Here is a 53389-nt window from a genome sequence, read left to right as displayed (position 1 = left end):
CCAACTCGGACAGCAGCGCAATGACCTCTTCATCCCGATTAGGACGGCGCCGATAGCGTGCCGTCGAGCGAGCCACGCCCAGCACCGAACAGACCCGGCGCTCGCTCCAGCCATGCGGCTCGATGAGTCAGGCAAGAAGCGGGCGCTTATGCGCCGGGTCTACAATGTTTTTGCGATGACATCCTTCAATGCATGGTTTTCCATCGCAAGCTCGGCATACATCCGCTTGAGCTTGCCGTGTTCGGTTTCCAGGTCTCGAAGGCGCTGTACGTCAGCAGCCTCCATGCCGCCGTACTTGGACTTCCAGACGTAGTACGTCGCCTCGGAAATGCCCAGCTCACGGCATACATCCTTGACATGGCGACCGCCCTCCACCTGCTTCAGCGTGGCGACGATCTGGCTCTCGGTGAACTTGCTCTTGCGCATCGTTGGTCTCCTCGGTGGCTAGTGCGCACGGAGACCTCTAGCTATGGCTGGATCAATTTTACGGGAGGCTGACACACCATTGCATGTCTTTTCGTTCCTGGCCACGATCACGGGCAGCGTTAACGCCGCGCGCGTGCCGCAGCGAGTGGCGCTGTGGAACCGCGCGACACCAGCGTATATGTCATCACTTCGTGGATGCCGCGATGCGGTAGGCCGTTGCGGTGCTGGCGGATTTCGTCGAGCAGCAGCGTCACGGCGGTCCGGCCCATCGCGGTGACCGGTTGGTGGATGGTGGTCAGCTCGGGCCAGATCGTGGTTGCGACTGGCGTGTCGTCGAAACCGGCGATCGATAAATCCTCGGGCACGCGCAGGCGCAACCCGTGGGCCACGGCCACTGCGGCGGCGGCCATGTCGTCGTTGCTGCACAGGATTGCGCTCGGATACGGCGTTGTCTGCAATAGGTTACTCGCGGCGAGCAGTCCGGAGCGATAGGTGAACAGACCTTCGGCCAGACGTGTCGGCTCCACCGTCAGTCCGCTTGCGGCCATGGTGTCGAAGAAGCCGCGGCTGCGTAGCGCGCTGGGGGTGTGACTGGGGTCGCCGCTGATGAAGCCGATATCGCGGTGGCCCAGTTCCAGCAGATGCCGGGTGATTGCGCACGCGGCTTGGTAGTCGTCGATGCGCACCGAGCTGACGCCGCGCATTGGCGTGCCGGTGGCCACAGCCACGAGTGGGATGCCGCGTGCGTCCAGCGCTGCGATGGTCTGACACGCATCGCACAGTGGCGGCGGCAGGATCATCCCGTCGGCACCGGCGGCGAGCAGGCGCTCGGCGGCAGCGTGCTGGCGATCGCTGTCCTCGCTTTTTTCCACCAGAACCTGACTGCCCTCCAAGCTGCTTTGCTCCAATATGCCGAGCATGAACTGGTTGAGGTAGGCCGCGCTGGGATTACTGTACAGCACGCCGATCCGCGCCAGACCGGCGGTACGTAGCGAACGTCCGGCCAGATTGGGACGGTAACCCAGCGCCTTGATCGAGGCTTCCACGCGCTCGCGCATGCTGGCGCCCACGCGCGGATGACGATTGATTACACGCGAAGCGGTCATCGGTGACACGCCCGCATGGCGGGCCACATCCAGAAGCGTCACCGCTGAGCCCACGCGATGTTGTCGTGTGGTCATTAGGTGTCCTGGCGTTGTTGCGAAGGGGACTTTGTATGTCATCTGTCGGGGTATAAAAGCTTACTGCCTGTGCGGCGCCGCTGTCTCGGCTTGGCGTCGACCAATTAGCTCCCTGACCGCGATTGGCTTGGTCAAACGCCTAGCCCGCGCGGCGCGAGGCCGTGTCGCGCAGGTCAGGCGGGTGCCTCAGTGGGGTGTCGTGTCGCGCTTGAGGGAATCGCGGATCTCGCGCAGCAATAGCACTTCCTCGCTTGGGGCTTTGGCTGCCGGCGGTTCCTTGCGGGCGATGCGGTTGACCGCTTTCACCAACATGAAGATGGCGAAGGCCACGATCACGAATTGGACGACGGTGTTGAGGAAGTCCCCGATGCCGATCACCACCGCCGGCACCGGCTTGCCGGCCGCGTCCACCGTTGCCGCTTTCAACGTCAATGCCCAATGTGAGAAATCCATGCCGCCGACGAGCAGTCCGATCGGCGGCATGATGATTTTTTCCACCAACGCGGTGACGATTTTGCCGAACGCGGCGCCCAGCACCACGCCGACTGCAAGGTCCAGCACGTTGCCACGCATGGCGAATTCCTTGAATTCGCGGATCATGCTCATCGGAGGTTCCTCTTCTTTGACGCGGGCCCGTCGCCGCAGCGCTAGCCTAGCGCAGTCGGCGGCGTGCTCCGATCATGCCGGCACAGGCGCTGCGAGGCTGCGCTGCCGGTTAGCCGACGATGGTGCCGTGGCGCTCGACCACATTTTCCAGGCGCGCGCTGAAACGGTCGCCGGGTTGCAGCGCGGCCACGCCGGCCGGCGTGCCCATGAACACGAGGTCGCCAGCGCGTAGCGCGAACAGCATAGACAATGCGTGCAGGATCTCTGGCACATTCCAGATCATCTGCTCCAGTCGCGATTGTTGGCGGATCTGGCCGTTGACTTCCAGCGACAGCGTGCGTGTTTCCAACGCGCCGACTTCGCTGGCCGGGACCAGTTCGCTGATCGGCGCGGAGTGGTCGAAGCCTTTGGCGATATCCCAGGGCAGTCCCTTTGCTTTGGCCGTTGCCTGCAGGTCGCGGCGGGTCAGATCTAGGCCCACGCCGTAAGCGAGTACCAGCGCGGTGGCGTTTGCCACCGGCAATACCCCGGCTGGTGCGTTCTGCCCCAATGCCACCACCAGTTCCACCTCGTGGTGCAGCTCCTGGGTCGCGGGCGGGTAGGGGATGGTCTCGGTGCCGATCACCAGCGCATCGGCGGGTTTCATGAAGAACGTCGGCTGGCCGCGCTCGGCCTTCGTGGCCGGGACACTGGCGCCCATCTCGCGCGCATGGTCGGCGAAGTTGCGGCCGACGCAGTAGATGCGATGCACGGGGAACAGACCCTGTCCGCGCACGGGAACGCGCGGAGTCTCGGGGGCGATGAACAGGTCGCGCATGCACGAACACCCTGGCGGCGATAAGAATTGCGGCAGTGTAGCGCCGATGCTTGCGTGCAGAGCGAGGAACGAGCGCGCGCAGGGACCATGCGCGCAGCGCACGCGATGGCTATTTACAGCGGCAGTGCGGGCTTGCGCACCACGCGGTATTCGCCATCGACGACCTGATGGCGCGTGGTTGCCGGACGCTTGCCGCGTTGGCTCACTAATTTAATCGCGATGCCACCGAGGATCATGGCCGCACCCACGAACACGCTGACGAACACCAGCCCGGCCAGAATTGCCAAGCCAATCAGGCCAAGCACCAGTTTGACCAGCGGATGGCGTGGCTTACGCGGCGCGAACACCTGTCGGAGATGGTCGAAATTGTAGATGCGATCACGCATGGCAGACGTCTGTGTCAATTGGAACCGATGGCGCGCAGTATCGGCGCTGTTTTATCCGACGGAGTGAAAAATTCGTTAATAGAAAAATTAACGCTTGCCGCTCAATCGGTTGTATGTCTCGCCTGGGTGAAATGGGCACGCGGCTGCCATTGGGGTCACCATGCAAGAATGGGGGTCTTGTCGCTGCCCGCTCCACGTTCCATGTCCGATTCCCCTGCCGTGCTTGCGTCCTTGCACCATCTAGTCCCCGGCGAACTGATCGAGGTCGAGGCTAGGCTTGGCAGCGAGTCCGAGTCGCTGCTGCTGTACCGCGATGGCGACGATGTCCGGGCCTGGTTGAATGTCTGCCCGCATGCTGGACGACGTCTGGATTGGGCACCGGGTCAGTTCTTGAAAAGTCGCGAAGGTCACTTGGTGTGTGCTGCGCATGGCGCTGCGTTCGACTTGCAGGCGGGCCAATGCGTTTCTGGCCCGTGTCGCGGGGAGAGCCTGCATGCCGTGCCGGTGACCGTGCGCGCCGGGCAGGTGGTCTTGCTTTAAAGCGCGCCCCACCAGTGCATCGACATCAGGTTGACCATCAGGACCACCACTAGGGTATAGATCAGCGACAACGGCCCACCCACACGCCATAGTTCGCGCGGCTGGTAGTTGGCCGGGCCTGTGATCATCGAGATCACCGGGTTGGAAGCGGTCATGAGGTTGTTGGAGGCCGACAGCGCCACGATGAGTGCGAACGCGGTGGGATTGCCACCCGCCGCCAGCGCCAGGTTGACGGCGATCGGCACCATCACGATGGTGGCGCCGACATGGCTGATGACCAGCGAGAATGCGGTGGTGAGCAAGCCCAACGCGATTTCCAGAACCCACACGGGCATGCCCTCGGGTAGCCGTGCAATGGTGTGGCCTGCGACCCAGGCGGCGGTGCCGCTGCTGTCCATTGCCCAGCCCAGCGGGATCAGCCCGGCCATCAGAAAGATGGTCTTCCAGTTGATTGAAGCGTAGGCCTCCTCCATGCGCAGCACGCCGGTCAGCAGCATGCCGGCGACGCCGGTCATCAGGGTCAGTGCCACCGGCAGTTTGGAGGTGAGTGCGATCAAGATGGTCAAGGCGAAGATCGTCATCGCGATCTTGAATTTGTGCGGGCGATGCTCGCCCTTCGGATAGTCGGTGACCACCACGAAGTCGCGGCTTTCCGAGGCCTGTGCCAGATCCTGCCAGATGCTGTGGAATACCAGCATGTCGCCGGCGTACAGGGGCACTTTGCGGACATCCTCGCGGATCACTTGCTTGTTGCGGTTGATCGCCAATAGACTGATCCCGGCCTGCTTGCGCAGGCGCAGTTCGGCCGCGCTCTTGCCGATGAAGCGTGAGGTCGGTGGGATCACCGCCTCGGAAATGCCGGCGCGGCTGGGGTTGAATAGATCCCCTAGGTGACGCAGGCGCGAGGACATGCGCAGGAAATGGTTCTGCGCGAAATCGGTTACCTGCTGGCGCGTGCCCATGACGCCGAGCACACTGCCGACCCAGATACGCATCTCCGTCGGCGGTGCCAGCCGGGTATCGTTGCCGGTTTTCAATGCCAGTAGCAGCGGGGCGTTGTGGATGGTCTCGGCTTCGCCCAGGGTCATGCCGACCAATGGGCTGTCGGCGCTGACGATCAACTCGAACACGTCGCCCTCGATGCCGTAGGTGTGGGCGAAGTAGCTCTCGGTGCGTGCAGGAGTGATGCCGTTGTTGATTAGCTGTTCCTCTTCCGCCAGCACCTTGTCGCCGCGCATCCGGAAGTAGATCAGCGAGGCCAACAACAGCGCCACGCCGATCGGTAGCGGCGCGAACATGCGCAGTGGTTCGATTGTGGCCATGCCCGAGGGCAGGTTGTTGTTGGCCGATTGCAGTAGGTCGTTGAGCAGGATCAGTGGCGAGGTGCCGACCATGGTCAGCGCGCCTCCCATCACGATCGCCGCGGCGATCGGCAGCAGGAGCCGTTGCAGGGTCAGGCTGGTGCGTCCGGCCAGCCGCGCGGCCACCGGCAGGTACAGTGCCATCACCGATGGGTTCTGCATGAACGAGGAATTGAGTCCGGCGATGGCGGTGGTGAACAGCATCAGTCGTTCCTCCACGCCGCGCGCACGGCGCAGCAGCCACGAGGCCAGCCGGTTCAGCGCGCCGGTGCGTTCCAGTCCCGCACCGAGGATGGTGGTAGCGATGATGCTCATCACCGCGTTGCCGGAGAAGCCGCTGAACAGTTCCTCCGGCGCGATCAGGCCGGTGACGCCCAGGACCACCAAGACCACCAGGGCCACCACGTCGGCGCGAATGCGTTCGAACACGAACATTGCCATCGTGAAGCCGACTAACCCGAGAACGAGTTTCATGTCGTTGGTCAGGGTCAGCGCGGTGTCCATGCGGGGTTGTGCTCGGAGATTGTGGTCAGGCGCAATGCGACCGTAGGCGCGATGCGCATGCGGCAGTGTAGGTCGGCAGCGGGATCATGGAGCAGACGCGCGTCATACCTGTGCTGTGGCTCCTGTTTCGGCTTTGTCGTACAGCATGTCCCACACGCCATGGCCCAGGGTTTGACCACGTGTCTCGAAGTGGGTCTGCGGTCGCCAGTCCGGACGCGGCACGTGGCCGCGTGGCCCGGCGCGGTTGACCAGGCCAGGGGTGGCGTCGAGCACGTCCCACATCTGCTCGGCGTAGTCGGCCCAGTCGGTGGCGCAGTGCAGCCGGCCGCCGTCGCGCAGCTTGCGAACCAACAATTGGGCGAATGTCGGTTGCAGCAGGCGTCGTTTGTTGTGGCGCTTTTTGTGCCATGGGTCCGGGAAGTAGATGCGGATTTCGTCCAAAGCCGCGTCGTCGATTTCGTGCTGCAGCACTTCCACGGCGTCGTGGTGGTACAGGCGCACGTGCTCGGCGTTGTCTTCGTCCAGGGCATTGAGCAGGCGCCCTACACCCGGCGCATGCACCTCGATGCCGATGTAGTCGCGTGCTGGGTCGTGGCGGGCGGCATGCCGTAGCGCGGTGCCGTTGCCGAAACCGATCTCCAGCACCTTGGGGGCGCCGCGTCCGAACAGCGCCTCCAGATCGCGCGGCCGACCCTGGTAGTCCAGGCCGAAGCGCGGCCATAACGCATCGAAGGCACGCTGCTGGGCCGGGGTGAAGCGGCCCTGGCGCAAGACGAAACTCCGCACTTGGCGGCGGCCTTCCTCGACCGTGAACGGCTTGGGCGGTGTCTTGGCGCCTGCGCTGGAAAACGGATCGGTCATGCGCGTGCTTTCATCCGATCAGCCCGTCGACAGGCGAGGACGCGCTGGCGTAACGCTTGCGTGGGATACGCCCGGCCAGGAACGCTTCGCGTCCGGCTTCCACGGCCTTGCGCATCGCGCTGGCCATCAGCACCGGGTTGCGCGCCCCGGCGATGGCGGTGTTCATCAGGACGCCGTCGCAACCCAACTCCATCGCGATCGCCGCGTCCGAGGCAGTGCCGACGCCGGCATCGACGATGATCGGCACCTTGGCGTTGTCGATGATCTCCAGCAGGTTGTAGCGATTCTGGATGCCCAGCCCGGAGCCGATCGGTGCGGCTAGCGGCATTACCGCCACGCAGCCGATTTCTTCCAGGCGCTTGGCCAGAATCGGATCGTCGCTGGTATAGACCATCACCTCGAAACCCTCGGCGACCAGGATCTCGGCCGCCTTCAGAGTCTGCACCACGTCCGGGAATAGGGTGCGCTGGTCGCCCAGCACTTCCAGCTTGGTCAGGTTGTGCCCGTCGAGCAACTCGCGCGCCAGCCGACAGGTGCGTACCGCGTCTTCGGCGGTGTAGCAGCCGGCGGTGTTGGGCAGGATGGTGTAGCGCTCCGGCGGCAGCACGTCGAGCAGATTGGGCTCGCCGGGACTCTGACCGATATTGCTGCGACGGATCGCGACGGTGACGATCTGCGCGGCGGCGGCCTCGGTGGCCAGGCGGGTTTGTTCGAGATCGGCGAATTTGCCGGTGCCGGTGAGCAGGCGCGAACGATAAGGTTTGCCGGCGATGACCAGCGCATCAAGTGGGGCGTGAGCGTTCATCGGCGGATTATCGCCCATCGCACATGCGCTGCCGAGTTCGCGATGCGTCGTGCGCCATCGCGATTCAGCCGCCGCCCAGCGCGTGCACGATCTCGACACGATCGCCATCGTGCAGCACGTGGTCGGCGTGTGCGCCTCGCGACACGATCGTGCCATTGACTTCGACCGCGACCCGACGTTGTGCGAGGTTTTCCTCGGACAACAGGGTGGCGACGGTGCTCCCGGGTGACAGCGTGCGCTGTCTGCCATTCAATTCGATATGCATGTTAAGGTTTCGTAGCATGTGCCTCGGTGCGCGATTTGCGTCACGCACAGGCGCCGCGTGAGTGGCTGGATGAGGTTGAAACCACACCATTTTGCCATGCGGCTTCAATTTTCCCTCGTCCACCCTAACGACAAACAATTTAAATGTTCTTGCCCTGGAGGGCATTCATGACTTCTATCCGTCCGCTCCGTTCGTCGCTTGCCATGGCCATCGTGCTTGCTGCCGCGCCCGCATTCGCCCACTCCACCTACAGCCGCACGGTGTTCTTCGGCGACAGCCTGACCGACGCCGGCTATTACCGTCCATTGCTGCCGGCTTCGGCGCAAGCGGTGACCGGCCAGTTCACCACGAATCCGGACTGGGTCTGGGCGCAGTACATCGCTCGCCACTACGGCACCAATGCCGCCGCCAACGGCAATGGCCAGATCGGCGACGACTATGCCGCTGGCGGTGCCCGCGTCGCTGTGGACAATCCCACGGCCCTGGGTGTGGCGCCGTCGCTGGTGACGCAGACCAGCAACTATCTGGCCGCTACCGGCGGCAAGGCTGACCCGCATGCGCTGTATGCGGTGTGGGGCGGTGCCAACGACCTGTTCGCGATCAGCGAGGACGGCGCTCCGGTGGCCGCCACCATCGCCAGTGCGGTGACGGCCGAAGTGGGCATCGTCGCCAGCCTGAAGAGCGCTGGCGCGCGTTACGTGATCGTCAACAATATCCCCGACCTGGGTATTACCCCGAGCGCCATTGCCGCTGGTGGCGATGCGATGGCACAGGGGACGGCGCTGGCCAGCGCCTATAACACGGCGTTGTTCGCCGGGCTGAAGAGTGCCGGACTGCGGGTGATCCCGGTGGATACTTTCCACTTGCTGGAGGAAGTGGTCGCCAATCCATCCGCATACGGCTTCACCAATGTCACCGGGACCGCCTGTCAGCCGCAGATCACCGCGCAGTCGCTGACTTGCAACCCGACCACCTACGTCAGCGCCGATGCCCCAGAAACGTATGTGTTCGCCGATGGCGTGCATCCGACCGGCTACACCCATGAACTGCTGGCCCAGTACACGTTGTCGATTCTGGAAGGTCCGCGTCTGCAACAGGTGCTGACGCATTCGGCGCAGATGGTCGGTCGCTCGCGCGCGGACCAGGTCGCCTGGCATGTGGATGGCCGTCCGGAGGCCGATGGCCTGCGCTGGTGGGGCAACCTGCGCGGCGACATGCAGCGTTATCAGCACGGCGACCTGTACGACGGCATGGCGCCGGCGGGTCTGTTCGGCCTGGATTGGTCGCGTGGCGAATGGGTGTTCGGTGGCTTCGGTGGTTTCGGTCGAGTCGATGCCGATTTTGGCAATCGCAACGGCAAGTACACTCAGGACGATTCCACGCTGGGCGGCTTTGCTGGCTGGTATGGCGAGCAAGCGTGGGTCAACGCCCAGGTCAGCTACAGCTGGCTGCGCTATGACGTCACCCGCAATGTCAACCTCGGTCCGGCCACCATCGCGCACAAGGGTTCGCCGGATGGCAGCAATTTGACCGCCGCGCTGCAGGGCGGCTACGAGTTCGGCGTAGGTCCTTTCAAGACCGGCCCGGTGGCGGCGGCGATCTGGCAGAAGGTCAAGCGCGATGGCTACACCGAGAGCAACCCGGACTTCAGCGCACTGGGCTACAACAACCAGAGTGTCGAGTCCATGGTCGGTCGCATCGGTTGGAAGGCCAGCCTCGATGTCGGGATGGTCAAGCCATACCTGCAGGCCACCTATGACCACGAGTTCAAGAAGAACCATGAAGCCACCGCTTGGTTGCAGACCATGTCCGACCTGGGCACCTTCGCGGTGCCGGGCATCGACTTCGACCGCAATTATGGTTCGGTGGTGCTGGGCGCGCGGCTCAAGCTGTGGGGGCTGGAGAGCAACATCGGCATCGACACCACCACGTCGCAGTCGCGTGCGCACGAGACGTCGGTGTTCTTGAACCTAGGTGGCAGCTTCTGATTGGTCACCGTGTTGCTTGTCGTGTCCGTTGTTGTGTTGGACGCGATGAGGTGACTTAACGCCGTGCGTCGCGTAGACGCACGGTGGCAGCCAGGGCTCTGGTTACGTCACTTCCATGGGAGGCGGCGTGGCCGGAGCCCGTTTATTTTGGGATGCGCCTGCGTTGGATCGACGCTATCGGCGACATGTGTACTGCCTGCGCATCGCGCCGTTTTGTTGCGCAACGACTGGCCCAACGCATAGACTGCACAGGCAATGCGGGCGTAGCTCAATGGTAGAGCTGTAGCTTCCCAAGCTACTGACGTGGGTTCGATTCCCATCGCCCGCTCCAATCGCTGCAATGGTTTCGGCAAAACAGACCGCTCCGCAATTATCGGGGCGCTCCGCAATCTGCGAGTGATAGCGATCTTCCGCGCCCTTAGGCTTGAGTACGTCAATCTCTGTGCGGTCACCGACGCCGGAGCGCTCAGCGCATACAGCGGCTATAAAAAATGAATTCGCAGCATCGTGGCCAAGTCTAGGCCAAGCCAGTGAATTCGGCTGACGATCAGGACGGGCCCCATATAGGAGGTCACCAGCATGTGCTGGAATTGAGGTACATGCACAACCCGCACCAAGCCTCGCAAGATGCACGCCGCAGTACGCGGCCTAAGTCGCTAGCTTATTAACCGCATCACCTGAGTAGGAATCGGTAGGCCATTTACAAACCACCAAGCCTGCGGTTACCAGCCAAATGGCGGTGGGCCGTAGCCCCCTCCTGGATAATAACCACGACCGAATAGCGAACCTGCACCGCGCTCGACGCTGATGCTGATGCCCATCTGCCGTGGTTTGCCGTCGTCGTTGTAGGAGGTCTTGCACATGTTCAGATTGGCCGCCTGGTAGTTGCTGTTGCCGCCCTGCTTGGAATAGCCGATGCCGGTGGCGACGCCGCCGTGGAGGTCGCCGTTGCAGCGGTCCGCTTGCGCCTGTGCCGCTTCGGCCTGTGCCCTGTTCGCAGCTGCCTTCTGGGCTGAGGCCGAGGTGCCGCTGGTATCGCCGTAGTAGGCGCCTGGCGGATCGGCTTTGTAGCCGGGTTGGGAGCCATAGGTGATCGGTGGTGGCTGCGGTACGCTCAGGTCGAGCTTGCGCTTGGCCGCTTCGCTGTCGTTGCCGGAAGCGGCGCTCTGGGCCAGGACCGGGCCGGCGAGCAGGGCGCTGATAAAAAGAAGAAGGCTGCGTTTCATCGGGCGTCCGCCATGGCAAAGAAAGCCGGATGGAGCCGCCACGTGCGAACTCCACCATGTGCCGACGCTACCAAGATGACGTTGAACCCGGCCTGTCGGTGGTGGTGTGGCATGGTTCGTCGGCAGTGCCGCAGAGCAGGCTGCATGACCTGCCGTGCTCGCAAGTCTGGCCTGTTGAACTCTCAGCCCTGCGCACGTACCACCTCGATCAATTGCTGGCCGTAGCGGGCCAGCTTGCTGCCACCGATCCCGCCGACACGCGCCAGTGCATCCAGGCTGGTCGGGCGTTGCTCGGCGATGTTGCGCAGGGTGCTGTCGTGGAAGATGACGAAGGCGGGCACGTTTTGTTCTTTGGCCAGGCCTGCACGCAGATCGCGTAGCGCGTTGAACAAGCCCAGATCCTGTGGCTGCACCGGCAGGCCGGTGCGCGGGCTGCCGCTGCGGTCGCCGCGGTCGCGGCTGCGACTGGGCAGTTCGCGGCGCATCATGATCTGGCGTTCGCCTTTGAGCACCTGGCGGCTGGCGTCGGTGAGGCGTAAGCCGCCGTAAGCGTCGCTGTACACTTCCAGCAGGCCGGTGGCGACCAGTTGGCGGAACACGCCACGCCAGGCGCGCATGTCCAGGTCCTTGCCGATCCCATAGGTACTGAGGCGTTCGTGTCCGAACTGTTTGATTTTTTCGCCTGCGTTGCCGCGCAGGATGTCGATCAAGTGGCCTACGCCGAAGCGCTGGCCGCTGCGGTAGACGCAACTGAGCGCCTTCTGCACGGTCACGGTGGCATCCCAGGCATCGGCCGGTTGCAGGCAGTTGTCGCAATTGCCGCAGGGCTGTGGGTAGGTCTCGCCGAAGCTGGCCAGTAGTACCTGGCGGCGGCACTGCAGCGATTCGCAGTAGCCAAGCAGTTGGTCGAGCTTGCGTCGCTCCACGCGTTTGCGGTCCTCGCCGGCTTCGCCCTGTTCGATCATTTGCTTGAGCAGCACCACGTCGCCCAGGCCATAGCACAGCCAGGCTTCGGCGGCGTCGCCGTCGCGGCCGGCGCGGCCGGTTTCCTGGTAGTAGCCTTCCAGCGATTTGGGCAGGTCGATGTGGGCGACGAAGCGCACGTCGGGTTTGTCGATGCCCATGCCGAAGGCGATGGTGGCGCACATCACGATGCCTTCCTCACGCAGGAAGCGGCGCTGGTGTTCGGCGCGGACGTCGGCAGGCAGTCCGGCGTGATAGGGCAGGGCATTGAGTCCTTCCCGGACCAGGAAATCCGCAGTTTCCTCGACCTTGCGTCGCGACAGGCAGTAGACGATGCCGGCACTGCCGCGGTGTCCGCGCAGGAAGTCCAGCAATTGCCGGCGGGCATTGTCCTTCTGCACTACGGTGTAGCGGATGTTGGGGCGGTCGAAGGAACTGACGAAGTGGCGCGCCTGGGTCAGGTCCAGGCGTTCGGCGATCTCGCGCTGGGTCGGCGGATCGGCGGTGGCGGTCAGGGCGATGCGCGGGGTCTGCGGCCAGCGCTCGTGCAGCACGGTGAGCTGGCGGTACTCCGGGCGGAAATCGTGGCCCCACTGCGACACGCAGTGCGCCTCGTCGATGGCGAACAGAGCGATGCGGCTGCGTTCGATCAACGACAGGAAGCGCGGTGTCAGTAGCCGTTCCGGTGCCACGTAAAGCAAATCCAGTTCGCCGGCAAGTAAGGCGCGTTCGACGCGTTGCGCAGTCTCTGCATCCAGGGTGGAGTTGAGGTATTCGGCGCGCACGCCGACCTGGTGCAGCGCTTCGACCTGGTCCTGCATCAGCGCGATCAGCGGCGAGACCACGATGCCGGTGCCCTCGCGCAACAGCGAGGGGATTTGATAACACAGCGACTTGCCGCCGCCGGTCGGCATCAGCACCAGTGCATCGTGCCCGGCGGCGACATGTTCGACGATGTCCTGTTGCGGGCCGCGGAACTGGTCGTAGCCGAAAACGCGGCTGAGCAAAGCGTGGGCGGGGGAAGGCATCTGCCTAGGATACCGCGTAGGTCAAGCAGCTCAGTGGCGCGCCGGGCGCGGTGCGTCGTTGGGCCAGCATTCCCGAAGGGCCACGCCCGTCTGGCAGACGTGGCTGTGTGCGCTTATTGCAGCAGCGAGCGCAGCATCCACGCGTATTTTTCGTGGGTCTGCAGGCGTTGCGTCAGCATGTCCACCGATGGATCGTCGCCGACGTCGTCGGCGGTCTTGAGCGCCTTGCGCGCGGTGCGGCATACCGCCTCGTTGCCGACGACCAATTGGCGCACCATTTCGCGCCAGTCGGCGCTGTCGCTGAGGCCGGTTTCTTCCGGGATCGAGGTCAGCGCGGCGTACTCTTTGTACGACCCCGGCGCATTGAAGCCCAGTGCGCGGATGCGCTCGGCGACATTGTCCAGCGCCGCCCACTGCTCGGTGTACTGGGTCTCGAACATCAAGTGCAGCGAATTGAACATCGGTCCAGTCACATTCCAGTGGAAATTGTGGGTCTTTAAGTACAGGGTGAAGGCATCGGCCATGAAATGCGACAGTCCCTCGGCGATCTTCTTGCGATCGCCGCCGCCGATCCCGATATCGATGTTGGGCGCGGACGGCGCCAGAGCCGTAAGTGTTTGTTCGGCCGTGGCCTTGCCGGGGGAGTGCTTGATCTTGTCGTGGGTCTTGCGCTTTGCCATGGTGGGATCCTCATGAGGGTTACGGAAGATATGGCGTCACAATAGACAGACTAAAGCATGCACGCTGATTCAATGTCCAATGGCATCTGATTGATGAACGCGATCGAGAAACATCCCCTTGTCGCGCGCCTGCGCGAACGCCGTGCGGCGATCGACGGCGCCCTGACCCGCGACCGTGGGCGTCTGCTCGGCCTATGGTCGCGCTGGCAGGCTGCGCCTGGCAATGCCGCGTTGGAAAGTGCGTTCGAACAGGCGCTGGACGCGTCGCGCACGCGCTGCGCGGCACGCGCGGCGGCGCAGCCGGCCATCGTGCTGGATCCGCAATTGCCGATCGCGCGCGAGGCAGAGCGGATCGTCGCGTTGATCCGCGCGCATCAGGTGGTGGTGATCGCCGGCGAGACCGGCTCGGGCAAAACCACGCAGTTGCCGAAGTTGTGCCTGATTGCCGGTCGCGGCGCCGCCGGCATGATCGGCTGCACCCAGCCGCGGCGCATCGCCGCGCGCGCGGTCGCTGCCCGCGTGGCCGAGGAGTTGCGCACGCCGGTGGGCGAAACGGTCGGCTTCCAGGTGCGCTTCAATGATCGGGTCGGCGAACAGACCAGGATCAAGTTCATGACCGATGGCATCTTGCTGGCCGAGATTGCCAGTGACCGCTGGCTGTCCAGCTACGACACGATCATCGTCGACGAGGCGCACGAACGCAGCCTCAATATCGATTTCCTGCTCGGTTATCTCAAGCAATTGCTGCGCAAACGCCCGGAATTGAAGGTCATTGTCACCTCGGCCACGATCGACACCGCGCGCTTCGCTGCGCACTTCGAGGATGCACCGGTGATCGGCGTGGAGGGCCGCACCTATCCGGTGGAAGTGCGCTACCGACCGCTGCAAGACGAAAGCGGCGACACCGATGCCAACGGCGACAGCGCCGGCGAGCGCACGGTCAACGAGGCGATCTTGGCGGCGGTGGACGAAATCACCCGGCTGGACCCGCGCGGCGATGTGCTGCTGTTCCTGCCCGGCGAACGCGAGATCCGCGACGCACACCAGACGCTGGAACGGCGCAAGTACCGCGAAACCGAGGTGTTGCCGCTGTACGCGCGGTTGTCCGCCAGCGATCAGGATCGGGTGTTCAATCCCGGCCCGCGGCGGCGGCTGGTGCTGGCCACCAACGTCGCCGAGACCTCGCTGACCGTGCCACGGATCCGCTACGTGGTCGATCCGGGGTATGCGCGGGTCAAGCGCTACAGTCCGCGGCAAAAGCTGGATCGGCTGCATATCGAGCCGATTTCGCAAGCCAGCGCCAACCAGCGCAAGGGCCGCTGCGGGCGTATCGCCGAGGGCATCTGCTACCGCCTGTACGCCGAGGCCGATTTCCAGGCACGGCCAATGTTTACCGATCCGGAGATTCGCCGCTCCAGCCTGGCCGGGGTGATCCTGCGCATGCTGCAATTAGGGCTGGGGCGCATGGAAGACTTTCCGTTCCTGGAGCCGCCGGACGAGCGCGCCGTGGCCGATGGCTGGCAGCAACTGGTGGAACTGGGCGCAGTCGGCGAACCCGACCGCCACGGTGTGCGCAAGCTCACCGAGATCGGCCGCAAGATGGCACGGTTGCCGGTGGACGTGAAACTGTCGCGGATGCTGGTGGCGGCGCAGCAGCACGGTTGCCTGCGGCCGATGCTGGTAATCGCCGCGTTCCTGGGCATCCAGGACCCGCGCGAGCGGCCACCGGAAGCGCGCGAAGCGGCGGACAATGCACATGCCAAATTCGCCGATGCGCGCTCGGAGTTCGTCGGCATCCTGCGCCTGTGGGACGGCTACCGGCAAGCGCACGAGGAACTGACCCAATCCAAACTGCGCGACTGGTGCGCACGGCATTTTCTCGGTTTCCTGCGCATGCGCGAGTGGCGCGAATTGCACCGCCAGTTGCACCTGCTGTGCGCCGAGCTGGGCTGGAGCGAGGAACCCGCGGCTGCGTCGCTGCAACCGTTGTTGGCCGCTGCTGCCGCGCCAGCGCCGGCGCGCGATGCGGAAACCGCGGCGCGCATGACCCGAGGACAATTGCATCGTGCTGCGCGGCTGGCGCGCGAGGGACGCGGCGCATCGCAGACGCTCGCACCCACGCCGAGTGACACCCGTGCGGCCGCACCGATTGGAGAGGCCGAGACGCCGCGCGCCAGCGAGCGCGTGCGCGCCGCGGCCTACCAGTCGCTGCATCGCGCATTGCTCGCCGGGCTGCCGACCCAGGTTGGCCACCGCACCGAGAAAGGCGATTTTCTGGCGCCGCGGCAGCGGCGTTTCTCGTTGTTTCCCGGCTCGATGCTGGCGCGCAAGCCGCCGCCGTGGGTGCTGCCGGCGACACTGCTGGACACGCAAAAGATCTGGGGTCTGACCAATGCGGCGATCGAACCGGATTGGGTGATCGCCGAGGTGCCGCACTTGCTGGCGCGCAAGCATTTCGACCCGCACTGGTCGCGTGCGCAAGGTCAGGTGTTGGCCTCCGAGCAGATCAGCTTGTTCGGGCTGGTGCTGGCGCCGAAGAAGCCTGTGCACTACGGGCGTATCGATCCGTCGGCTGCGCATGATCTGTTCGTGCGTCAGGCGCTGGTGCCGGGCGAGATCAACACCCGCGCCAGTTTCGTCGTCGACAACCAAAAGGTGCTGGCGCAGGCGCACGAAGAAGAAGCCAAACTGCGGCGTGCCGGCATCGTGGCCGACGAGGATTGGCAGGCGCGCTGGTACCTGGACCGGATTCCTGCCGAGATTCATTCCGCCACCGGCCTGGACGCCTGGTGGAATGCGCTGTCGCCCGAACAGCGCCGCGCGCTGCACTGGTCCTTGGTCGATTTGTTGCCGGGCGAGGGTAGCGCGGCCGACCGTTATCCCAAGTATTTCGCGTTGGGCGATGCGCGGTTGGCGCTGCATTACCGCTTCGAGCCGGGCGCTGCCGACGATGGCGTGACCCTGGAGGTGCCGGTACACCTGCTCAACGCGTTGGACCCGGCACGGCTGTCGTGGCTGGCGCCGGGCTTCGTCGCCGACAAGGCCGCCGCGCTGATTCGCAGCTTGCCCAAGGCGCTACGGCGCAACTATGTGCCCGCGCCGGACTTTGCGCGCGCCTTCCACGAGGCGTTCGCTCAACCCAGTGCCGATGATCTACGCGGCGAACTGGCGCGGTTTCTGCAGCGCGCGACAGGCGTGCCACTGAGCCCGCTGGACTTCGACGAAAGCGCGCTGGAGCCGCACCTGCACATGCATCTGCGTCTGCGCGACGAGGCGGGCAAGGTGCTGGCCGAATCGCGCGATCTGGAGGAGTTGCGGGCGCGCTTCGGCGACCGTGCCGGGCGTGCATTCGCGGCGCGTGCCGGTCGTGAGATGGCAGCGACCGGGCTGCGCGAGTTTCCGCTGACACCGATCCCGTTGCATGTGCCTGGCGAAGCCGGGGTGCCGGCATATCCGGCGCTGGTGGACGAGGGCGATAGCGTGGCGTTGCGCATTTTCGCCGATTGCGCGCAGGCCGAGGCGGAGCACCCGCGCGGCGTGCGACGGTTGCTGGAGATCGCCCTGACCGATAAGCTCAAACAGGCGCGCAAGCAATTGCCGGTGTCGCCCAAGACCAGCCTGCTGTACGCGGCGATCGAATCGCAGGAGCGGCTGCGCGGGGATCTGGTGGACGCGACGTTGAACGCGCTGCTGGAGCAGGGGTTGGACACGATCCGCGATGCCGATAGCTTCGCCCAGCGTCGCGACACCGTCGCCAAGCAGCTATTCGGCGAAGCGATGGAACGGCTGAAGCTGGCTGAGGCGATCATGAGCGCGGCGGCGGAACTGAAACCGCAGTTGGAATCGCCGCTGATGGGCTGGGCCAGCGGTAATCTGGACGACATGAGGACGCAACTGGCGGCACTGATGCCGCCTGGGTTCCTGCGCGAGACGCCCGCTCACGCGCTGGCGCAATTTCCGCGCTATCTGCGCGCGATGCTACTGCGCGCCGAACGTGCCAAACGCGATCCGGCGCGCGACCAGGCGCGGATGCTGGAACTCAAGCCCTTCGTCGATGTCCTGACGGAGGCTGCCGTGGCTGGGCGCCGTGACGATCCGCAGTGGCAGGCGCTGCGCTGGGATCTGGAAGAATTGCGGGTCTCTGTGTTCGCGCAGGAATTGGGCGCCAAGTCCGGTATTTCGGCGAAGAAGTTGGCGCAGCGCGTGGCGGCTTTGCGCTGAAGCGCAAGGTCGGCGGCATGTTTACTCGTCGTCCACCCGTTCGCCCATCAGTTCGCGCTGGCGCTTGTCCAGTTCTTCGGCATAGCGTTTGCGCACGAAGCTTTCGCTTAGCACGCCCAGTACTTTGCCTTGTTCGTCGACCACCGCCAGTTCGTCGCTCTGGGTCAGGTCGAATTGACGCATCGCGGTGACCACATCGGTGTCGGTGCGCAGGGCGACGTCGCGGTTGCCCGCATAGTCGACGATCGCCGCCTCGGTGTTTACCCCGTCGGCATAGACGGCGGCCAGGGTCACCAGTCCGGCATAGTGGCCGTGCGCGTCCTCCAGCACGACCCGGGTGCCCGATCCCAGCGGGAAGCGGCGGCGGAACTCCGCCAGCTTGGTGTTGGCAGCGAGCGGATGCACGTCCTTCCGCATCATGTGTCCGGCGTTCAGATGCTTCAGCCAGCCCACGTCGCGTGCGCTCTTGATGGTCTCGCCGCGCAGGTGCAGGCGCCAGGTGGAGAACGAGTAACCGAAGATTTGCCGCACGATGGTGTTGGCCACCAGAACCGCGACCATCACCGCGCTGGCCAGCACGAAATCATGCGTGCCTTCGAGCACCAGCATCGCCATCGTCATCGGTGCACCGATCACCGCGGCCGCCATAGCCGCCATCCCGGCGAGCGAGGCGGCGGTGCCGTCGATCAGCGCTATGCCGCTGCTCAGGTTCAACACGCCGGCGAATAAACCGCCGACCAACGAGCCCATGAACAGCGAGGCGAAGAACAGGCCGCCACGGAAGCCGAAACCGAGCGAGATACCCGATCCCAGACACTTGAGCAGCAACAGCACGCCCAACCAGCGTAGCGAGGTCGGGCTGGTCAGATCCAGATGCAGGGCGCCGTGGCCGGACGACAACACTTGCGGAGTGATCATCGCCAATGGAATCAGCAGTGCGCCACCGGCCATCGGCCGCGCCCAGCGCGGCAGCGGGCTGCGATTGATAGTCTGCTCGATCGTGGCGATCAGGCGCATCACCGCCACTGCCAGCAGCGCACACAGCACGCCCAACAGCGCATAGAGCGCATAGTCGCGCGGCTCCAGCGCCGCTGTCGCTGCTGCTGGCAGCAGGTACGGCTGTACTCCGCTCGCCTGGGCCACGAACACCGCGCCCAGCGAGGCCACCGCCACCGGCGCCAGCGCCGATGGGGAGTACGCGCCGATCACGATCTCGAATGCATAGAACGCGCCAGCCAGCGGTGCGCCGAATGCTGCGGCGATGGCCGCTCCGGCCCCGGCGCCGACCAGGGTACGGATGTCGGCGCGGCGCAGGCGCAGGATGCGGCCAAGGTGCGAGCCGGAACCCGCGCCCATCTGCGTGTACGCCGCTTCCAATCCGACCGAAGCGCCGCAGCCATTGGACAGCAGGGTCTGTGCGGAGACGATCAGGTTGTCGCGCATCGACATGCGTCCGCCGTACAGCGCATTGGCCTCGACGGCGTCGATCAACTGGCGTTTGCGCGCGCGTGCGGCCATACCCAACAGGCCGACGACCAGCCCGCCCAGCGGCAGCACCAGCAACTGGCTCGTGCTCAGCTCCGATACCGCACTGAGTCGCGCATCGGTATCCAGGCCGTACAGCCAGGCCTGTGCGCCGTGGGCCAGATTGCTCTGTAGCAGGGTCAGCAGGCCGGCGATCAGACCGACCAGCAGCGCCAGTGCGATGAACCACACGTCGCTGGCGCGTATCCGCCGACGCAGCGCATCGGTCAGGCTGTGCGAGGCATCGGCCAGGCCAGGCGCGGAGGGCAGGCGCACGGTCCGCGTCCCTATTTCACCCGGCGGACTTTGGCCCGGGTGTTGTAGCTGTCGATCTGCAGATACCACACGCCCATGATGCCTGGGACGATTTTCACCTTCGGCGCGCTGCGGTGCACGCCGGGCAGGCTGGCCGGTTCTGTCTGTTCCCATTCCTGGCCGTTGGCCAGCAGGTAATGACGCCCTTTGGCGAAGCCAGTGAATTCGCCGGCCAGCGTGCTTTCGATCGGCTCCTTAGTGCCGAAATCGAAGAAGCCGCGATTCTTGGAAATCACTTCGCGGCGGCCTTCTTCTTTGGCATTCTCCAGCGCCGCGGTGGTTTCCTTGGCGAGGTTGCCTTGCAACCATGCGTTCAGCGCGGCCAGTTCCTGTGGCGAAAGTTTGTCCAGACCGGCGGCCTTGAACGCCTGCGGCGACATCTGCGTTTGCAGGTCGCCGGATACGTTGCGCTGGGCGTGCGCCGGCATGGTGGACACGGCGAGCGCCGCGCACAGGAGCAGGGGAGTCAGGCGCACGAGGGACATGGGGGAAATCCAGCAGTGGAATGCGTTCTAGTGTAGTGGCAAGCCATGATGCGTGCGGTAGTGGGGGTGGATCGCGGCGATCGCCGACGCTGCCCCGGCTCAGTTGTCAGGCGGTCCAGGCTCAGTGCATCGGTCAGGTGCAGCTAGCGGGCGATGTCGCTTTCGCTCTCGGCGCTGCCATTCGTGGTCGACGATGCGTTGACGCCAGATCCGGCGCAGCGCCGGGTCGTCCATTCGCGCAAGAATCGCCGCGTCCTTCGGCGGGATGCAGCGCTGGTATTCGTAGCGGTTGAGCGCCTAGGCCTGGACTTGGCAGCGATTCAGGCATCCGTTGTGCAACAGCGCGTGGAACGGGTGTTGGCCGTGGGACAGGCGCGCATCGATTGCACGCAGTGACGCCTTGAGTTGATCGGGGCCCAGCAATGCGCTTATGCGCTAAGTGCAGATGTTGACGCCGTTCCGAGGATAGGCTTCCCCTGCTGCCGGGCATGTAAAATTTTCGTGAGAACGACCCAAGTCGCAAGCCGGCCACAGTGAGATTGCGGTACGTACATGCTGCCGATGTGGGAGCGGTGGCGATGGCCTTGGGCAGGGCGCAATTGTGAGAACACGGACAAGCGCGCTAGTGTAGACAGCATCGTTTGCTCATTCTCGCCAGGCCTTGAATCACTCACCTCATACCGGTCTGGAAGCGTTACTGCAGCGCCCGGCTGCGGCGACGCTGGCGCCTGCGTTGCGCCAGGCGTTGTTGCAAGCCTGGCAGGCGCAGTCCGAGCCGCTGCCGCGACTGCCCTGGCCGGTGTTGGCCGATACCCTTGATGCGTTGGCGTTGTTGTCGGCGGACGATGCGGCGCTTCTGGCTGCACTGTTGTTCGATGTGCCGGCATTGCGTGCGCACTTGCCGCACTTGCCGGTCGCACCGGCGGCGCGTGCGCAGGCGGTGGCCGCCTTGCTGGATGCCCAGGATGCCGCCGACCAGGTCTGGGCGTTGCACGCCGGGCGCGAGGCGGGGCGTAACAGCGAGGGGCTGCGTCGGCTGCTGTTGTCGATCGTGCAGGACTTGCGCGTTGTGCCGATTTTGCTGGCGCGGCAGCTGGCGCAGATGCGTGTGGCCGATAAGGCGAGCGAAGAACAGCGTCGTGCGCTGGCGCAACTGACCCGCGATATCCATGCGCCGCTGGCCAACCGCCTGGGCATTTGGCAGCTGAAATGGGAGCTGGAGGATCTTGCATTCCGCGACCTGGAACCGGACACCTACCGGCGTATCGCCCGCGAGGTGGACGAAAGTCGGCTGGCGCGCGAACGCTATATCGAAGCGGTCAAGAAGACGCTGTCCAAGGCGCTGGCCGTGCAGGGGCTGCGCGCGGAGATCAGTGGCCGGCCCAAGCACATTTACAGCATCTGGCGGAAGATGCAGAAGAAGCGTCTGGCCTTCGATCAACTATACGACCTGCGCGCAGTGCGGGTGATGGTCGACGATGTCGCTGCCTGCTACGCCGCCTTGGGTGTGGTGCATGCGCTGTGGGTGCCGGTGCCCAGCGAGTTCGACGACTACATCGCCCGGCCAAAAGCCAACGATTATCGCTCGCTGCACACGGCCGTGGTCGGCCCGGAAGGGCGCACGATCGAGGTGCAGATCCGTACCCACGAGATGCATGCGCAAGCCGAACTGGGCGTCGCCGCGCACTGGAAGTACAAAGAGGGGGGCAAGGGCGCGGAAAAGGCTTTCGACCGCAAAATCACCTGGATGCGGCAGTTGCTGGAGCATTCGCAGGACGGCGAGCAGGGCGGGCTGGCCGGCGCACTCGATGCCGAGTTGGTGGAGGACCGGGTCTATGCGCTGACCCCGATGGGCGAAGTGATCGATCTTCCACAGGGTGCGACCCCGCTGGATTTCGCCTATCACGTGCACACCATGGTCGGACACCGCTGCCGTGGCGCCAAGGTCAACGCCCGTATCGTGCCGCTGACCCACAAGTTGCGCAGCGGCGACCGGGTCGAGATCCTGACCGGCAAAGAGGCCGAGCCGCGTCGCGATTGGTTGTTGCCGGCCAATGGCTACCTGGCCAGCGGGCGTTCGCGCGACAAGGTGCGCGCCTGGTTCCACAAGCTCGATCGTGCGCGCAACGTGCAGGCCGGCAAGGAGTTGCTGGAGCGCGAACTCAAGCGCCTGGGGCTGCAACACGCCGATCTGCTGCCGGCCGCCAAGAAATTCCATGCCGATAGCGTCGAGGAGCTTTATATCCAGGTGGCGTTGGGCGATGTCGGCCCCAGCCAGATCGGGCGTGCCTTGCACGAGGCCGAGCGCGCGGCGGCGCAACCGCTTGCGCCGACCTTGCCAAGGCCGACCGCGCGCCGCACGGGCCTGGGCAATTCCAAGTTCACCGTGCAAGGGGTGGGCAATCTGTTGGTGCAACTGGCGCGCTGCTGCCAGCCGGTGGCCGGCGAACCGATTGTTGGCTATCTGACCCGGACCCGTGGTGTCACCGTGCACCGCCGCGATTGCGCCGCGTTTGCGCGGCTGGCCGCCAGCCATCCGCAGCGGGTGCTGCCGGTGGAATGGGGACAGGCCGGAGGCGGTTACGAGGTCGATGTGCTGGTGCGGGCGGTGGATCGGCGCTGGTTGCTCAAGGACATCACCAATCTGATCGCGCAAGAAGAGGCGCACGTGCTGGAGATCAACAGCGACAACCTGCGCGACAGCGGTCGCGCGCAATTGCGGTTGCGGCTGAAAGTCGGCGATTACGGGCAATTGTCCACCTTGCTCGGCAAGCTCGATGCGCTGCCGGGCGTGCACGAGGCGCGGCGATTGGGCTGAGTTGTTTGGCGTTGTGGGTTGGCGTAGTGCCGATTCCGATCGCGTCGCCAGCAAGCACTGTGCGCTGGCGCAGCCGCATGCATAGGCATTCCTCATCGCACCAGCGCTAAGCTTGTGTGGTGAATATGCCGCCGGATCAGCGCAGAGAGGTATCCCCACGCAGGTGGCGGTCGGTGCCGCTGTGGCGCGACCGCCGCATCTGGCGTTTGGCGCTGGCGTTGCTGCTGTTGGCGGCTGCGGCGCTGGTGCTGTTCCGGCGCCCGCTCGCCGACCTGATCTGGCCGGAAACGCGGATCCAGCAATTGCTCGACCAGGGCCGTGCCGCACTGCACGCGGGTCGGCTGACGGCGTCCGATGGCAGTGGGGCACGCGAACGCTTCGAGGCCGCGCTGGCGCTGGACAGCGACCGGATGCAGGCGCGCAACGGGCTGGCCGCGACGGGTCAGGCGGCCTTGGGGCAGGCGCGCACGGCGCTGGCTGCCGGTCGTTATGCGCAGGCGCGCGCGGCGCTGGCGTTGGCGCGCGAATTGCAAGTGCCGCGCGCCGATGCCGATCACATCGAGGCGACATTGCATGCAGGCGAAGCCGCGCATGCCGGAATCGCCCATCTGTTGCAACAGGCGGCACAAGCGCGTCGTGACGGTCGCCTGGACGGCGCGCCGGATGCGGCCCTGCCGTTGTACCAACGCGTGCTGGCGTTCGCGCCTGGGCGCACCGAAGCCCTGGAGGGCCGCGAGGATGCGCTGTCGGAATTGCTGCAGCGTGCCCGCGACGCGTTGGCACGTGGCGATCTGGCGGCGGCCGCGGCCCTGGTGGAGCGCGCCCGTGGTTACGACCCCGGCCACGTGGAGTTGCCGGAGACGGAGGCTGCGTTGAACCAGGCGCTGGACACGCTGCAACGCGACGCCGAACAGGCGCTGCACCGGCAGCATCTGGACGCGGCGGCACGCGCCTTCGTGCGGTGGCGTGAAGCGGTGCCGGATGCCGCAGGCGCGCGTGATGGGATCGAGCGGGTCGCCGCAGCCTATGCGCTGCAAGTGACCCGTGCCGCTGCCGATTTCCGTTTCGTCGAGGCCGAGCGCGCCTTGCGCAAGGGCGAAGCGCTTGCGCCGGACAACCGTGCGCTGGCCGATGCACGGCAGGTGTTGCGGCGGGCGTGGCAGACTCAGGCGACGCGTTTGTCCCCGACTGAACGCAATCGTCGCCTGCAACGCGTGCTGGCCGATCTGCAGGCTGCCGAGGCGCGTGGCGATTGGCTGACACCGCCCGGGGCCAGCGCCTATGACAGTTTGCGGGCGGCGCAGGTGCTGGCGCCGCGCGATGCACAGGTGCGTGCGGCCGAGCAACGCGTGTCGGTGATGTTGCGGCAGTGCTTCGACGATGCATTGCGCGGTAACCGGGTGCTGGCGGCAAGCGCGTGCTACGACGCCTGGCGCGCGTTGGCGCCCAATGGCGCGGGCGTGGCGACGGCGCGGCGGCGTTTGGCGCAGCGCTGGCTTGCGCTCGGCGATGAACGTCTCAGCAGTGGCGATGCTACATTCGCCTACGAGGCATTGCAGCATGCCCGTGCGATCGATCCGGGTACGCCGGAACTGGTTGGATTCCAGCAGCGGCTACGCAGCGTGTTTCCGCAGCGCTAGCATCTTGAGGCTTCTCTTTAGAACGTGTTCAAAAAAGTTCGCACTCAGGTCACCGCCCTGCCGGGTTCCAGGGCTTATTGTGATACAGTCATCGGATATGCATCCTCGCTTTCATTCCCTATGACTGTCGTGGTAATCGGTGCTACCAGCCAAATTGGTCATTTTTTGTTGCAACGGCTGTTCCATGCGGACATAGATGTCTGGGCAGCGAGTCGCTGTAAGCGCGCACCACAGCGGGGCGTGACCTGGGTGCGTGCTTGCTTACCGCAAACGCTGCCATTGCCGGATGCACCCGTGCAGGCAATCGTCAGTTTCGCGCCGCTTGATGCATTGGCGACATGGTTGCAGCAATTCGAGCAGGCGCCTGCGCTGAGGCTTGTCGCAACTAGTTCGATGAGTGTATTGACCAAACGGACTTCGGAGGATGTCGCCGAACGTGCCTTGGTAGCACGACTGAAGGCAGGCGAGGAGAGCGTGATTGCACAATGTCAGCGTTTGGGGATTGCCTGGACGCTTCTGCGCCCAACGCTAATCTATGGTGCAGGCATGGACAAGAGCCTGACCCCGATCGCGCGGCGGGCGATGCGTATTGGCATATTTCCGATTCCCATGGCGCAAGGACTGCGCCAACCAGTGCATGCCGACGACATCGCGCTGGCAGTCATGCAGGCGTTGCAAACGCCTGCCGCATCCAAGCAGATATTGCAGATCGGCGGAGGTGAACGGCTGCCGTATCAAATCATGTTCGAGCGTGTCCGCCGCAGCCTGTCGCAGTGGACCTTGCCACTGTGGCTTCCGCATGTCTTGCTGTGTTGGCTGCCGGTGTTGCTGCCACGCGCCCGTGGTCCGGTGTCGCGATTGCAGCAGGATCTGATCGCCGATAATGGCCCATTGTTGCGCCTATTGGGGGTGCAGCCGCGTCCTTTCCATCCGCAGCCGTTGATGTGGCAGGCGTCGACCGATTCGGTCAGCTCACAGTTGCCACAGTGATTCCGATATGCGCGCCGTGTGTCTATACGGTGCTTGCCAGCGCGGGGGATTGGGTGATCGGCGGATGTGTGGTGCGAATAATCTTCTCTGCTACCATCGTGCTTCGATATTATTTTTTTAACTAATTAGATGATGCCCGCAGCACAGCAGGTTTTATGTCCGCGTGTAAGTGTTGCGCTATGCACGTTCAATGGCGAATCTTTTCTGCAAACGCAACTTGATAGCATTTTGGCGCAGACGGTGTTGCCGGGTGAGATCGTTATCGGCGATGACGGTTCCAGTGATGGAACGCAAGCAATCTTGTGCGGATTCCAACAGCGTGCGCTGGCGCTGTCGGTAAGCGTACGCATTCGCCGTCACCCGCGTAATGTGGGCTATGTGCGTAACTTCGCCGAGACCTTGGCAGATTGTCGTGCCGAGATCGTGTTGCTGAGCGATCAGGACGATCGCTGGCATCCGGATCGGGTGGCTCGCACGCTCCAGCGTTTCGATGTCCAGCCTTCCTTGCTGTTGTTGCACAGCGACGCTTGTCTGATCAATGCCCATGGCGTATCGCTTGGGATGCGGTTGAGTCAGGCGCTGGTGATGCATTCGGTCGAGATTCACTGCATCCATGAGGGGCGCGCTCTGGATGTGCTCTTGATGCGCAACACGGTCACAGGGGCAACCTGCGCCATCCGCCGCAGCTTGCTCGAAATGGCGTTGCCGATCGGCTCCGGCTGGATTCACGACGAGTGGCTGGCGATGGTCGCCGCGGTGTTCGGCCAGATGGATATGCTGGAAGATCCGACGATTGACTACCGCCAGCATGGCCGCAACCAGATCGGTGCGCGTCGCGCCAGTTTGCTGCAGCGGATGAGGCGGCTGGAACTGTTCAATCCGCAGCAGTGGAAATACAAGCGCTTGCGCTTGCAGGCGCTGCTGGCCTTGCTGGAACGCGGGGGGAGGAGCATTGCGCCGGACCAGTATCCTGGGCATGCGGCGTTGCTGTGGCGTATGTGGTACGGGCGGATGGCCATGTACCGGTACCGTGAGGTGGGCTGGGATTGGTTCGGCCACGATCTGCCTAGGCTACTGGTGCGTTCCCTGAGCGTGTGGCTGCGCGCTGAAGGCCGTGTGCGCTGCCTGTGTGCCGCGTGGGCCGGTGCCTGGGCCGGTTGGCGCAGTGCCATAAACTGAATCGAAACGTCGGTTGTGGTGCAGCCTGGGATGAGTCGTTGCCGGCGCAGCTGCGCTAGACTCGGCGGAATTTACATTCTCGCATTCCCGTGCCACGACGCTACGACGACCAAGATACCGACACCGACGATCAGCACGACGATCACGATAGCCCTGCGGCGCTGTGGCGTCGGCGTCTGCTCATATGGGGGCTGGCCGCTGTCGCATTGGCGCTGGGTTTCCTGATCCCCTATACGGCCTATCTGAACAATCAGGTCACGCAACGTTTCGGCGAACTGCGCTGGCAGATTCCTACCCGGGTCTATGCGCGCCCGCTGGTGCTGGCGCCCGATGCGGCGATGGATGCGCCGACCCTGAAGACCGAGTTGGATGCGGCCAGCTATCGTCCCGATGCTGGGGCCATGCGTCCGGGCACCTATCAGCAGGAAGGCAGTCGCTTCGTGATCGCCAGTCGCGGCTATATCGATGTCGATGGCCGGGTGCCGCCACGGCGGGTGGAGGTCGCGCTGGCTGGTGGCCGGGTGACGCTGCTGCGCGATCCGCAGACGCACGCCTCGCTCAACGCGGCGCGCCTGGATCCGGCGCGCATCGCCACCCTGTACGGGCAGAAACAGGAGGAACGGCGTTTGGTGCGGGTGGAGGAAGTGCCCGAGTTGCTGGTCACCGGCTTGCAGGCGGTGGAAGACCGCGATTTCAACTCCCACCACGGCATCGACCTCAGCAGCATGGTGCGTGCGGCCTGGGTCATGGTGCGTTCCGGCGGCAAGAGTCGGCAGGGCGCCAGTACCTTGACCCAGCAGCTCGCGCGCAGCGGCTTGCTCGGCATCGGCAAGGAACAGACGCTCGCCCGCAAGTTCAACGAGATCCTGTATGCGCTGATCATCGAAGCACGCTACGACAAGCGCACCATCCTGGAGGCCTATCTGAACCAGGTGTACCTGGGCCAGCGCGGTAACCAGGCGGTGCATGGCGTGGCCTCGGGCGCGGAGTTCTGGTTCGGTCGCGAACTGGATGCCTTGGCCCCGGAGCAGATGGCCTTGCTGATCGGTTTGGTCAAGGGGCCGTCCTACTATGATCCGCGGCGTTATCCTGAGCGTGCCCTGGATCGGCGCAATTTCGTTCTCGGCAAGCTGCGCGAAAGCGAGCTGATAGACGAACCCACCTATCGCCGTGCGTTGCTCGCGCCGTTGGGCGTGCCGGCCAATCCCGGGCTGGTCGCGGCCAACCGCTTCTGGGCCTATGTCGACCTGGTGCGCCGCCAGTTGGCGCGTGATTACCCTGAGGGCGCGCTGCAAGGCGCCGGGCTCAGCGTGTTGACCGGCATGGCGCCGTCGGCGCAAGCCGATGCCGAGGGCGCGGTCATGCGCACCCTGACCGCATTGGCGACCAACAAGAAGCGGCCGCCGTTGCAAGCCGGGTTGGTGCTCACCGACACCCATAACGGCGAGGTGCTGGCGGTCGTGGGCAGCCGCGATGTGGCGCAGCCGGGCTTCGACCGTGCGATCGAGGCGCAGCGTCAAGTCGGTTCGTTGATCAAGCCGTTCGTGTACCTGTTGGCGCTGGCTCAGCCGAACCGCTATTCCCTGGCCAGTTGGGTCGACGATGCACCGGTCACGGTCGAACTGGGCCGTGGCAAGCGCTGGACGCCGGGCAACTCCGACGGCCACAGTCACGGAACGGTGCGCCTGATCGATGCGCTGGCGCATTCGTACAACCAGGCCACCGTGCGGGTTGGCATGCAGGTCGGGCCGGAACGGGTGGCGCAACTGGTGCATGTGCTCGCCGGCATCGAGGCTGAACCCAATCCCTCGCTGATCCTTGGCGCGACCGACCAGAGCCCGTATGCGATGGCGCAGCTGTACCAGTTCCTGGCCTCTGGCGGCCAAATCCAGCCCTTGCATGCGGTGCGCGGTGTACTCGATCCGCAGGGCAAGCTGCTCAAGCGCTACGACAAGACCCCGGCGCCAGCGCAGGAGGGCGACTCCATCGCCGCCAACCTGGTCGGTGTGGCGTTGCAGCAGGTGGTGAGCACGGGCACCGCGCGGCAATTGTTGAGCGATGGCCTGGGCAAGCTGTACCCGGCCGGCAAGACCGGTACCAGTAACGACGGGGTGGACAGTTGGTATTCGGGTTATACCGGCGATCACCTGGCGGTGATCTGGGTCGGCAACGATCAGAACAAGCAGACCGGCCTTTACGGCGCCACTGGCGCGATGCGGGTGTGGTCGGAGATTTTCACCCGGCTGCCGAGCGCGCCGTTGCAAGTGCAGGGCAAGGGGATGGATTGGCAATGGATGGATCCGGTGGGGTACAACAGCACCGATCCCGGTTGTCCTGGCGCGCGTCGGTTCCCGTTCGTGGTCGGTTTCGCACCCGCTTACGCGCCGTGCACGCCAGCGCAGGCGCGACCCGAATCCGACGCGCCCGCGTCTGCCGAGAGCGAACATCCCGGTGGCGGCTGGCGTAGCTGGTTCGGCCTGGACAAAAAGAAAGACCCGCCCACCCAAGCGGCTCCCACGCCGCCCACGCATTGATTCCTGGATGCCGCTCATGACCCGACAGATCCCCGCCATCGCCGTCCTCAGCCTGCTGCTCGCCTCCTGCGTCAGTGCGCCGCCGCCGCCGCCCCCGCCGCCGGTGGATACCACCACCCCGGCGCAGCGCATTGCCGTGATCGACGCCAGCGGTGGTGTCGACGACACCGAAGTGAACGTGCAGCCATTACGCGATCCGACAGTGCAGGATCTACGCGACAGCGCCAAGCGCAAGCGTGCGGCTGGCGATCTGGCCGGTGCGGCGGCGGCGCTGGATCAGGCGTTGAAGTTGGTGTCCGACGATCCGGCGTTGTTGCAGGATCGTGCCGAAGTGGCGTTGTTGCAAAAGGACAACGCGCAGGCGGAGGCGCTCGCCAAACGCGCCATCGACCTGGGCTCGCAAACCGGCCCGCTGTGTCGTCGGCACTGGGCGACCGTCGAGCAAGCGCGTCTGGCGCTTGGGCAGAAGGAGAGTGCGGCCTCGGCGCATACGCAGATCGCTGGATGCACGGTGCCGGGGATCAAGCGCTATTGAGCCCGGGACGCCGGCGCGGGATGTCCCGCGCCGGCTGAACAGTCTGATCCATGGTGTGTGTTCCAAGAGCGAGGTGTGCCGCGATCATCGTGCTTTCCCAGAGCCGCTTGATCGCGGATAGGCCGTTCCGCAACGCGGCAGCCTTGTCTGCGACCGAGGTGTCATCGAGGCCGCAGGGTTTTTCTGCGCATGCGCCGCGACGTGTTTCGTTCTTTCGCGTGACAGCGATAGGCCTGCCGATCGCCTGTTGCCGTTCCGAGTTTCCTCCCGTTCCTGCCGGTGATCCATGTCGCTCGCCCATGCCAGCACCGAAGCGCTCAGCGAAGGCGGCGCGCTTGCCCGCCAGCTCGATGCCTTCGTGCCGCGTGCAGCGCAGCTGCGGCTGACCGCGGCGATCGCCGACGCATTCGCGCAGCGCGACGTGCTGCTCGCCGAGGCCGGCACCGGCACCGGCAAGACCTATGCGTACTTGGTTCCCACGCTGCTGTCGGGACTGAAGACCATCGTCTCCACCGGCACCCGCGCGCTGCAGGACCAGCTCTATCATCGCGATCTGCCACGGGTGCGGGCGGCACTGGGTGTCGGCTTGAACAGCGCGCTGCTGAAGGGACGCGCTAATTACCTGTGCAAGTACCGTTTGCAGCAAGCCAAGGGCGAGCCGCGCTTCACCGCGCGCGAGCAGGTCGCGCAGTTCCAGCGCATCGTCGCCTGGAGCGGGCGCACCCGCTTCGGCGACATCGCCGAACTGGAGGCGTTGCCCGACGATTCGCCACTGCTGCCGATGGTCACCTCGACCGTGGACAACTGTCTCGGCACCGAGTGCCCGTTCTGGGGCGAGTGCTTCGTGGTGCAGGCACGGCAGCGTGCGCAGGCTGCCGACCTTGTCGTGGTCAACCACCATTTGTTGCTGGCCGACCTGGCGCTGAAACAGGAAGGTTTCGGCGAGATCCTGCCCGGCGCGCAGGCGTTCGTCATCGACGAGGCGCATCAGTTGCCGGAACTGGCGGCCAACTTTTTTGGCGAGGGTTTCGGCATGCGCCCCTTGCAGGAATTGCTGCGCGATTGCCTGGACGAGAGCCGCCATGTCGCGGGCGCATTGGCTAGCGTGCAGGCGCCGTTGCAGGCGTTGGAGCAGACACTACGCGCGCTGCGTGCGGCGATGGAGGGATTGCCCGCACGCGGTACCCAATGGCGCTTGCTGGCCAAGCCGCAGGTGCGCGATGGGTTCGATGCGCTGCTGGCGGAGTTGGCGCGATTGCAGGAAGCATTGGCGGTCTTGCGCGAGGCATCGCCCGGCTTCGATGCGTGCGCGGCGCGCGCGCAGGAGATGCGCACGCGGTTGGGCCGCTGGCTCGGCGACGAAGCGCCGATTCCCGATTTCGATGCGCCGCCGGAGCCACCGTCCAACGATGTGCTGTGGTACGAACTGACCACGCGCGGGTTCCGCTGCCAACGCACGCCGCTGGATGTCTCCGCGCCGCTGCGCGCGCATCGCGAGGCCTCGCATGCGGCGTGGGTGTTCACTTCGGCGACGTTGGCGGTGAAGGGCGACTTCGCGCACATCGCGACCCGCCTGGGCTTGCGCGATCCGATGACCTTGCTGCAACCCAGTCCGTTCGACTGGGCGCGGCAGGCGTTGTGCTATCTGCCGGCCTTGCCGGACCCCAATGCGCGCGGCTTCGGGACTGCGTTGATCGCCGCGCTGCTACCGGTGCTGGAAGCGTCGCAGGGCCGCGCATTTTTGCTGTTCGCTTCGCACCGTGCACTGCGCGAGGCGGCCGAGGCGTTGCGCGATGGTCCTTGGCCGCTGTTCGTGCAGGGCGAAGCGCCGCGTGCGACCTTGTTGCAACGTTTTCGCGCCTCGGGCAATGGCGTGCTGCTCGGCTCGGCCAGTTTCCGTGAAGGCGTGGACGTGGTGGGCGAGGCGCTGAGCGTGGTGGTGATCGACAAGTTGCCGTTCGCCGCGCCGGATGATCCGGTGTTCGAAGCGCGCCTGGATGCGATCCGTCGCGAGGGTGGCAACCCGTTCCGCGACGAGCAATTGCCGCAGGCGGTGATCGCGCTCAAGCAGGGCGTCGGTCGCCTGATTCGCAGCGAGACCGATCGCGGCGTGCTGGTGTTGTGCGATCCGCGGTTGTTGTCCAAGTCTTATGGCCGTACCTTCCTGGAGTCGCTACCGCCGTTCGCCAGAACCCGTGATGTGGATGAGGTGAGGATGTTCTTTGCGCAATCGGCGATGCCATCGGAGTCTGCACGCGCAACAGCGCAAGCAGACCCCGCGGCCACGTATGACGCGCAGGATGTTCCGTGAGTATGCGACAGCTAAGCTGTTGTTGTCGTTGCGGTGATGCCCATGGCCATGGCAGGGCGGTTTTCTGCGAAATGGCGTGCGGTTTTCGGTTGACTCGTTTGAGCGTGTGCGGGCTGTCGAGAGCGGTGCGCAGTTGTGTGTTCCGTGTCGCGGCTTCGTCGTCTCGATACAATCCGCCCTCTTCGCGCTTTTCCCCGGCCACGGGGCCCGAGTTCCGGCATCCCATGAACATCCTCGCTTTCGAAACCTCCACCGAAGCCTGCTCTGTCGCGGTTCACGTCGGTGGCCGCGTGCTGGAACGCTTCGAGCTGGCGCCACGGCGCCATGCCGAGCTGGCGCTGCCGTGGGCCGAACAGTTGCTGGCCGAGGCGGGTATTGGTCGCCGCCAACTCGATGCGATTGCGTTCGGACGCGGTCCTGGCGCGTTCACCGGCGTGCGTCTGGCGATCGCGTTGGCCCAGGGCATCGCTTTGGCGCTGGAGTTGCCGGTGTTGCCGGTGTCCACGTTGCAGGCGTTGGCGCTGCGCGCGCCTGCGACGGCGCCACGGGTGCTGGCGACGATCGATGCACGGATGGGCGAGGTCTACACGGCCACGTATGCGCGGCAGGCCGATGGCACGCTGCAAGCGTCGACCTGCGAGCAGGTGCTGCATCCGGACGCATTCGTGTTGCCGGAGCCGGATGCGGCCTGGAGCGCTGTCGGCACGGGGCTGGGGGCGGTCGAGGCGACCTTGCAGCGGCGCTTCGGTGCGCACTGGCGCAGCGCCGACGCGCAGGCGCTGCCGCATGCCGCGGACGTGCTGGCCCTGGCCGTGGTGGCGCATGCGCGCGGCGAGGCGATCGCGCCGGAGCAGGTCGAACCGGCGTACTTGCGCGACAACGTCGCGCTGACCTTGACCGAGCAACACGCCCAGCGCGCCGCGCGATGAACCTCACCACGCGGCGGCCGCTTCTGCCGCGCTCTGCTATGGCCGCGCTCAGTAGTCGTAACTGACGCTCAGGCGTATCGTCCGCGGATTCTGGCGCACCAGCGCCGCGCCGTACAAGGGATCGCGCTGGCCGGGGTCGGTTTCCGAATACGGGTATTTCCACAGTGGCGCTTGGCCGTTGAAGACGTTGAACACGTCCAGGGCGAAGGAGAGTTTGTGGTCGGCGGCCGCTGGTCGCCATGCCACGCCCAGATCCAGTTGGCTTAACCACGGCAGGCGTCCCTGGCTGCCGGGGGGCGCTGGCTTGCCCTGGTAATAGTGGTAGGTGATGCCATAACCGGACGGGTCGCTCTGCTGTGGGCCGTAAGAACCGAGCGGAATGAACGGCACACCCGACAGCAGCTTGAGGTTGGTCGAGAGCAGCCACTCTGGGGTGAGCTGGTAGTAGCTGTAGAACTTGAACTGGTGGGTGTGGTCGTTGCTTTGCGGACCGTTGCTGTGCTCCATCAAGGGCGCGAAATCCCAGGCTTCGGTTGTCGAGGCCGCGGTCTGGCCGATGTTGGAGAGCAACTGGCCCTCGCTGGTGCCGTAACTACGCGACCATGTGTAATCGATGCGGCCATACCAGCGCTGGTCGAAGGGATGTTCCAGCGACAGGTTGAGCGCGTAGTAGTTGCGTTTGAACTCAGGAAAGCCGAATTGCGCCTTGCTCAGCGGAACACTGACGTGATTGCCCGACGTGTCGACCAGGGTAAAAGTGTTGCTTTTGCCTGGATTGATCAGCCAGCAACTGACTGGGTTGCTGTCCAATGTCACCGTATGCCCTTGCGCGGCGGCGGCGGCGAATACGGTGGCGCTATCGCAATAGTCGTCCACGCCGCTGCGCAGGACGCGGTAGGTGGCCTTGGCGCCGTAGACCCAGGCCTCGCCCCAGGCCTTGTTGAAGCCGAGAATGAACTCGTCCTGGTAAGACGGCGCGATGCCCTGGGTGGCGACTGTCTTCGGATCGGGCAGGATGCCGTAGTAGTTGTTGCTCGAAACCGCGCCGGAGATCTGGGTCAGGCCGGTCGGTTCGCCATGCGCGTCGATGCCGCTGTAGGTGTAGTACGTCGAGGTTGCCAGGGTCGCGCCGGCGGCGTTGAACGCTGGGTTGAGCGGGAGCGCCAGATAGTAGCGGCCGGCGTTCCCGTACACCTTGAAACGCGCATCGCCGTCGACGTCCCAGCTGAACCCCAGGCGCGGCGCCCACTGTCCGCTGGTCTGTTTGATGTAGGGGGCGCCGTCGCGGTTGTCGTTGGTGAACTGGTCCAGACGCAGGCCGAGACTGAGCAGCAGGCGCTCGTTGGCTTGCCAGTTGTCCTCGATGTACTGCGCGCGCTGTGCCGCGCGTACCGACGCCAAGGCGCTGTAGACGTAGCGGCGCACGTAGTAGCCGTCCTGGCCGTTGGGGTAGCCGCCGGTGGCGGGGACGCCCAGTCCGGTATTGATCGGCACCTGCGGATTGGATTGGCCATAGATCCAGTAGTAGCCGTTGCCCGAGGCCACCGAGCCGCGGTTGAGGGCGCTTGCGTTCTGGTTGTCGATACCGGCGGTGAGGGTGTGCGCGCCGATGACGTAGTTCAGTTCCAGGCGCAGGTTATCGGTGCGGTTGCCCCGGCGCGGATCGATCAGTAGCGCGGTGGTCTGCGCGTTGGTGATCGGCGTGCCGCCTGTGTACGCGGGATTCTGGAACGAAGCCCCGGAGATATAGGTCAGGCTGCCGTCATAGCTCGGATTACCGGTGTAATCGTCGGTGTGCTGCTTGCCGTACTGGGCGCTGAAGGTCAGGTGGTCGGTGAGGTAGTTGGTGTACTTGGCGGTCCATAGATCGCCGCCGGTCTTGGTGGTGTCGGCGCTGCCGCGCAGCGCGCCGATGTCATCCCCGCTGTAACTGTAGTACGTGCCGCGGGTGATGTAACGGCTGGAGGCGCCGGTGATTTCCAGCAACTGATGGTCGCTGATGTTCCAGTCGAGCTTGGCGTACCAACTGGGCTTGCGGTACTGATAGTCGTAGTAGGACGGGTTGGGGTCGCGTGCGCCATAGAATTGGCCGCCGTTCTGGTGCTGTAATTCGTAGGATCCGAAGAAAAACAGTTTGTCCTGGATCAGCGGGCCGCCCGCGTACACGCTTTGGGTGAAGAGTGTGGTTCTGTTCTGGCTATCCGGTCGGTACAAGGCGCCATTGTCGGGGAAGGTGGCGTCGCGCTGCGCGCTGCGCAGGCCGTTGGGTTCCCAAGTCGTCTGGCCGCCGAAATGCCAGGTGTTGCTGCCGCGTTTGCCGACCGCGTTGATCACGCCGCCATCGGAGCGGCCGTATTTGGCGCTGTAGCCACCGGTGTACACCTCAAGTTGTTCGATGCTGCCGTAGGGCAGGGTCAGTCCGCCCAGCCCCCGCAGCGGATCGGTGGTGTTGAAGCCGTTGATGTAGTACGCGTTCTCCGCCGCGGAGGAGCCGCCGAAGCTGAGTAGTTGCGCACCGTTGGGGCCGATGTAGCTTCCGTTGCCGCTGTTGCCGGCCACGCCGGGCGCCAGTTGCGCGATCGCCTCGGCGGAGTGCCCCAGCGGCAAGCGCTGCAATTGTTCGGCGTTGATCACGGTGCGCGAGTCGACGCTGCCGGTCTCGATCGTGGCGGCGGCGCGGTCGACGCTGACGTTGACGCCGGCCAGGCGGGTGACGGCGGCGAAGGACACATCGGTGACCGTGCCGACGGTCAGGCTCACGCCCTCGCGGCGGTCGAGCACGCTGCCGTCGGCCGCCTTGGCGAGGAGAGTGTAAGTGCCCAAGGGAAGTTGGCCGATGCTGTAGTGGCCGTGCGCATCGACGTCCACTTCGCGACTGAGGCCGCTGTCGTTGCGGACGAGGATGCGCTGTGCGTTGGCGGGGGCCTGGCCGGCGAGTGCGCCGGTCGTGGACTGGGCCTGGACCAGCGGTGCGGTCAGGGCGGCGCTCAGCGCCAGGGCGAGCAGGGCGGGCCGACGCAGGAGGTGGGGCGTTTTCATGAAGGCAAAGGCTCGGAGGGCGGGGACGGTGACGTGTCCGCCAAGTGCCGCTCCACTCGTCTGTCGGGAGGCGTTGCACGCGGTAACGTTCTCGCATTATTAACCTCAAGACGACGCCTGTTCAGAAATGCCGCGTGGTGATATGAACGGTACGAATGGTTATCTAGGGTGCGTCATGAACGGGCGTGCCACGCCGCGGAGGGGCGGCGCAAGCGCGCAATGCCCTTCGATAAGGGCAGTCAATGAGGGTGGCGCAAAACACCGGCTGTTCCTCTGTGCTGAGTCCTGCGCGACTTCGATGTATCCCGCATGCGTGTGCCGCTCAGCGGTCGTCGCGCAGGCTGCCACCGGGCAGAAACACCCAGGTGCGGGTCACCTGCAGGATGTCGATGTTGTCGTGGGTGTGCGGCAGCGGTGGGTATGGCTGCGCCAGTCGGACGATCCGCAGTGCGGCGGCATCGAGCATCGGCACGCCGCTGGAGCGCAGGATGCGGCTGCTTTCGACGCTACCGTCGCGGCGCACGCCGACGCTGATCACCACCTGGCCGCCCAATTGGCGGCGGCGGACGTCGTCGGGATAGTTGAGGTTGCCGACGTGTTCGGCACGATCGACCCAGGCGCGCAGGTAATTGGCGTAGGCGTACTCGCGGGTGCTGGCTGACACGAATTTGCGGTTGGGGCGCTTGGCGTACTGTTCCGAGCGCAGATGAACCTCGGCGGCCAGTCGTGCCATCTCCGCGTCGCGCTGTTCGCGCTGCGCGTCCACCGGGCGCAGCGGATCGTCGGTCAGCGGTTGGGTCTGCGCCAGCGGGAGCGGCTCCTCGCCACGGACGCTGCTGACGACTCGCGGTGTCGGCTCTGGGGCCGCAGCTGCGGTTTGCGCGCGCAGCGCCTGCGGGGCCACCCCGTCCTCCTGCTGCGGTACCACGCCTGGCTGGCTCTCGCGTGGACGCTGTGGCGTGGCGTGGTCGCCGCCGCCCTGTTGATTGGCTTGGGCGAGGAAGTCCGCCTGCTTCGGGGTCAGCGGGGTACTGGTCTGGCTGAAGATCACGTCCAGCGTGGGCACCAGCGGGGCGTCGTCGTCGATCGCAAAGCCGATGCCGAGGATCAGCAGACCATGCACGATCAACGACAGCACCAGGGTGACGCCGAGCCGTTCACGCTCGCCGATGCGCGGCGCAGGCATCGCGATCCCCGCCGTCATCGCGCCGGGTAGGCTTCGATGGAGTCGAACAGCAGTCCGGCGATGTTGAGACCGTATTGCGCGTCCAGCTCACGCACGCAGGTGGGGCTGGTGACGTTGACCTCGGTGAGGTAATCGCCGATCACATCCAGGCCGACGAAGCGCATGCCGCGCCGCTTCATTTCCGGGCCGACCTGTGCGGCGATCCAACGGTCGCGTTCGCTGAGCGAGCGGCCTTCGCCGCGACCGCCGGCGGCGAGGTTGCCGCGGAACTCGTCGCCTTGCGGGATCCGCGCCAGACAGTAATCCACCGCCACCCCGTCCACCAGCAGGATACGCTTGTCGCCAGCGCTGATGGCCGGGATGAAGCGCTGCGCCAGCGCCAACGTGCGCCCGCCGTCGGTCAGCGTCTCCAGGATCACGTTGAGGTTGGGGTCGCCGTTGCCGCTGCGGAAGATCGAACGTCCGCCCATCCCGTCCAGCGGTTTCAGCACCGCCTGGCCGTGTTCGAGCACGAAGGCTTTCAGCGCCGCCGCGTCGCGGCTGACCAGGGTCGGCGGGCAGCATTGCGGAAACAGCAGCGCGGCCAGCTTCTCGTTGAAATCACGCAATCCTTGCGGATCGTTGACCACTTGCGCCCCGACGCGCTGCGCCACGCTCAGCACGTGGGTGTCGTAGAGGAACTGCGCATCGAACGGCGGATCCTTGCGCATCAAGACGACCTGTCCGGGGCCGAACGCCAGGTCGGCGAACGCGTCCAGCTCGAACCAGCCGGCCTTGTCGTCGCGCACCCGCAGCGGCGCGGCCTGGGCCAGGGCGCGGCCGTCGCGCAGACTGAGTCCGCCGGGACGCACGTAGTGCAGACGATGGCCGCGGCGCTGTGCTTCCAGCAGCATCGCGAAAGTCGTGTCTTTGGCAATTTTGATGCTGGCGATGGGATCCATCACCACGATGACATCGAACGGCATGGCGGCACTCGGGAGACATAACAGAGAATGGTAGCGGGTCGGTGGCGATGCCGCGCAACGACCGCTGCGCGGGTCAGTGCGCTGTTATACTGTATCCGTCAAAATGTGACGTGGTTAGCGCTGGGAATTGCTTCAATGCAGACCTGTGATGGCAACCTTTACAGTCATAGCCGGTCCTGTGAAGCATGGCGTTTTGCAGCGATGCCGGATCCGATGCAGCATCGCGGTTCAGGGGCAAGTAAATGAGTGAAAACACGACTGCGGGGCGGGCGCTCGCAGGGCTTCGGGTCATGGTAATCGACGATTCGAAAACGATTCGTCGTACCGCCGAGACATTGTTGAAGCGCGAAGGCTGCGAAGTCGTCACCGCGACGGACGGCTTCGAGGCGCTGGCCAAGATTGCCGATCAGCAGCCGCAGATCATCTTCGTGGACATCATGATGCCACGCCTGGATGGGTATCAGACGTGTGCGCTTATCAAAGGCAACACGTTGTTCAAGGCGACCCCGGTCATCATGTTGTCTTCCAAGGACGGTTTGTTCGACAAGGCACGCGGTCGCATTGTCGGATCCGAGCAGTACCTCACCAAACCCTTTACACGTGAAGAACTGCTGGGCGCGATACGTACTTACGTCAACGCCTAACCAAGGGAAAGGAAGCATGGCCCGAATCTTGTTGATCGAGGACTCACCGACCGACCGAGCGGTGTTCACGCAGTGGCTGCAGAAAGCCGGTTACGAGGTGCTGGCCGTCGACAACGCCGAGGACGGGCTCAAACTCGCCCGCGAGCAGTTGCCGAATCTGATACTGATGGATGTGGTGCTGCCGGGCATGAGCGGCTTTCAGGCGACCCGTGCACTGTCGCGCGACGAAGCGACCCGGCATATCCCGGTGCTGATCATCAGCACCAAGAGCATGGAGGCCGACAGGGTCTGGGGTATGCGCCAGGGCGCTACCGACTATATTGTCAAGCCGCCGCGGGAAGATGAACTCATCGCGCGCATCAACCAATTGGTCGGCTGACGTGCGCTCCGCATTCGATATCCTCGAAGCGTACGAGCGACGCAGCTTGGCCCACGCGGTGCAAATGCCCGAGCTGGCCTTCGACGAGAACGTTTGGCGTGGCGTTGGCTTTCGCGTCGGCAAGCGCCATTTGGTATCGGATTTCCGCGAAGTGGTGGAGATCGTGCGGATGCCGTCGGTCACCCCAGTGCCTGGCGCGCAGCCGTGGCTACTGGGTGTTGGTAACCTGCGCGGCAATCTGTTTCCGGTGATCGATCTGAAACAGTTCTTGCAAGGCGAGCGTACCGCGCTGCAAGAAGGTCAGCGCGTCCTGATCGTGCGTCAGAGTGGTGGCGACGTCGCCCTGACCATCGATGAACTATTCGGTCAGCGCAGTTTCACGGCTGCGCAGGCGATAGAGCCGGGCGATCTGGCACAGGGGCGTTATGTGCATTTCATCGACCGCGCTTTCCGTAGCGACGCTCAGGACTGGGGCGTGTTCTCGCTGTCGCTGTTGTCGCGCACCCCCGAGTTCCGTCAAGCCGCCGCCTGAGCGCGTGGCCTGCTTCCGCATCGAAGATTGAGGTCGCATCATGAGTAGTGCTTCGGACGCCCGCAAGGCCAGCAAGTTCGGCAGCGTAGGCACGAGTTCCTGGCTGGGATTGCTGACGTTGTCGCTGATCGTGTTCGGCGCCAATACCGGTGTCGCGACCTGGCAGAGCAATCGTCTGGCCGGCGCCAGCACCGGTGCGGCCGATTTGCAGGTGTTGTCGCAGCAGCTCGCCAACCAGAGCCGCGACGCGGTGTACGGCAACGCCGATACCTACAAGCAATTCAAGCAGACCAAGCTGCGGGTCGAGAACACCGTCGCCGAGCTCAATGCGCGTTATGCCCAGGAAGCTGGTGTGGCGGGGCCGTTGCAGACGCTTGACCGCATCTGGGCGCCATTGGCCAAGAATGCGCAGCAGGTGGTGGACAGCGAACCTGCTGTGCTGGCCTTGGCCGGCAATGCCGAACGCTTCGTCGCCAGCGTGCCGCAGCTACAGGCGCAATTGAACGAAGTGGTGCGCGCGATGACCGTCGGCGGCGCCCCCGCCGCGCAGATCTACAACACACTGCAGCAGGTGGTTGTGGCCGGCACCATGGCACGCCGCGTCACCGAAATGCGTGCCGGCGGTCCCCGTGCGGTCAACGCGGGTGACGCGCTGGCGCGCGACGCGGTGGTCTTCGGGCAGATGCTCGATGGTTTGCGCAACGGGAACCAGGAATTGGGCATTGTCCCGGTGCGCAACGCCGCAGCCTTGTCCGCGTTGGAGCAGTCGCAGACACAGTGGATGGGAATGAAAAAGGATCTGGACGCGTTACTGGCGAGTTCGCGCAGCCTGTTCGCTGCGCAGGCCGCAGCCGAGGCACTGACCGACGGCTCGGATAAAATGCTGGACGACAGCAAGCAGCTGTTCGACGCCTTTTCCGCGTTCGGCTCCATCCGCGACACGCGTCTGTTTCCGAATTTCTGGCTGGGCGTGATCTCCGGCCTGTCGGTGCTGCTGTCGATCGTCGGCTTCGTCTGGACCAGCGTGCGTGGTCGTAGCCGCGAGCAGGAAATCCGCTATCAGACCCAGGTCGAATACAACAGCCGCAACCAGCAGGCGATCATGCGCTTGCTCGACGAGATCAGCTCGCTCGGCGAAGGCGACCTGACGGTCAAAGCGTCGGTGACCGAAGACATGACTGGCGCCATCGCCGACGCGATCAACTATGCCGTCGACGAGCTGCGGCATCTGGTCACTACCATCAACGACACTTCGGCCAACGTTGCCGTGTCCGCCGAGGAAACCCAGGCCACCGCGCGCCAACTGGCCGAGGCCGCAGGTCGCCAGGCCGAGCAGATCGGTTCGGCATCCGTGCGCATCAACGACATCGCCTCCAGCATCGAACAAGTCTCGCGCAACTCCAGCGAATCGGCCGAAGTCGCGCAGCGCTCGGTGGTGATTGCCGCCGAGGGTGCTGGTGTGGTCCGCCAGACCATCCAAGGCATGGACCAGATCCGCGATCAGATCCAGGAAACCTCAAAACGGATCAAGCGCCTGGGCGAATCGACTCAGGAAATCGGCTCCATCGTCGAACTGATCAACGACATTTCAGAGCAGACCAATATCCTGGCGCTCAATGCCGCTGTGCAGGCCGCCTCTGCCGGCGAGGCCGGGCGCGGTTTCGCTCTGGTCGCCGACGAAGTGCAGCGGCTTGCAGAACGTACTTCCGGTGCGACCCGCCGGATCGAAGGTCTTGTGCAGACCATTCAGGCCGACACCAACGAAGCGGTCAATTCGATGGAGCAGACCACCTCCGAAGTGGTGTCTGGTGCGCGCCTGGCCGAGGACGCCGGCACCGCGTTGACCGAAATCGAGCGCGTGTCCAACGCGCTCAACATTCTCATCAAGAACATCTCCATCGCCGCCCATCAGCAATCGGCGGCGGCGATCGACATTACCCAGACGATGGACGTGATTCGTCGCATCACCGGGCAGACCTCGCAAGGCGCCGGGCAGACCGTCGAATCGATTGGCCGGCTGGCGCAGTTGGCCGCTGATCTACGGCGCTCCGTCGCCGACTTCAAATTGCCGGCGTGAGCGGATTGGAATCGGGTGGAAGGAAGCGCACATGACGTACCGTGAACAACTCCCGCACATGGTCTCCGTCTTGATACGGCTTCGTGCATGCCGCGCTGCGGAGACACGGCAATGAGTGCGCTGCGCGATACCATGACTCATGCCGCGCTGGGCTGGGTCAAGCCGGAACTGGACGAAATCCTGCGCCAGGTGCGTGGCGAAATCGAAGCATTCGTCGAGGAGCCAAACGATACCGGGCGCATGGGCTTCTGCGCCCGTTACCTGCACCAAGTGCAGGCTACCTTGCGCATGGTCGAGCTATACGCCTCGGCGATGGTGGCCGAAGAGTTGGAGTTGCTGGCGGTCGCGGTGCAGAACGGCCACACGCTCGACCGCGACGAGGCCTGTGCCACGTTGATGCGCGGTACTGTGCTGCTGCCGGATTATCTGGAGCGTCTGCAGGACGGGCACCGCGACATTCCGATCGTGCTGTTGCCATTGCTCAACGAGATCCGCACCTTGCGCGGCGAAAGCGGCTTGGGTGAAAGCGCGTTACTGGCGTTGTCCCCGGATGCCTCTACTGCCTCCCAGGCCGAACTGGATCATGCCCGTGGCAGTATCAGCGGTCGCAACCGCGAATTGCTGGACACCGTCGGTACCGCGGTCAAGGAAGAACTGTTGCGGGTCAAGGATGCGCTCGATCTGCACCTGCGCACCGGCGCCGATATCGCCGCCTTGCAGGCCCAGGTTGCCGAACTGGCCAGTGTTGCCGATACGCTTGGAGTGATGGGGCTGGAGGTGGCCCGCAGCGTGGTGGTGCAGCAGCGCGATGCGCTGCGCAGCATCGTTGATGGCGAGCGCCAGGCCGATGAAGCCCTATTGTTGGATATCGCCGGCGCGCTGCTGTACGTGGACGCCTCGCTCGACGATCAAGTGGCCTACCTGGGCGCCAGCGTCGACGTTCATGACGATGCCAGCGCTGCCGAGGCGCGGCGCACGCTGGAAGCGCTGGCACAAGAGGCGATCGCCAATTTCGGCAACGCCCGCGAGCATGTCGTCGCATTCATCGAAACCAATTGGGACCACGAACGCCTGGTCGAGGTGCCGCGTCTGCTCGCTGAGGTTGCCGGCGCCTTGCGCATGCTGCAACTCCCGCGGCCGGCCGATTACCTGGAGGGCGTGCGTCGCTACGTTGCCATCGAACTGATCGGTAAGCGCCGTGTGCCCAGTGGCCGCCAACTCGACACCCTGGCCGACGCCATGGCCAGTCTGGAGTACTACCTGGAGGCGCTGCGCGCGCGTCGCCCTGGGCGCGAGGAGATTCTCGACATCGCCCATAGCAGTCTGGAGGCGCTGCGCTACTGGCCGTTGCCGAGTGTTGTGTCGACGCCGCAAGGTGAATCGACGCCCTCGCCCGAGCAAACGGTTGTGGAGGCTGTCGCGCCGCCGTCGATATCTGCCTGGAATCTGGCCCCGGTCGTGGATACGCCGGTGCCGGAGATACCGTCGTCGGTACCACAGTGGACGTTGGATGCGGCCAATGGACAGGCCGACATCGACAGCGACGTCGACAGCGGATCCGGCGTGGTCGAGGGCGTCACGCTCATGATGACGCCTGCAGGCAGTGTCGATGGCAGCTCGGAGGCACGGCGCTTCGATCCGGTCGCCGCCGAGCAGGAGGCGTGGAACGGCACGTCCGAGCCGCTACACATTGACCTCGAAACGTTGGAGTTGGAGCACGCGGCCTTCCGCCCGCAGGCCACTCCCTCGGCGGCACGCGCGGATGGGTTGTCGCTGCCGCCTGTCGTTGGCTTCGATCCGGTGGCGGCCGAATATGCCGGGCCTCCCGTCTATACGCCCGATCCCGATCTGGGCGAACAGGACGATCCGAGTCTTGTCATCGTCCAGACGCCTGTCGCCATGTCGGTGGCGACCGATCCATCCGAGGACACGCTGACGATCGAATTGGACGATGCGCTGGCTTTCGCCGACGTGCCGATGGTCGCGACCGACGAGGCGTATGGGCTCGATTGGCACGAGGCGTCGCAGCCACCGGTAATCGATACGGAGGCTGGGGCGCAGCGTATTTCCGGCGACAACGTGCATGCCGACGCCGACGCCGACGCCGACGCCGACGATGCGGTGCCTGCGTCGCCGCACACTGTCGCCCTCGACGCGGATGAGCCGGATAAGGTGGCCGCTGCGGCTCTCGTCGATGCGGAGATCGCTCTGGCGCAGTTCGATCTCGTCACCGCCAACACTTTGGCGACGCGCGGTACCGATACGGCTCCGCCAGCCGCCACGGCCGCCGAGGCGGGCAGCGCAGGCCAGTACGCGTCCGCCGCTGCCGCGACGACTGTCGATGCGGGTTTCATCCAAGGCGATGATGCCATCGACGACGACATCCGCGCTGTCTTCCTCGAAGAATTCGATGAAGAACTGGTCAATCTCGGTCAGCTCCTGCCGGCCTGGCGTGCCGCGCCAAGCTACATGGACAGCCTGCGGCCGATCCGGCGCGTGTTCCACACGTTGAAGGGCAGTGGCCGCCTGGTCGGTGCCTGCGTGCTCGCTGAGTTCAGTTGGAAGATCGAAAGCATGCTCAACCGCGTGCTCGACGGCGCCCGTCCGGTCAGTCCTGCGGTCGTGGCGATGGTCGAGCAGGCCTACGCGCTGCTACCGCAGTTCAACGCGGCGTTGCGTGGGGATGGCGTACTCCACGCCGACCTCGATGCGTTGCAGGCGGTCATCGAGCGGATCGCCGCTGGCGAAGAGGCTTACTACGCCGTCGCGTCGCCAGCCACGGCCGATGCGCCGCGCGTCGGCACGCCGGCGTCGGTGGACAGCGTGCTGCTCGAAATCCTTGATGCCGAAGTTGCGACCCATCTGGAAACGATCCACGCCTGGTTACAGGCGGCGCCACAGCCGGCGACCGAAGCGCTGCTACGGGCCGTGCACACCATGAGCGGCGCGTTCGCGATGACCGAAGTGCCGGAAATCACCGCCGTTACCGGGCCGGCCGAAAGCTACGTCAAGCGTGCGTTGGCGGCCGGTATCGTGGTCGATGCCGAAGGCGTGCGCGCGCTTGCCGATGCCGGCGATGCTATCGCCGCCACCATCGAGGAACTACAGGCACCATCGCCGCTGATTCCGCGTTTCACCGAATTGGCGCAGCGCCTGCAAGCGCTGGTGGACACACTGCCGCAAGTGCAGTGGCCGACCATTGCTGATGACGAAGACGAAGACGCACCTTCTGCGCAGCATGAAGATGGCCTGGATCCGCAGTCGCTGCCGGTGGTGGAATTCACTGCCGCCGACGATCTGTCGGCGTTTCTGGACGATACCGCGCATCTGCCCGACACCGCGCGCGTGGCCGATACGGTAGCGCACGATTGCAGTGGTGTCGCGGAAGCCGACGCGGCGCCGAGCGCGCAGTTGCAGCACACGGTTGACGTCGCACATGCACATGCCAACCAGTCGGAGCAGGACCCGCATGTCGCATCGTCGATGCCGCAGGGCGACGATGCATCCGCTGCCGCAGTGATGACGGGAGCGCGCGGCGAGGACATCTTGCCGGTAGCGACCGTCCCCGATATCGCGGCGATGCCGGCCGGTCGCGAGGCCGGCGATCAGACCGTGTTGGTGCAGGACGACCAGCTCCACGAACCGACCGTGGCGATGCCGTTGACCGCTGGCGAAGATCAAGTGACCGTATCGCTCGCCGTCGTTGCGGAGATGGAGACGGCGCTGGAAAAAGCATCAGACACAGACACGCCGCAGTCAGGACGGTCCGATGTTGCGCCGGCCGAGCTATCGGCTGCCGATCTCGGTCCGCTGGATTTCAGCGACCTAGATCGCGAACTGGTCGATATTTTCGTCGAAGAGGGCAAGGATCTGCTCGATCACTGCGACCGCCTGGTCGCGGAGCTGCGGGCTGCGCCGCAGGACCGCGATCTGCTGGGCGGCCTGCAGCGCGACCTGCACACGCTCAAGGGCGGTGCGCGCATGGCCGGCATCAACGCCATCGGTGACCTCGGTCACGGCATCGAATCGCTGCTGGAGGCAGTCGCGGCCAACCGCACTGAGCTCGACCGTCGCGACGTGCAGTCGCTCGAGCGCGGCTTCGACCGCCTGCACCAGTTGCTGACGCTCACCGGCAATCACCGTGCGGTGGCTAAGCCCGTGGACCTGATCGGCGCGTTCGCCGCGCGCACCCGCGCGTACGGCGTGATGCGGGCGTCCGAAGCCGACTATTCCGTCGCCGAAGCCGACCATGCCGCCGAGCCGGCCACTTCCACCGGCAGCCAAACGTGGTCGGCCAGCGTTGCACCTGCAGCGTTGTCGGCACCGTTGCCGCTGGAGGGCGCGCTGGAAAACGAGGCGACCATCGCGCGACCGATGCAGGAGCAGGTCCGTGTGAGCGCCGATCTGCTGGATCGCTTGGTCAACCAAGCCGGCGAAGTGGCGATCTATCGGTCGCGGCTGGAGCAGCAGCTAGGTGCGTTCCGTGGTGCGATGGGCGAACTGGAGCGCACCAACGCGCGTCTGCGCGATCAGTTGCGGCGTCTGGATCTGGAAACCGAGGCGCAGATCGTCGCCCGTTACCAGCGGGAACAGGATCAGACCCAGCAGAATTTCGACCCGCTGGAACTGGACCGCTTCTCCACGCTGCAACAGCTCAGCCGTGCGCTCAACGAATCTGCCGCCGACCTCGGCGGCCTGCAAAGCGTCCTCGACGACCTCGCGCGGCAGTACGATAGCCTGTTGCAGCAGCAGGCGCGCGTCAGCTCGGAATTACAGGATGGCCTGATGCGCGCGCGCATGGTGCCGTTCGACGGACTGGTGCCACGCCTGCGTCGCGTGGTGCGCCAGGCTGCCAGCGAAACCGGCAAGCACGTGCATCTGAGTCTGGACGGCACCCACGGCGAACTCGACCGCAACGTGCTCGATCGCATGGTCGCGCCGCTGGAGCATATGCTGCGCAACTCGGTCGCCCATGGTCTGGAGATGCCCGAACAACGCCTTGTCGCCGGCAAGTCCGAGGACGGCGAGATCGCCATTCGCCTGCGTCGCGAAGGCTCGGAAATCGTGCTGGAAGTGGCCGACGATGGCGCCGGGCTCGACCGCGAGGCGATCCGCCGACGTGCCGAACAACGTGGCTTGATCGCCGCCGAAGCGGTGCTGTCCGACGCGCAACTGGATGCGCTGATCTTTGCGTCTGGATTCAGTACCTACGATCAGGTCAGCCAGTTGGCCGGCCGGGGCGTGGGCATGGATGTGGTGCGCAACGAGGTGCGTCAGCTCGGCGGTTCGGTCGATATCCATTCGGTTCGCGGCCAGGGTGTCACCTTCACTCTGCGCTTGCCGCAGACATTGGCGGTGACCCAGGCGGTGTTCGTGCAGATCGGCGACACCACCTTCGCTGTGCCGGTGGCCTCGGTCAGCGGCATCGGCCGTATCGGTCGCGAGCGCTTCGAAGCGGCCCATGGTGGCTACCGTTATAGCGGCGAGGAATACACGCTGTACGACCTCGGTTCGTTACTCGGGCAGGCACCTGCGCGCGCCGAAGGCCTGGCGCAGGTGCCGCTGCTGTTGGTGCGCGCGGGCGATTTGCGCGCGGCGGTGGCGATCGACCAAGTGCTGGGCAACCGCGAAATCGTGGTCAAGCCGGTAGGCCTGCAGATCGCTTCGGTACCCGGCATCTACGGCGCCACCATCGCCGGCGACGGCCGCGTGGTGGTGATCCTGGACATCGCCCCGCTCGTGCGGCGTTATTTGGCGCAGCCGTTGTGGCCGTCGGTGCAAACAGCGCCGACGGCCCAGCGTCGCATGCCGCTGGTGATGGTGGTGGACGACTCGCTGACCATGCGCAAGGTCACCGGACGCGTGTTGGAGCGGCACAACTTCGATGTGGTCTCCGCACGCGATGGTGTCGAGGCGTTGGAGCTCATGGAGGAGCGCGTCCCCGATCTGATGCTGCTGGACATCGAAATGCCACGCATGGATGGCTACGAACTGGCCGCCGCGATGCGCGCCGACCCACGCTACGCTGCTATCCCCATCGTGATGATCACCTCGCGCAGCGGCGAAAAACACCGCCAGCGTGCCTTCGAACTCGGCGTGCAGCGCTATCTCGGCAAGCCATACCAAGAGTTGGATTTGATGCGTAACGTATACGATTTATTGGGGATCGCTCGTGTTCGCGACTGACGGCGACGCGAGCGCTCCGTCGGTTGCGTTGCTGGCGCGTCCGGGGATGGCGCGCGAACGCCTGCGCGAGGCGCTGCATCTTGCTGGCGCGGCGATCGTGCTGGAGGACACCCCCGAGGCGGTCGATGCACAGACGCTGGCGGACGCCGCGCCTGCTGCGGTGCTGATCGCGCTGGAACCGGCGATCGAGCAGGCGTTGGAGCGACTGGAAACCGCGTTGGAGCGGCCAGGCATCACTGTGATTTTCGACGAGGCCGAATTGGCCGCGCGTCGTGAAGGCTGGGAAGCCCAGCGTTGGGTACGGCACCTGGCGGCCAAACTGCACGGCCACCAGGACGTGCTGCCGCCGGGGGGCGAGATCGACGGCGACCTGTCGCCCGAGTCGCAAGTGCCGGCGCCTGCTGTTTCGACGCAAGCGCCGGATAACGCGTCGATCCGCGTGCATCTCGAAGAATCCGCCACTCCTGCGCAGGTGCCTGACGCTGCGTCGATCCAGTTGCATCTCGAAGAAGCGGCCAGTTTTGCCGAGAGCATCCCGAGCGATGCCCTGTATACCTGGCAGCCGCCGGGCAATGCCGCACCGGGCTTCGAAGACCTGTCGTTCGCGGATAACACCGAGCCCGTCGCCGATCCTGTCCTCACGCCACCGCTGGTCCGCGCTGCGCCGTCCTCGCCCGCCGCGCCGCCGTCGGCCAGTGCATCATGGTCCTTGGTCGACCACGACACTGCGCTGGTCACGCCGCCACCGCGCCCACCCGCGGAGCGGATCGCGATCTCGACCGAAGGGCTGTCGCTGGTTGCGTTGGAAACGGAGGCCGGCGCCACGACGGCCAATGCTGGCGCCGTCGCTCCGACTCCGACTGGCACTGGCACTGGCACTGAGACTCCTGCTGCGAATGTGGCAACTGCCGCGCCGGGAGCTGTCCTGGTGATGGCGGGCATCGGCGGTCCCGACGCGATTCGGCGCCTGCTTGCCGCGTTGCCATCGCATTTCCCGCTGCCGCTGCTCGTGCAACTGCGCCTGGATGGTGGCCGCTACGCCAACCTGGTCAAGCAGATCGCGCGGGTGTCCGCACTGCCGGTCTTGCTGGCCGAAGCCGACGAACCGGTTTGTGCCGGTCACGTCTACATCCTGCCCGAGGACATCGGCGTGCGCAGCGTCGACGCTGCCGGTCTGCGTTTCGTGGTGCAGGCCGCTGGCGCCTGCGTTGTCGATGGCCTGCCTGCCGCGCATAGCGCCGTCTTGCTGCTCAGCGGGAGCGACCCGCAACACGTGGACACCGTGCTGGCGCTGGCCGAGCACGGCGCCTGGGTGGCCGGGCAGTCGGGCGAGGGCTGCTACGACCCCACCGCTGCCACGCAGTTGATCCTTCGCGGCCATCCCGGTGGCGAGCCGGTGCAACTTGCCCAAGCCTTGTGCGCGCGGTGGGGCGGCTGAGCCGCGCCCGCGCGTTTTTCCCGGTTCCAAGACGACCTACTCCATGAGCAGCTACGCCAGCAACGACGAAATCCGCGGTGTCCTCATCCAGGTGGGCAGCGAGCGCCTGCTGATGCCCAACGCCACCATCGCCGAAGTGATGTCGCGTGCCTCGGTGCAACCGCTGGCCGACGTCCCGCCTTGGTTGCTTGGTCAGATTGCCTGGTACGGTTGGAACGTCCCGCTGCTGTCGTTCGCGCACCTGACCGGCCTCGGCGGCGAAGCGGTGGCGGCCAACAACAAGGTTGTCGTCCTCAAGGCGCTGGGCGGTAATCCCCAACTACCGTATTTCGCCCTGCCCACCGAATCTTTCCCGCAATTGATTTCCGTCCCACGCGACGGCCTGCTCGCCGACGCTTCCGAAGAAACCCTGCCTCCCGGCGTGCACATGCGCGTATTACTCGGCGAACAAAGCGCGTTATTGCCGGATTTGGATGCGATTGAGTGGATGGTGGGGGAGCGGTTTTTGGGGCGAGTGTAGAGCGTTTGCAGCATTTGATTCATGCACGTGCGCACATTCTAAAAATCATGTTTAAAGACTTTGCTTTGAAGATAGTCGTATTGAATTTATAATTTCTGGAGACCGGGATGATTTCCTTTTTTAGACGCATATTTATTCTGATTTATTTGAGTTTATTTTTTGTTTCAGTGGCGCTTGCTTCTGATATTGTTTGGTTTAGCTTTCCTGCCATAACAAAATATTCCATTCAAATCAATGATGATTTTTTTAGCGGTTATCCTTCTTTTAATGACGGTACGCAGGCGTGTGAGTTGGCGTTAGCGCCATTGCAGGGTAGTGATGGTTCGGTTCGAATAAATATTAATTATACTGGTGACGCCAGCCCGGGCTGCGATCACGAAGTTTTATATACTGGACCAAATCAATCCGGATCTCCTGTTGGCTCTAGCTATGAGAATCTTGGGCAGAATTGGGTCATCCCGGTGCACTATTGTCCATCTAGTTATACGCTTGTTGCAGACTATGATGCGTCTGGAAAAACGAAGTGGAATTGTGGTCGGTGGTCGAGTGCTGTCGATAGTTCGAAGCCGCCCCAGTGCGGGGTTGAAGTGGGTAACCCAATTTCGTGCTCTGGAGGGAACAAGGTGGAGCGTCGTTCAGATGCATTGTTTGAAGGATTTTCCCTGGATCAGACCTTCTCTTCCAATAGTTCTCGGACCACGCCATTGGGGATGGGGTGGAGTAGTATCCTTAATTCCGAAATTGTTGGCGACAGAGCTGGCGGTGGATTTATTTTCGCATTGACGCCGAATGGAAATAATATTCTTTTTGTGCGATCAGGAAATGGTGGTTGGGTCAGCCAGCAATCAGATCTCGCGATGTTTGATTTATCTGAAGTGAAAAGCCCGGATGGCATATTCCTCGGCTGGAGGCTGAAGAATGGAAGCGAGACGGACGTGTTCGACGACAAGGGGCATCTGACAGCGGTTGAGCGAAGTGGAGTACCGAAAATTTTGGTGGTCCACAATTCGGCAGGGCAACCGGTGAGCTTGGTCAACCCAAATGGACGAGTAGCATCCATCCATTATTTAAATTATGTGAAAATTGATCGAATTGATCTTCCGGATGGCGGATCAATTGCCTATGGATATGATGACGGCAATCATTTGAATTCTGTCAGTCATGATGGCGACGTTGTTGCTTACGCTTATTCCTCGAATGGCAATGCCATTGAATTGACCAAGAAATTTGATGAGCTGAATGTCGAGTATTCCACGTTTACATATGGTAACGCTTCAAGAGCAATATCGACAGAGCATGCGCTTGGAGTGAATCGTTATCAACTAAGTTATGACGATTCTGGCAATCACGTCTCGGTCATCGATCCGCTTGGGGCGAACAAGGATTTTTATTTCGAAGTCTTCAATAACGGAAGAAGGTTGATTAAGTCTGTTGATTCATGCAGTGGTTGTGCTGCGTCAGTGGTAAACTACGATTATGATGCATCTGGATTCATAGCGGGGATTTCTCGCAATCGATCGAATGTGACATATGAGAAAGACCTGAAAGGGCGGATTGTAAAAAAACATGAAGATTTAGGAGGCGGAAACGAACGTGTGACGGAGACGGTTTGGGATGACGTCCTGTCAATGCCGACATCCGTTTCTTCTCACGCAGGCAATGCTGGGAATAGTCTGATCCAGTCTTTCAGCTACAACGCCCGCGGCCAAGCGCTCACAGCCTCCAACACCGATCCGGCAACGGGGATTACCCGCACGTCCACCACGACCTACTGCGAGCAGTCCGACATCGATGCCGGAAGCTGCCCGCTGCTGGGTTTGGTGACCTCGGTCGCCGGCCCCCGCACCGACCTCGACGCCACCACCAATTACACCTACTACCCCTCCGACGATAGCGCCTGCGCCGCATCGCCGACCACCTGCGCGCACCGCAAGGGTGACCTGTGGAAAGTCACCAATGCCCTGGGCCAGGTCACCGAGTATCTGGCCTACGACGGCGCCGGCCGCGTACTGTCGGTGAAAGACGCCAATGGCGTGATCACCGACTCTACCTACCACCCGCGTGGCTGGCTCACCGCCCGCAAGGTGCGCGGGAGCGACGACAGCAGCGAGTCCGACGACCGTATCACCCGCATCGACTACTGGCCGACCGGGCTGGTCAAGCAGATCACCCAGCCCGGTGGTGCGTTCACCGCCTTCACATACGACGCGGCGCATCGCCTTACCGACATCGCCGACAATGCTGGCAATACGGTCCACTACACCCTGGACAACGCCGGCAACCGGCTCAAGGAAGACACCCAGGACGCGTCGGGCACGCTCAAGCGCACGCTCTCGCGCGTGTACAACCAACTCGGCCAACTGGCCACGCAGGCCACGGCCAGCGGCAATGCAACCGGCTTCGGCTACGACGCCAACGGCAACACCACGAAAGTGACCGACGCGCTCGGCCACATCACCCAGAACGACTACGACCCGCTCGACCGCCTGGCGCACACGTTGCAGGATGTCGGCGGCATCGCCGCGCAGACCACCTTCGCCTACGACGCGCTGGACCACGTCACCCAGGTCGCCGATCCCAAGGGCCTGGACACCACCTATGCCTACAACGGCTTGGGCGACCTGACCACGCTCACCAGCCCGGACACCGGCACCACCACCTACACCTACGACAGCGCCGGCAACCGCGCCACGCAGACCGATGCGCGCGGGGTCACTGCCACCTACAGCCACGACGCCTTGAACCGGCTGACCAGCGTGGCCTATCCCGATGCTGGCTTGAACGTCAGCTACAGCTACGACCTCAGCCCAAGCACCTGCGCCAGCGGCGAGACGTATGCGGTCGGCCGGCTGTCGCACATGCAGGACGGCAGCGGCAGCACCGATTATTGCTACGACCGCTTCGGCAACCTGGTGCGCAAGGTACAGACCACCAACGGCAAGGTATTCGTGCTGCGCTACGCCTACACCCCGAGCGGGCAGTTAAGCCAACTGACCTATCCGGATGGCGCTGTGGTGGATTACGTGCGCAACGCGCAGGGCCAGACCACTGAGGTCGGGGTGACCCCGGTGGGCGGCACGCGGCAGGTGCTGTTGACCAATGCCAGCTACTACCCGTTTGGCCCGGTGGCGGGCTGGACCTACGGCAATGGTCGGCCGATGCAACGCGTGCTGGATCAGGACTACCGCCCGCAGGCGATCAGCGACACGCGCAGCGACGGGCTGGCGGTGGGCTTCGCCTTTGACCCGGCGGGCAATTTGAGCGCGCTGACCGCGCCGGGCAATACCGCGCCGGTGGTGAGCCTG

Annotated in this window: 36 protein-coding genes, 1 tRNA gene and 3 pseudogenes (1 of these 40 only partly in view); 22 read left to right on the top strand and 18 right to left on the bottom strand. The window is 64.4% G+C overall.

Annotated features, from left to right (window positions below):
- The 5 genes and pseudogenes from XalbCFBP2523_RS08555 to XalbCFBP2523_RS08535 all read right to left on the bottom strand — a co-directional run.
- Window positions 1–426: pseudogene (locus XalbCFBP2523_RS08555) on the bottom strand (transposase); the annotation flags it as partial.
- 119 nt (window positions 427–545) lie between these two features.
- On the bottom strand, window positions 546–1607 hold the full coding sequence (locus XalbCFBP2523_RS08550; RefSeq protein WP_045766105.1) for a LacI family DNA-binding transcriptional regulator: 1062 nt from the start codon (window positions 1605–1607) through the stop codon (window positions 546–548).
- 186 nt (window positions 1608–1793) lie between these two features.
- Window positions 1794–2213 (bottom strand): large-conductance mechanosensitive channel protein MscL, encoded by a 420-nt coding sequence (gene mscL / locus XalbCFBP2523_RS08545; RefSeq protein WP_045766104.1) that lies wholly within the window; start codon window positions 2211–2213, stop codon window positions 1794–1796.
- Window positions 2214–2322: 109 nt separating this feature from the next.
- Window positions 2323–3030, bottom strand: coding sequence for a fumarylacetoacetate hydrolase family protein (locus XalbCFBP2523_RS08540; protein WP_045766103.1), 708 nt, complete (start codon window positions 3028–3030; stop codon window positions 2323–2325).
- 113 nt (window positions 3031–3143) lie between these two features.
- A complete protein-coding gene (locus XalbCFBP2523_RS08535) occupies window positions 3144–3416 on the bottom strand; it encodes a hypothetical protein (protein ID WP_012916747.1) in 273 nt (90 codons plus the stop codon).
- A gap of 201 nt (window positions 3417–3617) precedes the next feature.
- Here XalbCFBP2523_RS08535 and XalbCFBP2523_RS08530 point away from each other — a divergent pair, with 201 nt between their 5' ends.
- Window positions 3618–3956 carry a Rieske (2Fe-2S) protein gene (locus XalbCFBP2523_RS08530; RefSeq protein WP_012916746.1) on the top strand — a complete coding sequence of 113 codons (339 nt, stop codon included), beginning with the start codon at window positions 3618–3620 and terminating at the stop codon, window positions 3954–3956.
- On the opposite strand, the gene XalbCFBP2523_RS08525 is transcribed toward XalbCFBP2523_RS08530, so the two are convergent.
- The 4 genes from XalbCFBP2523_RS08525 to thiS form a co-directional block, all read right to left on the bottom strand.
- On the bottom strand, window positions 3953–5821 hold the full coding sequence (locus tag XalbCFBP2523_RS08525; protein ID WP_045766102.1) for an SLC13 family permease: 1869 nt from the start codon (window positions 5819–5821) through the stop codon (window positions 3953–3955). The genes XalbCFBP2523_RS08530 and XalbCFBP2523_RS08525 overlap by 4 nt on opposite strands.
- 102 nt (window positions 5822–5923) lie before the next feature.
- Window positions 5924–6682, bottom strand: coding sequence for a tRNA (guanosine(46)-N7)-methyltransferase TrmB (gene trmB / locus XalbCFBP2523_RS08520; RefSeq protein WP_045766101.1), 759 nt, complete (start codon window positions 6680–6682; stop codon window positions 5924–5926).
- A gap of 10 nt (window positions 6683–6692) precedes the next feature.
- On the bottom strand, window positions 6693–7487 hold the full coding sequence (locus tag XalbCFBP2523_RS08515) for a thiazole synthase (RefSeq protein ID WP_012916743.1): 795 nt from the start codon (window positions 7485–7487) through the stop codon (window positions 6693–6695).
- A gap of 64 nt (window positions 7488–7551) precedes the next feature.
- Complete coding sequence (gene thiS, locus XalbCFBP2523_RS08510) at window positions 7552–7752, bottom strand: sulfur carrier protein ThiS (RefSeq protein ID WP_012916742.1); 201 nt, start codon at window positions 7750–7752, stop codon at window positions 7552–7554.
- Window positions 7753–7919: 167 nt separating this feature from the next.
- Here thiS and XalbCFBP2523_RS08505 point away from each other — a divergent pair, with 167 nt between their 5' ends.
- The 3 genes from XalbCFBP2523_RS08505 (at window position 7920) to XalbCFBP2523_RS16350 (ending at window position 10235) form a co-directional block, all read left to right on the top strand.
- Window positions 7920–9740 carry an autotransporter domain-containing esterase gene (locus tag XalbCFBP2523_RS08505; RefSeq protein WP_045766100.1) on the top strand — a complete coding sequence of 607 codons (1821 nt, stop codon included), beginning with the start codon at window positions 7920–7922 and terminating at the stop codon, window positions 9738–9740.
- 257 nt (window positions 9741–9997) lie between these two features.
- A tRNA-Gly gene (locus tag XalbCFBP2523_RS08500) sits at window positions 9998–10071 on the top strand.
- Entirely contained in the window at window positions 10044–10235 is a 192-nt protein-coding gene (locus XalbCFBP2523_RS16350) for a hypothetical protein (RefSeq protein ID WP_146084065.1), read from the top strand. Before XalbCFBP2523_RS08500 ends, XalbCFBP2523_RS16350 begins: the two co-directional genes overlap by 28 nt.
- A gap of 227 nt (window positions 10236–10462) precedes the next feature.
- Here the strand turns inward: XalbCFBP2523_RS16350 and XalbCFBP2523_RS08495 are convergent, their stop codons facing one another.
- From XalbCFBP2523_RS08495 to XalbCFBP2523_RS08485, 3 genes are all read right to left on the bottom strand, one after another.
- On the bottom strand, window positions 10463–10966 hold the full coding sequence (locus XalbCFBP2523_RS08495; RefSeq protein WP_045764593.1) for a hypothetical protein: 504 nt from the start codon (window positions 10964–10966) through the stop codon (window positions 10463–10465).
- A 182-nt stretch (window positions 10967–11148) separates the two neighbouring features.
- Window positions 11149–12957: a DNA helicase RecQ gene (gene recQ / locus XalbCFBP2523_RS08490; protein WP_045766099.1), complete on the bottom strand. Its 1809-nt coding sequence runs from the start codon at window positions 12955–12957 to the stop codon at window positions 11149–11151.
- 113 nt (window positions 12958–13070) lie between these two features.
- Window positions 13071–13637: a Dps family protein gene (locus XalbCFBP2523_RS08485; protein WP_045766098.1), complete on the bottom strand. Its 567-nt coding sequence runs from the start codon at window positions 13635–13637 to the stop codon at window positions 13071–13073.
- Window positions 13638–13730: 93 nt separating this feature from the next.
- Between XalbCFBP2523_RS08485 and hrpA the strand changes: the two genes are divergently transcribed.
- Window positions 13731–17858, top strand: a complete 4128-nt coding sequence (hrpA, locus tag XalbCFBP2523_RS08480) for an ATP-dependent RNA helicase HrpA (protein ID WP_045766097.1) — start codon at window positions 13731–13733, stop codon at window positions 17856–17858.
- Between the two features lie 21 nt (window positions 17859–17879).
- Here hrpA and XalbCFBP2523_RS08475 read toward each other — a convergent pair whose 3' ends face one another.
- From XalbCFBP2523_RS08475 to XalbCFBP2523_RS08465, 3 genes and pseudogenes are all read right to left on the bottom strand, one after another.
- Window positions 17880–19652, bottom strand: a complete 1773-nt coding sequence (locus XalbCFBP2523_RS08475) for a chloride channel protein (RefSeq protein WP_162836150.1) — start codon at window positions 19650–19652, stop codon at window positions 17880–17882.
- A gap of 17 nt (window positions 19653–19669) precedes the next feature.
- Window positions 19670–20182 carry a hypothetical protein gene (locus XalbCFBP2523_RS08470; RefSeq protein ID WP_045766096.1) on the bottom strand — a complete coding sequence of 171 codons (513 nt, stop codon included), beginning with the start codon at window positions 20180–20182 and terminating at the stop codon, window positions 19670–19672.
- A 146-nt stretch (window positions 20183–20328) separates the two neighbouring features.
- Window positions 20329–20614 (bottom strand): annotated as a pseudogene (locus tag XalbCFBP2523_RS08465) (thiaminase II/PqqC family protein); the annotation flags it as partial.
- Window positions 20615–20843: 229 nt separating this feature from the next.
- On the opposite strand from XalbCFBP2523_RS08465, the gene XalbCFBP2523_RS08460 reads away from it, so the two are divergent.
- The 9 genes and pseudogenes from XalbCFBP2523_RS08460 to tsaB all read left to right on the top strand — a co-directional run bounded on the left by XalbCFBP2523_RS08460 (window position 20844) and on the right by tsaB (window position 33118).
- On the top strand, window positions 20844–23000 hold the full coding sequence (locus XalbCFBP2523_RS08460) for a RelA/SpoT family protein (RefSeq protein ID WP_045766094.1): 2157 nt from the start codon (window positions 20844–20846) through the stop codon (window positions 22998–23000).
- A gap of 173 nt (window positions 23001–23173) precedes the next feature.
- Window positions 23174–24640 carry a hypothetical protein gene (locus tag XalbCFBP2523_RS08455; RefSeq protein WP_329955179.1) on the top strand — a complete coding sequence of 489 codons (1467 nt, stop codon included), beginning with the start codon at window positions 23174–23176 and terminating at the stop codon, window positions 24638–24640.
- Between the two features lie 393 nt (window positions 24641–25033).
- Window positions 25034–25630, top strand: a complete 597-nt coding sequence (locus XalbCFBP2523_RS08450; RefSeq protein WP_329955178.1) for an NAD-dependent epimerase/dehydratase family protein — start codon at window positions 25034–25036, stop codon at window positions 25628–25630.
- Window positions 25631–25759: 129 nt separating this feature from the next.
- Window positions 25760–26266, top strand: a pseudogene (locus XalbCFBP2523_RS17520) (glycosyltransferase); the annotation flags it as partial.
- A gap of 6 nt (window positions 26267–26272) precedes the next feature.
- Window positions 26273–26809 (top strand): glycosyltransferase family protein, encoded by a 537-nt coding sequence (locus XalbCFBP2523_RS17115; RefSeq protein WP_230596042.1) that lies wholly within the window; start codon window positions 26273–26275, stop codon window positions 26807–26809.
- 89 nt (window positions 26810–26898) lie between these two features.
- On the top strand, window positions 26899–29343 hold the full coding sequence (mrcB, locus tag XalbCFBP2523_RS08440; protein ID WP_045766091.1) for a penicillin-binding protein 1B: 2445 nt from the start codon (window positions 26899–26901) through the stop codon (window positions 29341–29343).
- Window positions 29344–29350: 7 nt separating this feature from the next.
- On the top strand, window positions 29351–29878 hold the full coding sequence (locus XalbCFBP2523_RS08435) for a hypothetical protein (protein WP_045766090.1): 528 nt from the start codon (window positions 29351–29353) through the stop codon (window positions 29876–29878).
- A gap of 286 nt (window positions 29879–30164) precedes the next feature.
- Entirely contained in the window at window positions 30165–32189 is a 2025-nt protein-coding gene (gene yoaA / locus XalbCFBP2523_RS08430; protein WP_080928129.1) for a DNA repair helicase YoaA, read from the top strand.
- A 224-nt stretch (window positions 32190–32413) separates the two neighbouring features.
- Entirely contained in the window at window positions 32414–33118 is a 705-nt protein-coding gene (gene tsaB / locus XalbCFBP2523_RS08425) for a tRNA (adenosine(37)-N6)-threonylcarbamoyltransferase complex dimerization subunit type 1 TsaB (RefSeq protein WP_045766089.1), read from the top strand.
- A gap of 48 nt (window positions 33119–33166) precedes the next feature.
- Here the strand turns inward: tsaB and XalbCFBP2523_RS08420 are convergent, their stop codons facing one another.
- The 3 genes from XalbCFBP2523_RS08420 to gshB all read right to left on the bottom strand — a co-directional run bounded on the left by XalbCFBP2523_RS08420 (window position 33167) and on the right by gshB (window position 38308).
- The gene (locus XalbCFBP2523_RS08420; protein WP_045766088.1) at window positions 33167–36157 is read right to left on the bottom strand and encodes a TonB-dependent receptor; all 2991 of its coding nucleotides are present in this window, start codon (window positions 36155–36157) and stop codon (window positions 33167–33169) included.
- Between the two features lie 322 nt (window positions 36158–36479).
- Entirely contained in the window at window positions 36480–37361 is an 882-nt protein-coding gene (gene tolA / locus XalbCFBP2523_RS08415; protein ID WP_045766087.1) for a cell envelope integrity protein TolA, read from the bottom strand.
- Window positions 37358–38308, bottom strand: a complete 951-nt coding sequence (gene gshB / locus XalbCFBP2523_RS08410) for a glutathione synthase (protein ID WP_045766086.1) — start codon at window positions 38306–38308, stop codon at window positions 37358–37360. Before gshB ends, tolA begins: the two co-directional genes overlap by 4 nt.
- A 242-nt stretch (window positions 38309–38550) precedes the next feature.
- Here gshB and pilG point away from each other — a divergent pair, with 242 nt between their 5' ends.
- From pilG to XalbCFBP2523_RS17110, 8 genes are all read left to right on the top strand, one after another.
- Entirely contained in the window at window positions 38551–38952 is a 402-nt protein-coding gene (pilG, locus tag XalbCFBP2523_RS08405; protein ID WP_045728072.1) for a twitching motility response regulator PilG, read from the top strand.
- 16 nt (window positions 38953–38968) lie between these two features.
- Window positions 38969–39331, top strand: coding sequence for a response regulator (locus XalbCFBP2523_RS08400; protein ID WP_045766085.1), 363 nt, complete (start codon window positions 38969–38971; stop codon window positions 39329–39331).
- 1 nt (window position 39332) lies between these two features.
- On the top strand, window positions 39333–39863 hold the full coding sequence (locus XalbCFBP2523_RS08395) for a chemotaxis protein CheW (RefSeq protein ID WP_045766084.1): 531 nt from the start codon (window positions 39333–39335) through the stop codon (window positions 39861–39863).
- A 40-nt stretch (window positions 39864–39903) separates the two neighbouring features.
- A complete protein-coding gene (locus XalbCFBP2523_RS08390; protein ID WP_045764584.1) occupies window positions 39904–41940 on the top strand; it encodes a methyl-accepting chemotaxis protein in 2037 nt (678 codons plus the stop codon).
- Window positions 41941–42051: 111 nt separating this feature from the next.
- On the top strand, window positions 42052–48126 hold the full coding sequence (locus XalbCFBP2523_RS08385; protein ID WP_045766083.1) for a hybrid sensor histidine kinase/response regulator: 6075 nt from the start codon (window positions 42052–42054) through the stop codon (window positions 48124–48126).
- A 46-nt stretch (window positions 48127–48172) separates the two neighbouring features.
- Window positions 48173–49564 (top strand): chemotaxis protein CheB, encoded by a 1392-nt coding sequence (locus XalbCFBP2523_RS08380; RefSeq protein ID WP_170064230.1) that lies wholly within the window; start codon window positions 48173–48175, stop codon window positions 49562–49564.
- A 43-nt stretch (window positions 49565–49607) separates the two neighbouring features.
- Window positions 49608–50084 carry a chemotaxis protein CheW gene (locus XalbCFBP2523_RS08375; protein WP_045760896.1) on the top strand — a complete coding sequence of 159 codons (477 nt, stop codon included), beginning with the start codon at window positions 49608–49610 and terminating at the stop codon, window positions 50082–50084.
- 107 nt (window positions 50085–50191) lie between these two features.
- Window positions 50192–53389, top strand: partial view of an RHS repeat-associated core domain-containing protein gene (locus XalbCFBP2523_RS17110; protein WP_230599113.1) — the 5' portion only. It continues 1236 nt past the right edge of the window; the window shows 3198 of its 4434 coding nt (coding positions 1–3198); its start codon is at window positions 50192–50194; the stop codon falls past the right edge of the window.

The organism is Xanthomonas albilineans, assembly GCF_002939705.1.
GTDB classification, from domain to species: Bacteria; Pseudomonadota; Gammaproteobacteria; order Xanthomonadales; family Xanthomonadaceae; genus Xanthomonas_A; species Xanthomonas_A albilineans.
The sequence above is the reverse complement of the archived record's forward strand: the minus strand, read 5'-3'. Positions and strand labels throughout refer to the sequence as shown.

Bases quoted from the DNA above. Each gene is read 5' to 3' on its own strand.
- XalbCFBP2523_RS08550 (WP_045766105.1), bottom strand. From the start codon at position 1,607: ATGACCACACGACAACATCGCGTGGGCTCAGCGGTGACGCTTCTGGAT.
- mscL (WP_045766104.1), bottom strand. From the start codon at position 2,213: ATGAGCATGATCCGCGAATTCAAGGAATTCGCCATGCGTGGCAACGTG.
- XalbCFBP2523_RS08540 (WP_045766103.1), bottom strand. From the start codon at position 3,030: ATGCGCGACCTGTTCATCGCCCCCGAGACTCCGCGCGTTCCCGTGCGC.
- XalbCFBP2523_RS08535 (WP_012916747.1), bottom strand. From the start codon at position 3,416: ATGCGTGATCGCATCTACAATTTCGACCATCTCCGACAGGTGTTCGCG.
- XalbCFBP2523_RS08530 (WP_012916746.1), top strand. From the start codon at position 3,618: ATGTCCGATTCCCCTGCCGTGCTTGCGTCCTTGCACCATCTAGTCCCC.
- XalbCFBP2523_RS08525 (WP_045766102.1), bottom strand. From the start codon at position 5,821: ATGGACACCGCGCTGACCCTGACCAACGACATGAAACTCGTTCTCGGG.
- trmB (WP_045766101.1), bottom strand. From the start codon at position 6,682: ATGACCGATCCGTTTTCCAGCGCAGGCGCCAAGACACCGCCCAAGCCG.
- XalbCFBP2523_RS08515 (WP_012916743.1), bottom strand. From the start codon at position 7,487: ATGAACGCTCACGCCCCACTTGATGCGCTGGTCATCGCCGGCAAACCT.
- thiS (WP_012916742.1), bottom strand. From the start codon at position 7,752: ATGCATATCGAATTGAATGGCAGACAGCGCACGCTGTCACCCGGGAGC.
- XalbCFBP2523_RS08505 (WP_045766100.1), top strand. From the start codon at position 7,920: ATGACTTCTATCCGTCCGCTCCGTTCGTCGCTTGCCATGGCCATCGTG.
- XalbCFBP2523_RS08495 (WP_045764593.1), bottom strand. From the start codon at position 10,966: ATGAAACGCAGCCTTCTTCTTTTTATCAGCGCCCTGCTCGCCGGCCCG.
- recQ (WP_045766099.1), bottom strand. From the start codon at position 12,957: ATGCCTTCCCCCGCCCACGCTTTGCTCAGCCGCGTTTTCGGCTACGAC.
- XalbCFBP2523_RS08485 (WP_045766098.1), bottom strand. From the start codon at position 13,637: ATGGCAAAGCGCAAGACCCACGACAAGATCAAGCACTCCCCCGGCAAG.
- hrpA (WP_045766097.1), top strand. From the start codon at position 13,731: ATGAACGCGATCGAGAAACATCCCCTTGTCGCGCGCCTGCGCGAACGC.
- XalbCFBP2523_RS08470 (WP_045766096.1), bottom strand. From the start codon at position 20,182: ATGTCCCTCGTGCGCCTGACTCCCCTGCTCCTGTGCGCGGCGCTCGCC.
- XalbCFBP2523_RS08450 (WP_329955178.1), top strand. From the start codon at position 25,034: ATGAGTGTATTGACCAAACGGACTTCGGAGGATGTCGCCGAACGTGCC.
- XalbCFBP2523_RS17115 (WP_230596042.1), top strand. From the start codon at position 26,273: ATGCGCAACACGGTCACAGGGGCAACCTGCGCCATCCGCCGCAGCTTG.
- XalbCFBP2523_RS08435 (WP_045766090.1), top strand. From the start codon at position 29,351: ATGCCGCTCATGACCCGACAGATCCCCGCCATCGCCGTCCTCAGCCTG.
- yoaA (WP_080928129.1), top strand. From the start codon at position 30,165: ATGTCGCTCGCCCATGCCAGCACCGAAGCGCTCAGCGAAGGCGGCGCG.
- tsaB (WP_045766089.1), top strand. From the start codon at position 32,414: ATGAACATCCTCGCTTTCGAAACCTCCACCGAAGCCTGCTCTGTCGCG.
- XalbCFBP2523_RS08420 (WP_045766088.1), bottom strand. From the start codon at position 36,157: ATGAAAACGCCCCACCTCCTGCGTCGGCCCGCCCTGCTCGCCCTGGCG.
- tolA (WP_045766087.1), bottom strand. From the start codon at position 37,361: ATGACGGCGGGGATCGCGATGCCTGCGCCGCGCATCGGCGAGCGTGAA.
- gshB (WP_045766086.1), bottom strand. From the start codon at position 38,308: ATGCCGTTCGATGTCATCGTGGTGATGGATCCCATCGCCAGCATCAAA.
- pilG (WP_045728072.1), top strand. From the start codon at position 38,551: ATGAGTGAAAACACGACTGCGGGGCGGGCGCTCGCAGGGCTTCGGGTC.
- XalbCFBP2523_RS08400 (WP_045766085.1), top strand. From the start codon at position 38,969: ATGGCCCGAATCTTGTTGATCGAGGACTCACCGACCGACCGAGCGGTG.
- XalbCFBP2523_RS08390 (WP_045764584.1), top strand. From the start codon at position 39,904: ATGAGTAGTGCTTCGGACGCCCGCAAGGCCAGCAAGTTCGGCAGCGTA.
- XalbCFBP2523_RS08385 (WP_045766083.1), top strand. From the start codon at position 42,052: ATGAGTGCGCTGCGCGATACCATGACTCATGCCGCGCTGGGCTGGGTC.
- XalbCFBP2523_RS08380 (WP_170064230.1), top strand. From the start codon at position 48,173: ATGGCGCGCGAACGCCTGCGCGAGGCGCTGCATCTTGCTGGCGCGGCG.
- XalbCFBP2523_RS08375 (WP_045760896.1), top strand. From the start codon at position 49,608: ATGAGCAGCTACGCCAGCAACGACGAAATCCGCGGTGTCCTCATCCAG.